The following is a 44,861-nucleotide window of genomic DNA, read 5'->3' on the forward strand; positions in this document are numbered from 1 at the left end:
TCAAGGAACGGTCGCTTCCTTTGTACTCACCCTCTCGGGCTTTCCTCCGGGCTTCCCTTCGGTCTTGCGTTTCCGACTCTATCAGATCTTTTCTCGACCCGATTTCCTCGGCGCTTTCCAGGTTTCCGCTTTCGCGTTTCCCTTTCCGGCGGCTCCGACTTTATCAGAAGTTCCGGGCCGGACTGACCGGCCACTCATTTCCGATTCATCGGGAGGGGCTTCAATGAAATCAGCGTTTCAAGAAGCGGATAGATGTTCACTGTGCTGGTCCGGGCCTTGAGCCCATCTCCAGGCAACTGTTCGAATCTACCTCCCCACGCTCGCCGTGTCAACGGCTCCTGCGGGGCGAAGAGGAGACTAGCAGCTGAACGGAGGGCGTCGCACATCCGGCGGTCACGGGGCGATCAAGCTGCTGTCGGGACGCTCGCGCTGCGCTCCGCAGCCTCGACGTCGCCGGTCTCCCCCGCACGGGCGGCACGACCGCCCAGGACGTAGACGTAGGCCAGGAACGCCGCTTCGGCGACGACCCCGATGCTGATGCGGGCCCACGTGGGGAGGCCGGACGGAGTGACGAACCCTTCGATCGCACCGGAGACGAAAAGGACGAGGGCGAGGCCTATGGCCATGCCTATGGCGGCTCGGCCTTCTTCCGCGAGAGCCGTGCGCCGTGTCCGGGGGCCGGGGTCGATGAGGGTCCAGCCCAGGCGCAGGCCGGTGCCGGCTGCGACGAAGACGGCGGTCAGTTCGAGGAGGCCGTGCGGGAGGACCAGGCCGAGGAACGTGTCGAGGCGGCCGGCCGAGGACATCAGGCCCACGCCGACGCCGAGGTTGAGCATGTTCTGGAAGAGGATCCAGATGACGGGGAGGCCCAGGAAGACTCCCAGGATCAGGCACAACGCGGCGGCCCAGGCGTTGTTCGTCCAGACCTGGGCGGCGAAGCTGGCCGCCGGGTGGCTGGAGTAGTACGTCTCGTACTGGCCGCCGGGGCGGGTGAGCTCGCGTAGTTCGCCGGGAGCCGCGATCGAGGCCTGCACCTCGGGATGGGTGCCGATCCACCAGCCCAGCAGAGCTGCGACGGCCGTGGACAGGAGCGCCGTGGGCACCCACCAGTGCCGTGACTTGTAGACGGCGGCGGGGAAACCCTGGGTCAGGAAGCGCGTGACGTCACGCCAGGAGGCGCGTCGGGTGCCTGTCACGGCATGACGCGCGCGTGCCACGAGCTGGCTGAGCCGGCCGGTGAGCTGTGGGTCGGGGGCGCTGGACTGGATCAGGGAGAGATGCGTCGCAGTGCGCTGGTAGAGAGTGACGAGTTCGTCGGCTTCGGCGCCGTTGAGGCGGCGCTGGCGGCGGAGCAGGGCTTCGAGGCGATCCCACTCCGCTCGGTGGGCGGAGACGAAGACGTCGAGGTCCATCGGTGTGCCTGCTCCTCGGCTGGTCGTCGGCAGCTCGTCATGGATCAGCTTGTCGTACTGCGATGCGATGCGCCCCCAGCTTGGCAGACTGGCCCTGTCGGAGGCAGGGCAGGGGAAGGGCGGCGGGCGTGAGTGAGCTGGTGACGGGTGAGGCTGTGGCGTTGGAGCTGCGCCCCGCGAGGCTGCCCAGCAGGGCGTTGGCCGTGCTGCTCGATCTGGTGGCGGCACTGGCGGTCTACGTCGCGGTGACCATCGCGGTGGTCGTTTCCACGGCCTCCCTCGACGAGTCGGCGCAGGCGGCGCTGTCGATCGCGACGTTCGTTCTGGTGCTGGTGGGCGGGCCCATCGCGGTGGAGACGCTCAGTCACGGGCGGTCGCTCGGGAAGATGGCGTGCGGGCTGCGTGTGGTGCGGGACGACGGGGGCCCGATCCGGTTCCGGCATGCGCTGGTGAGGGGCTTGATCGGGGTGATCGAGATCCTCATGACGCTCGGGGTCGTCGCCTGCATCGCCTCGTTCGTGTCGGCGCGCGGGCGTCGGCTGGGTGATGTGTTCGCGGGGACGCTCGTCGTACGGGAACGGCTCCCGGTCACGCGGACCGGTTTCGTGCCGCCTCCGCCTCCCTGGCTGTCGGGGCGGTTCTCGGGGCTCGATCTGTCCGCGGTGCCCGACGGGCTGTGGCTCGCCGTCCGGCAGTACCTGACGCGCATGCAGCAACTGGATCCGCAGGTGGGCTGGTCGATGGCGGAGCGGCTGGCGTCGGATCTGGCGGCGCGTACGGGTGCTCCGGTGCCGCAGGGGGTGCCGCCGGCGGCCTATCTGGCGGCAGTCGTGCAGGAACGGCAGGCGCGGGAGGCCCGCCGTGCTTTCGGAAACGATGCGGCCCGTTCGGCGACGTCCGCCACCGTCGCTCCGGTCACGAGCGGATCGAAGGCCCCGACCGTGGCGCAGGCAGAGGGTGGGCTTGAGGCGGCGACCGCTCCTCCGGCTTCTCATGGATCGGCCGGACCGTCTGCCGGGGTGCGTGAGGTGGTGTCGGAACCGTCCGGCGGGGGCCGGTCCGGGGAGTCGGCCGAGGTTCCCGCGAGCGAGCGGCCCCGTACCGGGTTCGTGCCGCCGGCCTAGTTGGGGGCGGGGCCGTCGGCTGCTCCGGGGCGGTTGCCTGTTCAGGTGAACACCGAGGGTGGTGTCTCCAGGTCCTCGAGCTCGATGCCGGGTGCCGCGAGCACCACGTCCCCGGCCAGGTGGACGGTGTGCTGCTCGCCCGTGTCCAGGGCTGTGACCTGGTATTCGTCCACGGTCAGAAGGCCGTTGTCAGTGGCGTGTGCTTCGCTGTTCAGCAAGGTCCAGGACTGGTCCACGGTGCGGGGGGCGAGGACCGGGTCCGTGAAGGCGACGAGGCGTACACGGGTGGCCGCGGAGGGGGTGAGGCGCAGAAGACGGGCGGTGGCCACGAGGAATGCCGGGGATGTGCCGGTGAAGGCGTGGGCTGGCACATTGCCTTCGGTGGCCTCGGTTCCGGTGGGGTCGGAGCGGACCCAGGTGACGCCGTCGAGGGCGGCGCCGCGCACCTGCCAGGCGGCGGCGTGGAGTTCGAGGCGGAGAGGGCGGCCGAGTTCGTCGAGGGTGAGGTCGACGGAGCCGTGGTGACCGCCCGAGGGAGTGGTCAGCTGGGAGACGTAGCGCCAGCCGGAGGGGCCGGGGGCGCACTGGAAGTGCTCTTCCGCGAGGGGGGTGTGATCGTGCGGATCGTGGAGCGAATAACGGCCGCGGGGCATGAGGGTCCTGGGTCTTGACGGGCGGGGCCGGTCGCCGGCCGGTCGAACGGGGCAGGCCCCCGGCACGGGGGTGCGGGGGCCTGCCTCGGAGATCCGGCCAGTGGGTGACTGACCGGCAGTGGTGCCGCTCGGCTCAGTAGCGGTAGTGGTCCGGCTTGAAGGGGCCCTCGACCTGGACGCCGATGTACTCGGCCTGCTCCGGGCGCAGGGTGGTCAGCTTCACGCCCAACGCGTCGAGGTGGAGGCGGGCGACCTTCTCGTCGAGGTGCTTGGGCAGCACGTAGACGCCGGTCGGGTACTCGTCGGGCTTGGTGAACAGCTCGATCTGGGCCAGGGTCTGGTCCGCGAAGGAGTTGGACATCACGAACGACGGGTGACCGGTGGCGTTGCCCAGGTTCAGCAGGCGCCCCTCGGACAGGACGATGATCACCTTGCCGTCGGGGAAGGTCCAGGTGTGGACCTGCGGCTTGACTTCGTCCTTGACGATGCCGGGGATCCTGGCAAGGCCCGCCATGTCGATCTCGTTGTCGAAGTGGCCGATGTTGCCGACGATGGCCTGGTGCTTCATCTTGGCCATGTCCGAGGCCATGATGATGTCCTTGTTGCCGGTCGTGGTGATGAAGATGTCGGCCGTCTCGACGACGTCGTCGAGGGTCGCGACCTGGTAGCCGTCCATCGCGGCCTGGAGGGCGCAGATCGGGTCGATCTCGGTGACGATCACGCGGGCGCCCTGACCGCGCAGGGACTCCGCGCAGCCCTTGCCCACGTCGCCGTAGCCGAAGACGACCGCGGTCTTGCCGCCGATGAGGACGTCGGTGGCGCGGTTGATGCCGTCGATGAGCGAGTGGCGGCAGCCGTACTTGTTGTCGAACTTCGACTTGGTGACGGCGTCGTTGACGTTGATCGCCGGGAACAGCAGGACGCCGTCACGCTGCATCTCGTACAAGCGGTGGACGCCGGTCGTGGTCTCCTCGGTCACACCGCGGATCTCGGAGGCCAGCTGGGTCCACTTCTGCGAGCCGTCCGTGATGGTGCGGTTCAGCAGTTCGAGGATGACGCGGTGCTCGTCGGACTCGGCGGTGTCGGGCGAGGGGACCTTGCCGTCCTTCTCGTACTCGACGCCCTTGTGGACGAGGAGGGTGGCGTCGCCGCCGTCGTCCAGGATCATGTTGGGGCCGCCGGTGGGGCTGTCCGGCCAGGTCAGCGCCTGCTCGGTGCACCACCAGTACTCCTCCAGCGTCTCGCCCTTCCAGGCGAAGACCGGGACACCCTGGGGGTTGTCCACGGTGCCGTTCGGGCCGACGGCGATGGCGGCGGCCGCGTGGTCCTGGGTGGAGAAGATGTTGCAGGACGCCCAGCGGACCTGCGCGCCGAGGGCGACCAGGGTCTCGATGAGCACGGCGGTCTGCACGGTCATGTGCAGGGAGCCGGTGACACGGGCGCCGGCCAGGGGCTGCGCCTCGGCGTACTCCTTGCGGATCGCCATCAGGCCCGGCATCTCGTGCTCGGCGAGGGTGATCTCCTTGCGGCCGAACTCGGCCAGGGAGAGGTCGGCGACCTTGAAGTCCTGTCGGTTCTCGACAGTCGTCATTGCGAGCTGCTCCTCGGGGTTTGGGTCGAGGTGGGTACGGCTGGTCTGCGCGGCGGCGGACACAGGGTGCCCGAAAGAGGACACAGGCATGCCCGCGTGCGCGCAGCGCAGTCCGTCGGAGGCCCTCTCTCCCTCGGCCGGTCCGCGGTGGGACCGCCCGACCGCCATCAGCAGCGACGTCTGGCTTCGTCCCAAGCTACACCGGGGGCGGGCGCGATCCCCAGTCCGCCGGGAAACACATCGAGCCGATCATGTGACGGATCGGGGGAGGGGACGGGACGGATGCCGGGCGGATGCCGGGTGGGCGGCGACGGGCCGGGTGGGGGGCGATGCGAGGTGGTGAGGGCCGGGAAAGCCGGACGGGGCCCGCCGCGTGGTTCGGCGGGCCCCGTGGGCCGGAGGGGAAGGGGTCAGTGCTCGGCGGGGTGGGGGGCCGGGCCGCCCGGGGAGGCCTCGGGGTCGGGACCCTTGGCGGCTTCCCGCTCGCTGTAGATGTCCGGCTCGAGGTAGATCACGCGGGCGATCGGGACGGCTTCGCGGATGCGGGCCTCGGCGGCGTTGATGGCGGCGGCGATCTCGGTGGCCGTGTCGTCGTGCCGAACGGCGATCTTGGCGGCGACGAGGAGTTCCTCGGGGCCGAGGTGGAGCGTGCGCATGTGGATGATGCGGGTGACGGTGTCACCGTCGACGACGGCGGCCTCGATCTTCTGCGTCTCCTCCAAGCCGGCGGATTCGCCGAGCAGCAGCGACTTGGTCTCCGCGGCGAGGACCAGGGCGATCAGGATGAGCAGGATGCCGATGCAGAGGGTGCCGATGCCGTCCCAGACGCTGTTGCCGGTGAGCAGGGCGAGGCCGACGCCGCCGAGGGCGAGGAACAGACCGACGAGGGCGCCGAGGTCCTCCAGGAGGACGACCGGGAGCTCGGGGGCCTTGGCGTGGCGGACGAACTCCTTCCAGGAGCGGCGGCCGCGCACGGCGTTGGACTCCTTGATGGCCGTGCGGAAGGAGAACGTCTCGGCGATGATCGCGAAGACGAGGACGCCGACCGGCCAGTACCAGTTCGTCAGCTCGTGCGGGTGCTTGATCTTCTCGTAGCCCTCGTAGAGGGCGAACATGCCGCCGACCGAGAAAAGCACGATGGAGACGAGGAAGGCGTAGATGTAGCGCTCACGGCCGTAGCCGAAGGGGTGTTGCGGGGTGGCCTCGCGCTTGGCCTTCTTGCCGCCGACCAGAAGCAGCGCCTGGTTGCCGGAGTCGGCGAGCGAGTGCACGGACTCGGCGAGCATCGACGACGAGTTGCTGAAGAGGAACGCCACGAACTTCGCTACCGCGATCGCGAGGTTGGCGACCAGTGCCGCCACGATCGCCTTGGTGCCGCCTGACGCGCTCATTTGTTCGCGTTGTCCCTTCGTACGCCGTTTCAGGGGCCGGACGCCCGCCTTGGTGGGCGCCCTTGGCTTTGCCCGTGCTTGACGGTGGGCCATTGTTGCAGCCCGCCGCGGCAGCGGTGAGTCAGGTCACCAGCACGGGGCCGTCGAAACGGTCAGGCGACGACCGTGGCCCGGAAAAGTGTTCCCGTTCCGGACACTTCGGCCCTTTCTCCGGCCGGGACGAAGACGGACTCACCGGGGGCCAGGTCGTGCTCGCCGGCCCGGACGGCGCCGGCCGTGCAGAGCAGGATCTGCGGGGTCGGGCGGGTGAGGTCGTGGGCGGCGCCCGCCTCGGGGAGGACGTAGCGGGAGAGGCGGAACTCGTCGATGGGGGTCTCGTAGACCTCCTCGCCGTCCGGGGAGGCCTCCGGGCGCAGGACGCCGGGGTCGCTGGGGCGGAAGCGGACGATGCGCAGAAGTTCGGGGACGTCGACGTGCTTGGGGGTCAGGCCGCAGCGCAGGACGTTGTCGGAGTTGGCCATGATCTCCACGCCGAGGCCGTCGAGGTAGGCGTGCGGGACGCCGGCGCCGAGGTAGAGGGCCTCGCCGGGCTGGAGCCGCACGTGGTTCAGCAGCATCGCGGCGATGACGCCGGGGTCGCCCGGGTAGTGGTGGGCGATGTCGGCGTAGGGGGCGTAGGCGCCGCCGAGGCGGGTGCAGGCGGTGGCCGCGTCCGCGACCGTGCGGGACATCTCGTCGGGGGCGGCGGTGAGGATCGCCGTGAGGACCTCGCGCAGGGCGGCGTCCTCCGGGTGGGCGTGCAGCAGGTCGACGTAGGGCTTGAGGGAGTCGACGCCCAGGTCGTCGAGCAGGGCCGCGGCCTGCAGCGGGTCGCGGAAGCCGCACAGGCCGTCGAACTCGGTGAGGGCGCAGATCAGTTCGGGCTTGTGGTTGGCGTCCTTGTAGTTGCGGTGCGGGGCGTCCCCGGGGATGCCCCGCCGCTCCTCGTCCGCGTAGCCCTCCCGCGCCTGCGTGAGGTCGGGGTGGACCTGGAGGGAGAGCGGGGCGCCCGCGGCGAGGATCTTGAGGAGGAAGGGCAGCCGGGGGCCGAACTTGGCGACGGCGGCGGGTCCGAGTTCCTTCTCGGGGTCGGCGTCGACGACCTCGACGAGCGTGCCCCGGCCGGTGCGCGAGGGTGCGCCCGGGTGGGCACCCATCCACATCTCCGCCTGCGGCTCGCCGGTCGGTTCGACGCCGAGCAACTGCGGGATGGCGGTCGGGGAACCCCAGGCGTAGGGGCGGATGGTGTTGTCGAGGCGGTCCATGGGGTTCTCTCTGCGGGGTGCGGGACGCGGGCGCGTCAGGGTGTCCCGGGCAAGATCAGGCCCTCGAAGCGAGCGCCAGGTAAACGGCGGCGAAATCCGTGATGGCGATCAGTTCCGCGAGGGTCTCCAGTTCGCCGCCCTCCTCCGGTTCCAGCTCGCTGATCGGTGTGTCGTGGCTGAGCGCGAGGTCGCGGGCGCCGGGGGCGGCGGTGAGGCCGCCGATGGGGCGGTCGCGCAGCAGTACCACGCGCGCGTGCAGGGCGGGCGGTTCTTCGACGCGGTCGCGGAAGAAGTCGTCGGGGTCGGCGCTGGCGGCCAGCGGGCCGGCGAGCAGGGCGCCGTGGGCGGCGAGGGCCTCGGGCAGTTCGGCCACGACCGCGGGGGTGCCGGACAGTTCGGCGAGGGCGGCGGCGAAGCGGCGGCCCGCGGGTCCGGCCGAGGTGCCCTCGGTCCAGACGACCGGGAGCGCGTCGGCGAGCTCGGCGGCCAGGGTCTTGGCGGCGTTGCTGTAGGTGGCGATGGCGGGGCCGCAGCGCTCGGCGACGCGGTCGAGGCGGTCGGCGACCTTGTCGAGGACGTCCGGCGGGGCGTCGAGCACGCCCGCACGGTCCAGCAGCGCCAGCAGCGGGGTGAGCAGGGCCCACAGGACGCCGGGGGCGGACGCGGCGAGGGGCTCGTCCTGGTCGTACGGGACGGTCGCCATGGGGACGAACAGGCCGTGCACGCCGGCGACGGCTTCGGCGAGCGGGGTGCGGGCGGGGGCTACGGCGACGACGGTGCAGCCCCGGCGGTAGGCCTGCTCGGCGAGCAGGGACAGGCCGGGTTCGGTGCCGTCCGGGGTGGTGATCAGCAGGAGGTCCACGGAGCCGACCCAGCCGGGCACTTCCCAGCGCAGGGCGCCCGCGGCGGGGGCGACGCCGGTGGGGGCGAGGCGGGTGACCGGACTTCCGGCGCCGGCGAGGGTGCCGATGAGGTCGGCGGCGTGGGTGGCGGCGGCACCCGGGCCGGCGATGAGGACGGCGCGGGGCCGGCCGTCCGGCTTGAGGTCGTTGACGCCCGCCTCGGCGGCGTGGCGGACGGCTGTGCGCACGCGGGCACCGGCTTCTGCGGCGCCGCGGAGAAGCCCGCGGTGGTCGGCCTCGGCGAGGCCCTCCGGGGAGTCGAGCATCGATTCGTCGAGCATGGGCGGAAGCTTCCCATCGCCGGGGTCCGTTATGAGGTGTCCTGGATCGTGCCCGCTGTGCCGGGAGCTATGTGCGCCGAGGGGTCGCGCGGTGCGTACGGGCGCGCGCGGGTGCGTGCGTCCCTCGGTCACGCGGGGCGGCGGGCCTCGTCGACGAGGAGGACGGGGATGCCGTCGCGGACGGGGTAGGCCAGGCCGCAGTCGGCGCCGGTGCAGATCAGTTCGCTGTCCTGCTCGGTGAGGGGGGCGTGGCAGGCCGGGCAGGCGAGGATCTCGAGGAGGCCGGATTCGAGGGGCATAGGGGTTTCCTCCGAGGTACGGGCGCTTGGGGTCGTGCCTGGTCAGATTACCGCCGGTGGGGGCGGGGCCTCAGCCCCTGATGATGGCCAGCACCTCGTCGCGCACCCTGGCCATCGTCCCGGCGTCCCTGGCCTCCGCGTTCAGGCGCAGCAGCGGTTCGGTGTTGGAGGGACGGACGTTGAACCACCAGTCGGCGGCGGAGACGGTGAGGCCGTCGAGTTCGTCGAGGGTGATGCCCTCGCGGGCCCCGTACGCGGAACGGATGGCGGCGAGGCTGGCCTGCTGATCCGCGACCGTGGAGTTGATCTCCCCGGAGCCGGCGTAGCGGTCGTACCGGGCGACCAGGGAGGAGAGGGGACCGTCCTGGCCACCGAGGGCCGCCAGGACGTGGAGGGCGGCCAGCATGCCCGTGTCGGCGTTCCAGAAGTCGCGGAAGTAGTAGTGCGCGGAGTGCTCGCCGCCGAAGATCGCGCCGGTGCGGGCCATCTCGGCCTTGATGAAGGAGTGGCCGACGCGGGTGCGGACCGGGCTGCCGCCGTTCTCCTCGACGACCTCGGGGACGGACCAGGACGTGATCAAGTTGTGGATGATCGTGCCCTTGCCGCCGTGCCGGGCCAGTTCGCGGGTGGCGACCAGGGCGGTGATCGCCGAAGGGGAGACCGGCTCGCCCCGCTCGTCGACGACGAAGCAGCGGTCGGCGTCGCCGTCGAAGGCGAGGCCCAGGTCGGCGCCCTCCTCGCGGACCCGCTTCTGCAGGTCGACGAGGTTGGCGGGGTCGAGGGGGTTGGCCTCGTGGTTGGGGAAGGTGCCGTCGAGCTCGAAGTACATCGGGACCAGCGTCAGGGGCAGGCCCGCGAAGACCTCGGGGACCGTGTGTCCGCCCATGCCGTTGCCCGCGTCGACGACGACCTTCAGGGGGCGGATGGAGGTCAGGTCGACCAGGGAGCGCAGGTGTGCCGCGTAGTCCGGCAGGGTGTCGCGGCCGGTGATGGTGCCCGCCTCGGCGGCCGGCTCGGGGGCGCCCGACTCGCTCCACCCCTCGACCAGTTCGCGGATCTGCGCGAGGCCGGTGTCCTGGCCGACCGGGGCGGCTCCCGAGCGGCACATCTTGATGCCGTTGTACTGCGCCGGGTTGTGGGAGGCGGTGAACATGGCGCCCGGCAGGTTCAGCGCGCCCGAGGCGTAGTACAGCTGGTCGGTCGAGCACAGGCCGATCTCCGTCACGTCCGCGCCGAGCGCGGCCGCCCCGCGCGCGAAGGCACGCGACAGGCCCGGTGAGGAGGGCCGCATGTCGTGCCCGGTCGCGATGGCGCTCGCGCCGGTGACCCGCACGAAGGCCGCTCCGAAGAGCTCGGCGAGGGACTCGTCCCACTGGTCGGGAACGACCCCGCGTACGTCGTACGCCTTCACGACCTGCGACAGATCAGCAGCCACGGCCAACCTTCCTGAAAAGTACTGTCGGTCCGCACAAACTACCCTCGCCCACCGACAGCGCGCTGGGCGGACGCCAAGAGGACTCACAGCCGTAACCTCAGGTCAGGGCAGCGTCCAGCCCGTGACGGGGCGCTCCGGCCGACGACGATGCGATGCCCCCAACACCGGATTAATCATGTCCGCGCCAAGTCGACGTCAGTGGGGTGCTGGTGGGGGAATCGCGGACGCGGTCAGTTGTCGGGCGAGCGCAGGACGCGGAGGTGTCCGCGGCGCGCGACCTCCATCGGGTCGGCCCTGCGGCCTCCGCCGCCGGCCTCGGCCGCCCGCTCCTGCGGACGGGCCGCCTCACGGACGGCGTTCGCGAGCGCTTCCAGGTCGTCGCCGCTGGGGCGGGCGGGGGCCGAACCGTCGAGAAGCCGGACGACCTCCCAGCCGCGCGGGGCGGTGAGGCGCTCGGAGTGCTCGGCGCACAGGTCGTAGCAGTGGGGTTCGGCGTAGGTGGCGAGCGGGCCGAGGACCGCGGTCGAGTCGGCGTAGACGTACGTCAGCGTCGCGACGGCGGGACGGCCGCAAGCGGTGCGCGAACAGCGACGTACAGGGCTCACGATGTTGGACGGTACCGCACTCTTGAGCGGGCCGCGACGACTCTCCACGAGGTCACCCCACCGTGTCGTGCTGTGAAACGTCCCACACACTCCTTCGGGCGCACCTCGCCGACCTGCTCGGACATCGCCGTCCGGGGTGCCGAACGGTCCCGCGAGCAGATAAGAGTCGTCACAAAACCCTCAATTGCCGTGTGCTCACCGGTCTCGGCGGATACGGATTTGAGCCCAATCTTGGCTTGAACGGTCATGTGACGACACGCCCAGCAGGTCGGCCGGAAGCCGTCCGTGCCGCCGTGCGGTGCCGGGCGCCGGGGCGCGGCGGGGACTACCCTTCACCAGTGATGGACAAGCCCGTAACGCCCCGTGCCGCCGCCCCCGGGCCCCGCCGCCGTGATCGCCACGGACGGGGCATGCGCGGCCCCATCGCACCGCCGCAGGTGCCGCTCGCCGCGAGCCGTGCGGACGCGTTCGCCGATCTGGTGCAGGACTCCGTGGAGCGCCTGGAGCGGCGGTGGCCGCAGCTCGCCGACATCGATTTCCTGGTTCTGGAGGTACCCCGGCTCGACGGGCCCGGCCACGCCTGGAACGACGAGGCGGTACCGCTCGGCGGCACGATCGGCGCGCGCGAGGGCCGCCCCGCGCGCGTGGTCGTCTACCGGCGGCCGGTCGAGATCCGCACCAAGGGGCGCGACGAGCGGGCGGCGCTGGTGCACGAGATCGTCGTCGAGCAGGTCGCCGAACTGCTGGGGCTGACGCCGGAGACGGTGGATCCGCGCTATGGCGAGGACCAGGGCTGAGACGGACGCCGGCGGGCAGTGCTACTTCTGGAGCACCGACAGGTCCTCGTCCGCCTCCGGTACGGCCACCGTCCCCCGGTCGTCCGGCAGCGTCTGCACCGTGAAGGCGGGGACACCGCCCTCGGTCACCGCCAGGGTGCGGGCCCCGTAGACCGGGCCGCCGGAGACCGGCTCGACCGTGAGCGCGTAGGTGCCCTTCAGGCCGCCGGGGGTCGGGGGTTCGATGTCCTGGGTCGTGCCGCCCTTGATCGTGTACGTCTTCGACACCGGGGTGCCGCCCTCGCTGCCGGCCGAGGCGGTGACCTTGACCGTGGCGGCGGCGCCGGGGGCCGTCAGGGACAGCGTGCTGCCCTTGCCGCTGTTGTCCGCGGACGTCGCGCGTGTGCCGACGGGGCGGGTGGCCGGGATGAACGCCGTCTCCTGCTTGTCGCCCTTGCCGCGGACGACCCGCAGGGCCGCCACGACCGGCACGGACCGGTCCGTCGGGGACAGCACCAGGGAGCCCGCCTCGCCGCGGGTGACCTCGCCCAGGTCGGTGGCGGACGTCATGCCGGCCTTGACGTGCACCGTCTCGTGCCCGGCCGGGGTGATCAGCCCGGAGGGGGACGCCAGGCGCACCTTCAGGTCGGCGTCGGCGTCGCCGGGGGTGAAGACGACCAGGCGCACGGAGGTGGCGTCCTTGGGGATGCCGGGCAGGACCAGGCTGCCCGAGGGGTCCGTGGACGCGGCCAGCCAGTCGCCGCCGAGCTTGTCGTCCAGGGCCTGCACGGCGGCGCCGACGCGTCCGCTGCGGACGTTGACGTGCACGGTGAGGTCGGTCTGCCGCTCGTCGACGAGGGTGGACAGCAGGACCGGCTCGCTGGAGTGCGGCTGGACCGTGATGCCCTCCCCCACCGCGGACTTCAGGGCGCCGTCCTTGCCGTAGAGCTCGATGTCGACCACGGCGGCCGAGTCGTCGGGGTTCGTCAGGTGGACGTAGTCGGTGCGGTCGGCGTCCGCGCTGGCGCCGGGGAACCAGAAGTCGGTGTCCGGAGCGGTGCAGTTGACGCCCTGGAGGCCACGCCCGGTTCCCGCGGCGACCTCGGTCGTCTCCTGGACCGTCCAGCCGGGTGCGAACCCGCCGTCCGCGGTTCCGACGAGCGCGGGCGCGTCGCCGCCGGAGCTGTCGCCGGTGACCGGCTTGCCGGGCTGCCGGGGAGTCAGTACGGGCTCGGCGGGCTTGTCCTGGCCGGACTTCCCGTCGTCCTCGCCCTTGCCCTTGTCGGTGCCGTCGGCCGACTTCTGGGCGGCCGCCCGCAGTTCGGCCTTGCCGCCGCTCTCGGTGCCCTTCGTGACGGGCGTGAAGGACGTGTAGGACGTCTCGGCGAGGTCGGACGTGCTGGGCGCCGGGCACAGCAGGCTCGTGCGCTCGACGGGCAGTTGGGCGGCCGCCTCGGCGGCGGTGTCCGGGGCCGGGGCGTCCGGCTGGGACAGCGCGGCGAAGCCGGTGACGGCGGCGAGCGCGGTCGCGCCGGCGATCAGGGACAGGATGGTGCGGTTCACTGCTGGCTCCCGTCGGGACGCTCACTGCCCGTGCCGTGGGGGTGGTGCTGCTGCGCCGGGTCGTAGGGCGTGCCGTAGCCCTGCTGGTAGGCCTGGTCGTAGCCCTGTTGGTCGTACGGCGCGACCTGGGCCTGGTCCTGGCCGCCGTAGGCGTACGGGTCGTACTGGCCGCCCTGGTACGGGGCCGCCTGGTACTGCTGTCCGTAGGCGTCCGCCGGGTAGGGGGCGTTCTGGTACTGGTCGCCGTAACCCGCGTACGGGCCGCCCTGGTAGGCGGTGTTGTCCCACTCGCCGTGGTTCTGCTGCGGCACCGCCGCCGGCTGCTGCTCCGGCTGCGGGGGCGGGAACTCCTCGGGTCCGGCGGTTTCCTCGGCCTCGGCTTCCGCCTGGGCGCGCAGGCGGCGGGCGCGGCGGCCCTCGCCGGCGACGGCCTCGGCCGGGACGGCCGGCTCCTCGGGGAGGTCGTCGTCGATGTCACGGCGTCGGCCGGGCAGGGCGAGCACCACGAGGACGAGGGCGAGGAGCCCTTGGGCCCACAGCCAGGCCGTGTGACCGATCGGGTCGTCGTACGTGACGTCCAGCCTGCCCCCGCCGGCGGGCAGTTCGAAGCCCTGCGCCCAGCCGTCGACCGTGGTGCGGGTCAGCGGCTTGCCGTCGAGCGTGGCGGACCAGCCGTCGGACGCGGAGTCGGCGAGGCGCAGCACCCGTCCGCCGGCACCCGCCGGGATCGTGGTGTGGATGTCGACGGGCCCGGCGGCGACGGGTCGCGGGGTGCCGGATCCGGAGGCGGGCACGATCGTGGCGCGCGCGACCTCCCGGTTGACGCGCCACAGCGCGCCGCCGTCCTGCTGGCTGAGCCGGGTCAGACCGGGTGTGGCGTCCAGGACGCGGGTGACCTCGCGGGGGGCGCCCTGGTGGACGAGGACGTAGCGCACGGCGAAGCCACCGAGCTGGTCGGACTGGTCGGCGCCGGAACCGGCGACCAGGTTGGCGACGACCTTGTCGAGCCTGCCGTTCTCGCCGTCGGCCGCGGCGATCTCGCCGTCCCCGAGGCGGGCGCCCGAACCGCGGACCAGCATGTAGCCGACGCGGGCGCCGGAGTCGCTGTCGAGGACGAGGGTGCGGGCCTGGTCGTGGGTGCCGCTCTCCTCGGCGACGAACGCGGGCACCTGGGTCGCGTCGCGCCGCTCCAGCGGGCCGTCGGCGCCGCGGATCATCCAGCCGGCGGCGATGAGCAACGGGCCGGCCGCCGAGGCGAAGGCGATCAGCACGGCGACCGGCTGGCGCCAGCCGAAGCTCTGCTCGGCCACGCGCGCGCGTGCCCCGTCGGCGCCGAGCGCGGCGGCCGCCAGGAGGGCGATGCCGTAGACAAGGGTCGCCGGGCCGGCCCAGGCGGAGCCGTTGGCCAGGACCGCGAAGACGAAGCCGGTCAGGGCGACCGTCCAGGCCGTCCAGATGCCCGCCTGGCGTTCGGAGCGCACCAGGGCGGCCAGGGCGGCCAGCACGATGCCGAAGAGCATGAGGCCGCTGACGGTGCCGGGGCCGCCGGGGCTGGCGCCGAGCAGGCCGAGGGGGGAGGCCGCGGAGGCGCCGTACTCCAGGCCCGCCTCCTTCAGGAAGCCGAACGGGAGCAGCGTCAGCGACCAGGGCGCGAGCAGCAGCAGGGGCGTCCCGAGCTGAGCCAGGAACCGCAGCCCGTAGGCCGTGATGTCGGTCCGGCGCAGCACCAGCACTCCGATGCCGAGGAGCAGCGCGATCGGCCACACGATCGGCGTGAAGGCGGTGGTGATGGTCAGCAGCAGCGCGTACGCCCAGGTGGCGCGCCAGCTGCCGCGGGCACCGCCGGCGTTCGTCAGGCCACCGGCCGCGATGCCCGCGCGGGCGATGAGCGGCAGCAGCACGGCCAGGACGGCGGTGCCGATACGGCCGCCGGCGAGGGCGCCGGTGGCGGCGGGCAGGAAGGCGTAGACGACGGCCGCCCAGGCGCGCAGCAGCCGGGACTCGACGAGCGGGCGGGAGGCGAAGTAGGCGGTGACGCCGGCCAGCGGCACCGAGCAGACGAGCAGGAGCGTGACGGCGAGACCGGCCGAGCCGAACAGCAGGGACGCCAGCATCGCCACGAGCGCGAGGTAGGGCGGCGCGGGCGAGGTGCCGCCGGCGCCGACCGGGTGCCAGGCGTCCAGGTAGCGCGCCCACAGCTCGCCGGAGTCGGCCGGGGCCGGCAGCAGGGCGCCGCCCGCGAGCGCGCCGCCGCCGAGGAGCTGGCGGCAGGCCACCAGGGAGACGAGCAGCAGCACCAGGAAGAGCACCGGGCCGGGCTTGCGCGCGACGCGCTTGAGCCGGGCGAACTGCTCGATCTCCAGGAAGTCGGCGTCGTCGCCACCGGGACCCGATTCGACGGCGCCGCCGTGCCGTCCCGCGCCGGCGGCGACTTCCGGGTCGGAGCGGCCGACGAGGCTGCTCGCGACCTGCTCGACGGTGACCCGGACGGTCGCGCCGGGCGGCGGGAACAGGGCCCGCAGCTCGCCCTTGTCGATGCGGGGTGCGCCTCTGCCGCGCCGCCCGGCGAGGATCCGCTCGGGCCTGAGCAGGGTGCTCACCAGGCCGCGGATCTCGTCGACGGCCTGTCCGGGGACCTTGCCCACGAGGTAGGCCACGGTCCGCAGCAGGGTGCCGAGCACGATGCGCAGCATCACCCAGGGGAGCACGGCCGTACGCGCGTTGACGAGCAGGGTGTAGACGGCGCCGGCCTTGTCGACCTTGTGCGGGGAGGCCGCGGTACGGCCCACGCAGTCGACCGTGCGGCGCTCGCGGCTGGAGGCCTCGGCGTGACGGACGACCGCCTCGGGGGCGACCAGGACGCGGTAGCCGGCCGCGTGCGCGCGCCAGCACAGGTCGACGTCGTCGCGCATGAGGGGCAGGTGGCGGTCGAATCCGCCGAGCTGTTCGAAGACGTCGCGGCGGACGAGCATGCCGGCGGTGGACACCGACAGCACGGTCCGGACGTGGTCGTGCTGGCCTTGGTCCTGCTCACGGCGGTCCAGGCCGGTCCAGCGGCGGCCGGAGTTGGCGATGGAGACGCCGACCTCCAGCAGCTGGCGCCGGTCGTACCAGCCGCGGAGCTTGGGGCCCACGACGGCCACGTCCTCGCGGCCCAGCTCGTACTCGTTGTCCACGACCCGCAGCAGCTGGGCCAGGGCGTCCGGGTCCGGGGCGCAGTCGTCGTGCAGCAGCCACAGCCATTGCACCGGCTCGCCGTGCGGCAGTTCGGGAAGGTCGTAGGCGTCGTCGCGCCACGAGCGCGTGACCGGGTCCCAGCCGCTGGGGCGCTTCAGGTACGGCAGTTCGTCCGGGGTGAGGACCGGTGCGGTGCGGTCGCACTCCTCGACGGCCTGGCCGAAGCCGGTACGGCGGGCGAGGTGCAGCACCCGATCGGCGCCGAGCGCGTCGGTGACCAGCTGTGCGGAGGCGTCCGAGCTGCCGGTGTCGGCGCCCATCGCGTACTGGACGGGCCGCTCCTGACCGAGCAGTCCGGCGAGCGCGTCGGGCAGCCAGCGGGCGCCGTCGTGGGAGACGAGGACCGCGGTCACCACATGACGCGGGAACTCAGGTGTGGCAGCGGTGTCGTGATGGGCTGCCGGGTGGCTGTGCACGGACATCGAGGTACGGGCCCCGGTTCGGTGGACTGCGGTGGACGCCTGCGCCCGGTGGGGGCGGCGCGGTGTCTCGGACGAGCGACCACACTATCGGCTGCGCGGCAAGAGGCCCGCCGCCTGTGGATAACCCAGGGGCGACGGGCCGTTCACGAACCGGGGTGGGGGTCAGACGGCCGCTTTCTTCAGCCTGCGGCGCTCCCGCTCGGACAGGCCGCCCCAGATGCCGAATCGCTCGTCGTTGGCGAGGGCGTACTCGAGGCACTCGGAGCGGACCTCGCAGGCGAGGCAGACCTTCTTGGCCTCCCTGGTCGAGCCGCCCTTCTCGGGGAAGAAGGACTCGGGGTCGGTCTGGGCGCACAGCGCGCGCTCCTGCCAGCCGAGTTCCTCGTCCGCGTCGTCGACCAGCAGTTGCTGCACCGTCTCGGTCATGTGCGCCCCTCGTCTGTCTTTCGCGTCCCCGTGATCTAGCCGTTACCGATTCCGGCTGAACGACACGAGTGAAATTACAAGTGTGCTGCTCCGGGCGAGTCAAGCCGAGATCTGCTATTGAGCCCCTTATTCACTCTGCGGAACCAAGCCCATGCGGAAAGTGTTCAAATCACCATAAAACCTGACACACAGACGGAGCCCCTGAGGGCTCACGTCGTCCGCCGGACCCCTCGCAGACCTCTACAGGGAAGGACGCCCAGGAGTTCGATCTCGTTCCGACACGCACGTCGAAGCGAAACGGATCACAGTCGGATCACGACTACGCAACGGGGTTTGTGCGCCCGGTTGGACGCCATGTGTCCCGGGCGGGCCATGAACAAACCTTTCATCTGAGCGATCGACCGGATGAGGTGAACCACATCCCACATACCGGGTGTCGAGTTGACAGTGAAGGTGTGAACCGGTGTCCTTGTGGGCATGCTCGCGAACTTGGCAGCCACCTCGACCCGCACCGCCGGGTCCCACGGTGCTGCCCGCGCTCGCTGTAGCTGTTGCTGTCCCAGCTGTTGAGCCACACCCGCTCCAGCTGAAGGCCGAGCCACCCGTCTCTCGGCTCCCGTTCCCTCTGACCTTCTGCCACTGAGGAACCACGCACCCCCATGAACAGCGACAGCGACCTCCAGATCGCCGGTGACATCCTCGAAGTCACCCACCTCCTCCAGACCCCGCGCGAGCACCCGGCCACCGTCGCCGAGTTCGTCGGACTGGCCCGCTCCCTCGCCGAGGACCGCTCCCAGTGGGAGCACCTCGTCCGCTACGACGCGGTCAGCCGCTGGTACCACCGGCTGCGCACCGGCCCGGGCTACGAGGTGTGGCTGCTGTCCTGGGTGCCCGGGCAGGGCAGCGGGCTGCACGACCACGGCCGCTCCTCCGGTGTGCTGACCGTCCTGGAGGGCACGCTGACCGAGCGCACGGAGCGGGGCACGCGCGCCCTGCGCGAGGGCGCGCAGCGTGTGTTCGCGCCGGGGTACGTGCACGAGGTGGTGAACGACGCACTGGAGCCGGCGGTGAGCCTGCACGTCTACTACCCGGGCCTCACCGAGATGCCGATGCACACGGCCCCGCACTGCGAGGCCCGGACCGTACCGGGTGCTCTGACCGCCTGACCGGATGCCGTAGGCGGTCGACCGGATGTCGCGGGCGCCGACCGCTTGTCGCGGGCGCCTGCAAGACTGGCTCCCATGCGCATTGTGGTTCTGGCAGGCGGCATCGGCGGTGCCCGGTTCCTGCGTGGTCTGAAGCGTGCCGTCCCGGACGCGGACATCACGGTCATCGGCAACACCGGGGACGACATCCACCTCTTCGGGCTGAAGGTCTGCCCGGACCTCGACACGGTGATGTACACGCTCGGCGGCGGCATCAACGAGGAGCAGGGCTGGGGTCGCGCCGACGAGACCTTCCACCTCAAGGAGGAGCTCGCGGGCTACGGCGTCGGGCCCGAGTGGTTCGGCCTGGGTGACCGGGACTTCGCCACGCACATCGTGCGGACGCAGATGATCGGCGCCGGGTACCCGCTGAGCGCGGTGACGGAGGCGCTGTGCGACCGCTGGAAGCCGGGCGTGCGGCTGATCCCCATGACCGACGACCGCGTCGAGACGCACGTGGCCGTCGAGATCGACGGCGAGACCAAGGCCATCCACTTCCAGGAGTACTGGGTGCGGCTGCGCGCCTCGGTGCCCGCCCGGGCGGTCGTGCCGGTGGGAGCCGACCAGGCGAAGCCCGCGCCGGGTGTTCTGGAGGCCATCGCCGAGGCGGACGTGATCCTCTTCCCGCCGTCCAACCCGGTCGTGTCGATCGGCACGATCCTCGCCGTGCCCGGCGTCCGGGAGGCGATCGCCGACGCCGGGGTGCCGGTCGTCGGCCTCTCCCCCATCGTCGGTGACGCGCCCGTGCGGGGCATGGCCGACAAGGTGCTCGCCGCCGTGGGGGTCGAGTCGACCGCGACGGCGGTGGCCGAGCACTACGGCTCGGGCCTGCTGGACGGATGGCTCGTCGACTCGGTGGACGCGGGCGCGGTGGAGCGGGTCGAGGCGGCCGGGATCCGCTGCCGGGCCGTACCGCTGATGATGAGCGACACCGACGCCACCGCGCGCATGGCCCGGGAGGCGCTGGCCCTGGCCGAGGAGGTGCGGGGGGCGTGAGCACCGAGGTCACCGGCGAGGAGCGGGGCGCCGACGGGTACCGGGTGTGGGCCGTGCGCGGGATACCGGAGGTCGCGGCCGGGGACGATCTGGCCAAGCTGATCGCGGCCGCCGAGCCCGGACTGGCCGACGGGGACGTGCTGCTCGTCACCTCGAAGATCGTGTCCAAGGCCGAGGGCCGGATCGTCCCGGCCGCCGACCGGGAGGCCGCGATCGACGCGGAGACCGTACGGGTGGTCGCCCGTCGCGGCGGCCTGCGGATCGTGGAGAACCGGCAGGGCCTGGTCATGGCCGCGGCCGGGGTCGACGCGTCCAACACCCCGTCCGGGACGGTGCTGTTGCTGCCCGAGGACCCGGACGCCTCCGCCCGCGCCGTTCGCGACGGGCTGCGGGACGCCCTCGGCGTCGACGTCGGGGTGATCGTGACCGACACGTTCGGGCGGCCCTGGCGCGCCGGGCTGACGGATGTCGCGATCGGCGCCGCCGGAGTGCGCGTGCTCGACGATCTGCGCGGCGGCACGGACGCTCACGGCAATCCGCTCAGCGCCACCGTCGTCGCCACGGCCGATGAACTCGCCGCCGCGGGGGACCTCGTCAAGGGCAAGGCCGCGGGGCTCCCCGTCGCCGTGGTGCGCGGGCTCACGCACCTGGTGGCGGAGGGCGACGGCGGCGAGGGAGCGCGGGCCATGGTCCGCGGCGCCCGCGACGACATGTTCCGCCTCGGCACATCCGAGGCGGTCCGGCTGGCCGTGACCCAGCGGCGCACGGTCCGGGCCTTCACGGACGAACCCGTCGACACGGGTGCCGTACGCCGGGCCGTGGCCGCCGCCGTGACAGCGCCGGCACCGCACCACACCACCCCGTGGCGGTTCGTACTCCTGGAGTCGCGGGAGTCGCGGACGCGCCTGCTCGACGCCATGCGGGACGCGTGGATCGCCGATCTGCGGCGGGACGGCAAGACGGAGGAGTCCATCGCCAAGCGGGTCCGCCGCGGGGACGTCCTGCGCAACGCGCCCTACCTCGTCGTCCCCTGCCTGGTCATGGACGGCTCGCACACGTACGGCGACCCGCGGCGGGACGATGCCGAGCGGGAGATGTTCGTGGTCGCCGCGGGCGCCGGCGTGCAGAATCTCCTGGTCGCGCTGGCCGGGGAACGGCTGGGCTCGGCATGGGTGTCGTCGACGATGTTCTGCCGGGACGTGGTGCGCGAGGTGCTGGAGCTGCCCGCGGACTGGGACCCGATGGGGGCGGTGGCGGTCGGGCATCCCGCGGAGGAACCGCGACCGCGGCCCGGGCGGGACGCGGGGACGTTCATCGAGGTGCGGTGACAGGTGCCGGGCGGCGCCTACCCTCGTAGGGCTGCTCTTACGGATCCCGAGGACTTCATTCATGGCAGGACGGTTCGCTCCGCGGCCCACGCTCCCCCACGGCCCGAAAGGCGTGGGAGGTGCCCCCATGCCGGTGCGCGGCGGGCAGGTCGCCGTCCCCCCGGGGATGCCGCGGCAGGCCACGGGGCCGGGGCGGGTGCGCGAGTGGGTGCCGGACGGGCCGCTGGATCTCGGCCTGGTGCTCGGACCGCTGCGGCGCGGGCCCGGCGATCCGACGTTCCGGGCGACGACGGACGGGTCCGTGTGGCGGACCAGTCTCACTCCGGCCGGGCCCGGCACGCTACGGGTGTGCGCGTACGGCGGTGGGGTGCGCGGGGAGGCCTGGGGGCCCGGAGCGGAGTGGCTGCTGGAGCGGCTGCCGGAGCTGCTCGGGGCGGCGGACGATCCGTCGGCGTTCGTGCCGCGGCACCGGCTGCTGGCTTCGGCCCGGCATCGGCGGCCGGGGTTGCGGCTGACGCGGAGCGGGCTCGTGATGGAGTCCTTGATCCCGTCGATCCTGGAACAGAAGGTCACGACCGACGAGGCGTACCGGGCGTGGCGGCTGCTGGTGCGGAAGTTCGGGGAGCCGGCGCCGGGACCCGCGCCCGAGCGGATGTACGTCATGCCCGCGCCTCGGACCTGGGCCCTGATCCCGTCGTGGGAGTGGCATCGGGCCGGGGTCGACAACAAGCGGGCGTCCACGATCCTGCGTGCGGTGCGGGTCGCCGCGCGGCTGGAGCAGGCCGTGGAGATGGAGCCCGGGGCGGCTCGGGCGCGGTTGGAGCTGGTGCCGGGGGTCGGGCCGTGGACCTCCGCGGAGACGGTGCAGCGCAGTCACGGGGCGGCGGACGAGGTGACGGTCGGGGACCTGCATCTGCCCGGGATCGTGGGGTGGGCGCTGGCCGGGGACCGGGACGCGGACGACGCGGTGATGCTGGAGCTGCTGGAGCCGTACGCGGGGCAGCGGCATCGGGCGGCCCGGCTGATCCTGCTGAGCGGGAGGGTTCCGGCGCGCAGGGCACCGAAGATGCCCCGGTGGGATATCGGGCAGCTCTGAACTGTCGGGGGTGGAGGCGCTCGGCGTCGGTCGGGGGGCACATGCGGTGGGCCTCGGACGCTCGGCCCCAGTGCTGAACCGTCGGCGGTCGAGACGCTCGGCGTCAGTCGGCGGGGCAGGTGCGGTGGGCCTCCAATACTCGGCGCCAGTGCTGAACCGTCGGCGGTCGAGACGCTCGGCGTCAGTCGGCGGGGCAGGTGCGGTGGGCCTCCAATACTCGGCGCCAGTGCTGAACCGTCGGCGGTCGAGACGCTCGGCGTCAGTCGGCGGGGCAGGTGCGGTGGGCCTCCAATACTCGGCGCCAGTGCTGAACCGTCGGCGGTCGAGACGCTCGGCGTCAGTCGGCGGGGCAGGTGCGGTGGGCCTCCAATACTCGGCGCCAGTGCTGAACCGTCGGCGGTCGAGACGCTCGGCGCCGACCGGGGGGCACATGCGGTGGGCCTCCAATACTCGGCCCCAGTGCTGAACCGTCGGCGGTCGAGACGCTCGGCGCCGACCGGGGGGCACATGCGGTGGGCCTCCAATACTCGGCCCCAGTGCTGAACCGTCGGCGGTCGAGACGCTCGGCGCCGACCGGGGGGCACATGCGGTGGGCCTCCAATACTCGGCCCCAGTGCTGAACCGTCGGCGGTCGAGACGCTCGGCGCCGACCGGGGGGCACATGCGGTGGGCCTCGGACGCTCGGCCCCAGTGCTGAACCGTCGGGGGTCGAGACGCTCGACGTCGACCGGGGGGCACATGCGGTGGGCCTCGAATACTCGGCGGCGGGGTGCTGGACTGTCGGCGGTCGAGGCCCTGACGTCGGCCGGAGGGCGGGTGGGTGCGCACCTCGGCGCGACCAGGTGCCGCTGCGCCCACCCTCCCCCGAGCTCTCGGCTTCCCTGAGCAGGGGCCCCATCGGCCCTGGCGGCACGCATGCCCCCCGGCTGAGTGCGGCGGCCCCTGCGTGTCCTACTGGTCCGAGGAGAAGCGGACCGCTCCTGCCGGGATGCGGGCGTCGCACCATATGCGGGCGCCCTCCAGGAGTTCGTTGTCGGCGCCGATCACCGCGCCGTCGCCGATGACCGTGCCCGTGAGGACCGAGCGTTGGCCGACGCGGGCCCGGGTGCCGATCAGGGAGTCGGTGATGACCGCGCCCGGCTCGATGACCGCGCCCGGGAGGATCGTGCTGCCGAAAACCCGCGCGCCCTCCGCGACGAAGGCCCCCTCGCCCACCACCGTGCCGCCCGACAGCTTGGCGTCGGAGGCCACTTGGGCCGTGGGCAGGACGAGGCGGTCGCCGCAGCGGCCCGGGACGGCGGGCGACGGGGCCCGGCCGAGGACCAGGTCCGCCGAGCCCCGCACGAAGGCCGCCGGGGTGCCCAGGTCGAGCCAGTACGTCGAGTCCACCATGCCCTGGAGGTGCGCGCCGGCCGACAGGAGACCGGGGAAGGTCTCCCGCTCCACCGACACCGGCCTGCCCAGCGGGATCGAGTCGATGACCGAGCGGCGGAAGACGTACGCCCCCGCGTTGATCTGGTCGGTGACGATCTCCTCGGGGGCCTGCGGCTTCTCCAGGAACGCCAGCACCCTGCCCGTGTCGTCGGTGGGGACCAGGCCGTAGGCGCGCGGGTCCGTGACCTTGGTGAGGTGCAGGGAGACGTCCGCGCCGGTCGTCTCGTGGGTGTCGACGAGGGCCCGGATGTCCAGGCCCGTCAGGATGTCGCCGTTGAAGATCAGGACCGGGTCGTCGGGGCCGGAGTGCAGCCGGGAGGCCACGTTGCGGATGGCGCCGCCGGTGCCGAGCGGCTCCTCCTCCGTGACGTACTCCAGGTGGAGTCCCAGCGCGGAGCCGTCACCGAAGTACGGCTCGAAGACCTCGGCCAGATAGGACGTGGCCAGGACGATGTGCTCGACGCCCGCGGCTCTCGCTCTGGCCAGCTGGTGCGTGAGGAAGGGCACCCCGGCCGCCGGAACCATGGGCTTGGGTGTGTGCACCGTGAGCGGGCGCAGCCGGGTGCCCTTGCCGCCGACCAGGAGGATCGCTTCTGTCACGTGTCGTCTCTGCTTCCTGCCGGGACCGGCCGAACTGTCTTTCGGCCGGTCAGTGTATGCAGACCGTTCCGTGGCGCCTTCGTTGGCCGTGCGGCATTCCGCCCCCCTGTCCCCCGTCGGTGGTGAGACGTGTGGTCAGCGACCCTGGTAGCGGGCCGCCTTGGAGCGGGCCGAGCCGAGCTTTCCGTAGAGCTTGCGTCCCGGGCACTCGGTGATGAAGCCGTCCCGGTGCCCCGAGATCACGTTCAGCCGTACCTTCCTGCCCTTGGGGTGGAGATTGCTGCCGGCCGACTTCAGGGAGGTCTTTCCCTTCGGGTTGACCCGGTACAGCCCCAGCTTCCACGCGGTCAGCCGGGCGACGGCCTTGACCGCGGCCTTCGACGGCTTGGTGGCGCCGTAGGACCCGAGGACGGCGATCCCCATGCTGTTGCTGTTGAAACCAAGCGTGTGCGCGCCGAGGACCGGCCTCGCCACGCCCCCGGCGCGGCCCTCGTAGATCTTTCCGCACTTGTCGATGAGGAAGTTGTAGCCGACGTCGCGCCAGCCCATGCTCCGGACGTGGTAGCGGTAGATACTGCGGATGAGTGAGGGAACCTGCGAGCAGCGGTAGTTGTTGCCGCTGGCCGTGTGGTGCACGAAGGCCGCCTTGACCTTCTTCGTGTACCGGAAGCCGCTCTGGCGCAAGCCCTCGTCCGCGCCCCAGCCGCGCCGCGTGACGATACCCGGGCGCGGTCCGATGTACGGCTTCGCCCGCCGCTGCTGCCCGGTCGGCTCGCCGGCCTCGAGGGCGAGGGACTCCTGCTCGGTCTCGGTGCGGTTCAGTGCCGCGATCTCGGTGGCGTCGAGGGGGGCGAGGTCGGCGTTGACGGCGGCGGCGTCGGTGAACGCGGAGGCCTCGGCGTTCAGGACGCCGAGGCGGGGGCCGTCCGCGACGGCGCCGCGGGACGGGTCCTCGTCCTCGCCGGGGTCGACGAGTTCGAGGCGCAGGCCGGACGGCAGCGGGGGTGCGGCGTGCGGGTGGCGGGCGCCCGCGGTGTGCCCGGCGGAGTCGGTCGCCGTGCCGTCGGACTCGGAGCGGACCCGGATTTCGACGCCGTCGGAGTCGCCCACCCACAGGGGGGCCGTGGCACCGCGGACCCGTCCCGAGGCTCTCTCGGGGGTGTCCGGGTCGGCGGCGTGGTCGGCGTTGTGGGTCTCCACGTCCTGCCAGCCCGACCAGGTGCCGGTACCGGCGGCGCGGGTGCGGACCTGGACGCAGCCGTGCAGTTCGGCGTCGGGGTCGTCCCAGACGACGCCGACGAGGGAGAAGTGGCGTACGGCACGGCGGGTCAGGCCCTGTTCGGCGGCGGGGGCGGGGGGCGTGGCGCGGTCGCGGGTGAGGGGTTCGAGGGGGAGGGACTGGGTGCTGCCGGCGGCGTACGGTCCGGCCGCGCGCCGGTCGGCCGGGGTCGTGGCCGGGGTGCCCGCGCGGGGCGCGGGTCTCACCGTCGTGGCGGCTTCCGCGGCCGACACCGGTCTCGCCGTCGCCGCGAGGGCGGGAGGGGTGAGGGGAAGGGCCAGGGCGGCCGCACAGGTGACACCGATCGAGGAAGCAAGGAATCCACGCATGTCCCTGATCTTGGGCTTAGTCATATAAATCTGTCCATTTGGGATGTGACAGGTCGTCGGCCGGGTTCGGCCGAACCGGTGGCGGATTCGCGGCGGGGCGGCGGGCGGGCCGTTGGGCGGGGGCGGGTGCGCCGCGTACGCTTGCGCGGGTGAACGCCACCGATCGCACCCCCGCCGACCTGCTGGGTTCCGCGCTCGCCGCGGATCCGGGACGCCCCCTGGTGACCTTCTACGACGACGCCACGGGCGAACGCGTCGAACTGTCCGTGGCCACCTTCGCCAATTGGGTGGCCAAGACCTCGAACCTCCTCCAGGACGAGTTGTCCGTCGAGCCCGGGGACCGGGTCGCGCTGCTGCTGCCCGCGCACTGGCAGACGGCGGTGTGGCTGCTGGCGTGCGCGTCCGTGGGAGTCGTCGCGGACATGTCCGGGGACGCCCGCGCCGCGGACGTCGTGGTGAGCGGGCCGGACCGGCTGGAGGAGGCGCGGGCCTGCCCCGGGGCGCGGATCGCCATGGCCCTGCGGCCGCTCGGGGGGCGGTTCCCGCAGGCCCCGGAGGGCTTCGCGGACTACGCGGTGGAGGTGCCGGGGCAGGGGGACCGGTTCGTGCCGTACGCGCCCGTGGATCCGGAGGGGCCCGCGCTGATCGTGGCCGGGCGGGAGTTCAGCGGGGCCGAGGTGGTCGAGCGCGCCCGGGCCGAGGCGACCGCGCTGGGGCTGACCGGACCCGGGTCGCGGATCCTGTCGGGCCTGCCCTACGACACGTGGGAGGGGCTGAACGCCGGACTGTACGGGCCGTTGGCCACCGGCGGTTCCGTGGTGCTGTGCCGGCATCTGGAGCAGGCCGGGGACGGGGTGCTGGACAAGCGGGTGGACAGCGAGCGGGTCACGACCATCGCCCGCGGCACACCCCTCCACTAGGGCTGTCCGCGAAGTCCCGACTGCCCCGCGGCGCCCGGCACGCTCCCCGTAGCCCGGGGCCCGGCGGCGCCGTCCACGCTGCGAGCAGGCGGTGCGCCCACCGGCCGCATCGGGCGAACACCCGAGTACGGACCCGTACGCAGACGCCCGCCCGGCACCCCGAGAACACACCCACCCGGCCACGACCCGCACGCAAACGCCCGCCCGGCACCCCGAGAACACACCCACCCGGCCACGACCCGCACGCAGACGCCCGCCCGGCACCCCGAGAACACACCCACCCGGCCACGACCCGCACGTAGACGCCCGCCCGGCACCCCGAGAACACGCTCCTCCCCCAATCTCCCGACTCCGCTCGGGCAGGGGATCCCCAGGGTGCCGCAGGGCCCGGCCTCCGGGCGGACGACGCGACGTCGCGGACACCCTGGCCCTCTCCCCCGTCCGGCCCATCCCCACCCCTCCCCCGCCCTGCATCCGCGCCATGGTCGTAGGAGCGGTGCGCGCGGGGCGTTCCTACGTCAGGAGGGGTGGTTGCTGCCGTGGGCTACAGGGTCGGTCGGGGCTCGGGGGCATCCGTCGACGGGCGGGGGCTGCTGCGGCGGCGCCGACGGCGGTGGGTGCGCGTCACGGCGTTCGGGGTCACGGCTCTCCTCGTGGCGGCGGGCGGCGTCGGCTGGGCCGTGTACGCGAAGCTCAGCGGGAACATCACACCCGACGAGGCGGCCGCCGCCGAACTCCGGCGCTACGACCAGGAGCGGCCCACCTCGCTGGTCAAGGACGCCCGGAACATCCTGCTGATCGGGTCGGACTCGCGCGAGGGGAGCGACAACGCCCGTTACGGGCGGGACTCCGGCACCGAGCGGTCCGACACCACGATCCTGCTGCACCTGTCCGCGGGGCGGAGCAGCGCCACCGCCGTCTCCCTGCCCCGGGATCTGATGGTGGACCTGCCGGGCTGCCGGCGCCCGGACGGGTCCCGCAGCGCGCCGCGGTTCGCCATGTTCAACCAGGCCTTCCAGCTGGGCGGTTCGGCCTGCACCATCCGCACCGTGGAGAAGCTGACCGACATCCGCGTCGACCATCACGTCGTCGTCGACTTCCACGGCTTCAAGAAGATGGTCGACGCGGTCGACGGCGTCGAGGTGTGCCTGCGGGAGCCGATCGACGACCGGGCCGCCAAGCTGCGGCTGCCCGCCGGGCGCGTGACGCTGAACGGCGAGCAGGCCCTCGGCTACGTCCGCGCCCGCAAGTCCCTCGGCGACGGCAGCGACACCGAGCGGATGGAACGGCAGCAACGATTCCTCGGGGCGCTCGTCAACAAGGTGCGCAGCAATGACGTCCTGCTGAATCCGGCGAAGCTGTATCCCGTGCTGGACGCCGCCACCTCGTCCCTGACCACCGACCCGGATCTGGCGAGCCTGCGCGGTTTGTACGAACTCGTGCGCGGTCTGCGAGACATCCCCATGGAACAAGTGCAATTCCTCACCGTTCCCCGGGAGTCGTACGCGTACGACGCCAATCGTGACCAACTCGCCGAGCCCGCGGCGGACCGGCTGTTCGAGCGGCTGCGCACGGACACACCGGTGGTCGTCGAGGGGAACGGCCCAGGACGTCACGCCCCGGCGAGGGCAGCCGATTCGCGTGCCGGGTCGTACGGGGATTCACATCCGGGCCCTTTCCGCGCGCCCGCCGTCACCGTTTCTCCTCCACCGACGTTTCGGGGGAACACGGCAGCCGAGGACACCTGCGAGTAAAGCGGGCACCAAGGCCACTCCAAGGCCACGAACTCTTCACCTAGGAAATGGGCGAATTGCCCAGGTGTAGGAACGTGGAATGGGTCACCGTCGTCGCTCGGCACCGAAAGGGACGGTTAGTGTGAGCGATCCCGGTGCGCCCGGCTCTGAGGGACGATCCTGAGGTCGCGCACTGTGTGACCGAGACCCGAGCGCCTTGGAGGGGAAGGCGCCGCGTGCCCCGACGGAGGAAAAGGCAACCGTGGACGCGCAAGGCCGTGGGCGGGCGGACGACATCGACCCCGCAGACCAGTGGGTACTCAACCCGGACACCGGCGAATACGAACTGCGACTGGCCCCTTCCGCAGCGCAGTCGGGCGTTCCGGCGCCGCGCAGGCCGCGGTCCTCCGACGCGGGCCCGCGGGCGCGCCGCCGTACGGAGACACCCGGCCGGCCACGGCCCGAGACGCCCGGGCGCGCGGTGCCGCCGCCGCGCAGACGGCGCGGAGCGCCGGAGGAGCCGCTGCCGGGACGGCGCGGACGGCGCCCGGTGAAGAAGGCCTCGAAGGGCAGGAAGGTCCTGCTGTGGACCGGCGGCACGCTGGCGTTCGCGCTGGTCGCCGGTGCGGGCGCCGGGTACTTCTACATCGAGCACCTGAACGGCAACATCGCCTCCGTCTCCGACGACGGCGCGAGCACCGGGGGCTTCCAGAAGGACAAGGCGATCAACATCCTGCTGATCGGCACCGACAAGCGCACCGGCAAGGGCAACGACAAGTACGGCGACGCGGGCAGTGTCGGGCACGCCGACACCACGATCCTGCTGCACGTCTCCAAGGACCGTTCGAACGCGACCGCGCTGAGCATCCCGCGCGACCTGATCGTCGACGTGCCGGACTGCCCGACGACGCAGGAGGACGGCACGCAGAAGGTCATCCCCGGCACCCAGCGGGTCCGCTTCAACACGAGCCTCGGCCAGGACGGCCGCACGCCGAGCTGCACGATGCGGACCGTGACCGAGCTGACCGGGGTCAAGCCGGACAACTTCATGGTCGCGGACTTCAACGCGGTCAAGACCCTGACCAGCGCGGTCGGCGGGGTCGAGGTCTGTGTGGGCAAGGACATCGACGACCCGGACTCGCACCTGAAGCTGTCCAAGGGCACCCACACCATCGAGGGCGAGCAGGCGCTGGCGTTCGTGCGGACCCGGCACGCCGTCGGCTTCGGCGGTGACCTGAGCCGGATCGGGCTGCAGCAGCAGTTCCTGAGCGCGCTGATGCGCAAGCTGAAGTCCAACGACACCCTCACCAGCCCCCAGAAGATGCTCGACCTGGCGGAGGCGGGCACCAAGGCGCTGACCGTCGACTCGCAGCTGGACAGCATCGGCAAGCTGAAGGACCTCGGTCTGGAGCTGGGCAAGCTCGACACCGCCAACCTGACGTTCACCACCGTTCCGGTCGTCGACAACCCGGTCGAGACGGTGAAGTCCACGGTCGTGCTCAACGAGTCGACGGCCCCGCAGGTCTTCGAGATGATCAGGAACGACGTCTCCTTCACCGCCGTCAAGGAGCGGAAGAAGAAGGAGGCCGCCGCGGTCGCCGCCCGGCTGAAGGGCACCAAGGCCCCGGCCTCCGAGGTGCGGGTGCGGATCCTCAACGGCGGTGCCGTCGCCGGCAGCGCCCAGGAGACGCTGAGCTGGCTGCAGAACGAGGAGGGCGTCACCAAGTCGGAGAACGCCGGCAACGCGCCCGCCTCGCTGGCGAAGACCACGCTCGAGTACGCACCCGACCAGGCCGCACAGGCCCGCCGCCTCGCGGACATCATGGGACTGTCCGGATCGGCGATGAAGCCCGGCGAGAGCGTGACCAACTCCCAGGGACTGCCCGCCCTGACACTGACCCTCGGCAAGGACTTCGAGGGTGCGGGCGTTCCCCTCACGGCGCCCACAAAGGCACCGGAGGGGGTGCAGAAGTCCACCGCCGACAAGGTGGAGTGCGCCAAGTGACCGCGAATTCCTCCCCGTTCACCGAACCTCCCCCAAACAAATGGGCCGAATTGCCCAGTTGTGAGAACGTGGAATTCATCACCCGCGTCGCTTGACGGCGAAGTGTGCGGATAGTGTGTGCGATCCAGTGCTCTCACCCATGAGGTCCGTCCTGGGGCGTGCACTGCTCGACCAGCACCGTGCGCCTTCCGGGGGAGGGCGCCGCGTGGCCCGACGGAGGAATCAGGCAACCGTGGACGCGCAAAGCCGTGGGCGGGCGGACGACATCGACCCCGCAGACCAGTGGGTACTCAACCCGGACACCGGCGAATACGAACTGCGACTGGCCCCTTCCGCAGCGCAGTCGCCCGTCCCCGGCCCGCGCGGTTCCGGTGGCCGGGGCAGGACCGGAACAGGCGGCGCCGCACGGGCCCGCCAGACTTCCCCCGCCCGGCGCCCCGAGGGGGCCGCGCCCGCCGGTGAGACCGCCTCCCCGCGCAGACGCGCCAACGCTCCGGCCGAGTCGGCCGCGGGGCGTCGCGGACGCCGTCCGGTGCCGAAGAAGGCGAAGGGCAAGAAGGTCCTGACGTGGACCGGCGGCTCGCTGGCCTTCGTCCTGGTCGGGGTGAGCGCGGCCGCCTACCTCTACTACGAGCACCTCAACAACAACATCACGTCCGTCTCCGACGACGGCGCGGGCACCGGTGGGTTCAGCAAGGACCGCGCGATCAACATCCTGCTGATCGGCACCGACAAGCGCACCGGCAAGGGCAACGAGGGCTACGGCGACAAGAACAGCTCCGGGCACGCGGACACCACGCTCGTACTGCACGTCTCCAAAGACCGTACGAACGCCACGGTGCTGAGCATCCCGCGCGACCTGATCACCGACATCCCGGACTGCCCGACGACGCAGGAGGACGGCTCGGAGAAGATCATCCCGGGCAGTCAGCGCACCCGCTTCAACAACAGCCTCGGGCAGGAGGACCGGACGCCGAGCTGCACCATGCGCACGGTCACCGAGCTCACCGGGCTGAAGATGGACCACTTCATGGTGGCCGACTTCAACGCGGTCAAGACGCTGACCAGCGCGGTGGGCGGGGTCGACGTCTGTCTGGCCAAGGACATCAAGGACAAGGACTCCAAGCTCGACCTGCCCAAGGGCGAGCACACCATCGAGGGCGAGGACGCCCTGGCCTTCGTCCGCACCCGGCACTCCGTGGGCTTCGGTGGCGACCTGAGCCGCATCGAGCTGCAACAGCAGTTCCTGGGCTCACTGATGCGCAAGCTGAAGTCCAACGACACCCTCACCAGCCCCTCGAAGATGATCAAACTGGCGGAGGCGGGCACCCAGGCGCTGACCGTCGACTCCCAGATCAGCACGATCAAGAAGCTGGCCGATCTCGGGGCGGAACTGGGCAAGTTCGACACGAAGAACCTCACCTTCGCGACCGTGCCCGTCGTCGACAACCCCTCGGAGGCGGTCAAGGCGACGGTGGTCCTGAAGCAGCCGCAGGCCCAGCAACTGTTCGCGATGGTCCGGGACGACGTGTCGCTGACCGAGGTGAAGCAGGGGAAGAAGAAGGAGAAGGCCGCCGAGGCCGCCCGGCTCAAGGGCCCCAAGGCGGAGGCCTCGGAGGTCCGGGTGCGCATCCTCAACGGCGGTGCCGTCGCGGGCAGCGCCCAGGAGACGCTGAGCTGGCTGCAGGTCCAGGAGGGCGTCACCAAGTCCGAGAACGCGGGCAACGCGGAGCGGCCGCTGGCGAAGACGACGCTGGAGTACGCGCCCGACCAAGCGGACCAGGCGCGCCGACTCGCCGAGATCATGGGTCTGTCCGGGGCCGCGCTGAAACCGGGCAGGAGCGTGACCAACTCCCAGGGGGCCCCCGCGATGACGCTGACCCTGGGCAAGGACTACAAGGGGGCGGGGGTGCCCCTCACCACTCCGGCGAAGGTGCCGGACGACGTGCAGAAGGCCACGGCCGACAAGGTCGAGTGCGCGAAGTGACCTGATCGTCCCTTCCTGCGTCTCACAGGTGGACGGAGCATGCCCGGACGAATCGGCCGGGTGTACATCCGACCGGGCATGTCAGTGGTCCAACCAGCAACGGAGACGACCGTGCTCCGGCGGAGCACCGGGGAAACCCGTGGTCCGGACGGAGACGGGTCGCCCGTGATCCGAACACGACACGGGGCGGACCCGTGGGTCGGCCGTAGGGGTGGGGAGGCAGGGGTATGGCGCAGAGTGACGTGCGCGGAGGCAGCACGCGGCACGATTCGGGCGGCCTGGCCCAGGACGAGCGTCCGGGAGCGGAGGCGCCCGCCGGCGGCGGCGAGGGGGGCGGCCACGGCCGACGGCGCGGCCGACGCCGGACACTGCGCTGGTCCGCGCTCGTGCTGTCGGTGCTGATACTCGGGACGGCCGGCGCCGGATACCTCTACTACCGCCATCTCAACGGCAACATCGACAAGGGCAAACGCAACAGCGGCGAAACCGACGTCGAGAAGACCGAACCCAACGCGGCCGGCCAGACCCCGCTCAACATCCTGCTGATCGGTTCCGACAGCCGGAACTCTGCGGAGAACGTCAAGCTAGGCGGCGGCAGGGACAACGTCGGCAGCAAGCCCCTGGCGGATGTGCAGATGCTCCTGCACGTCTCGGCGGACCGCGAGAGCGCGTCCGTGGTGAGCATCCCGCGCGACACCCGGGTGGACATCCCCAAGTGCGTCGACCCCGACACCGGGGACACCTACCCGGCCAAGAACACGATCATCAACGAGACGCTCCAGCGCGGCGGTCCTGGCTGCACCCTCGCCACCTGGCAGAACCTGACCGGTGTGTACATCGACCACTGGATGATGGTCGACTTCGCCGGGGTGGTGGACATGGCGGACGCCATCGGCGGTGTCCCGGTCTGCGTCAACCAGAACGTGTGGGACCGGCCGCTGTCCGGTCAGCGCGGCGGTTCCGGACTGAAGCTGAAGGCCGGCGAGCACAAGGTGCAGGGCAAGCAGGCGCTGCAGTGGCTGCGCACCCGCCACGCCTGGGGCAGTGACCCGCTGCGCGCCAAGGCACAGCACATGTACATGAACGCGATGATCCGGACGCTGAAGGAGCAGAACGTCTTCACCGACACCGGCCGGCTCATGGGCCTGGCCGAGGCGGGCACGAAGGCGCTGAAGGTGTCCGAGGAGATCGGCACGGTCAAGGAGCTGTACGACCTGGGCATGCAGCTGAAGTCGGTCCCGACGAACCGCGTCACGATGACGACGATGCCGTGGATCGAGGACCCCCTGAACCGCAACCACCTCGTGCCCAAGCCGGAGGACGCCGACACGATGTGGGCGATGCTCCGCGACGACGTCTCCTTCGACAAGGAGGGCAAAGCGCGGGCGGCAGCGACCTCGGGTCCGTCCCCGGCCTCGGATCCGTCCTCGGCGTCGGTGACGGCCACGGGTCCGGCCGCCGCGCCGGCCGCGGGGCTGTCGGTCTCCGTCGTCAACGGGACGGCGAGCGACGAGCAGGCCGCCGTTGCGCAACGCGCCGCCGCGATCGTGGCCGTGCTGCGGCAGCAGGGCTTCACCCGGGCCGTCGCCTCGGGCCGGCCGGAACCACACGCCCGGACGCAGGTGACGTACCCGAAGAGCACCGGGGAGCAGGGCCGGGCCAACGCGCTGTCGGTGGCGAAGGCGGTCGGCGTCCCGAGCAGTCAGGTGCGGGCCACGGACGACGTCACCACCACCCTGACCATCGGCGGCGACTGGCGGGAGGGGACGGCCTACCCGAAGCAGAAGGCTCCCGAGGCGGGTGATCTGCCCGAGTCCGCGGACGCGCTGACCGCCGACAAGCAGGAGTGCATGGACGTGTACCCGCCCTACCGGTGGTGACCGAGGGCACGGCATGAGAACGGGGCCCGCCGTCCGGAAGGACAGCGAGCCCCGTTCCGCATCCGTGGGCGTCGCAGCGCCTCGCCCGTCGGGTCGGGTCAGCTCGCGGCGGCGTCCGCGCGCACCGCGGGGCGCCGGGAGGCGATGACCTTCTTCGCCAGCGCCCGCGGGCTGGTCAGGAAGCCCCAGCCCCACGACATGTGCATCGTGGCCAGCGCCACCGGGATCCGCAGCCGCGCCTTCAGCGGCAGGCCCTTGCCCGCCGGGACCGAGCCGAGCAGGATCGCCGCGAGATAGCCGCCGGGCACCACGAAGCCCCACGGCGTCAGCAGGGCACCCACCAGCAGGCCGGCCGCGATCGCGCACACGGCGGTCGGCGGGGCGAGGTAGCGCAGGTTGATCGAGCCCTCGTGGTAGCGGGCGACCACGTGCCGCCAGCGCCCGTAGTCCTTGTACTGCTTGGCGAGCGCCTTCACGCTCGGCCGCGGCCGGTAGGACACCTTCAGTTCGGGCGAGAACCAGATCAGCCCGCCGGCCTCACGGATGCGGAAGTTGAGCTCCCAGTCCTGGGCGCGGATGAACTCCACGTTGTAGCCGCCCTGCTGCTCCAGCGCCTCGCGCCGGAACACCCCGAGGTACACGGTCTCGGCCGGGCCCGCCTGACCGCCGGTGTGGAAGGCGGCGTTGCCGACCCCGATCTTCGAGGTCATCGCGGCGGCGACCGCGTGCTCCCAGTCGTTCTCGCCCTCGGCGTGCATGATGCCGCCGACGTTCTGCGCGCCGGTCTCCTCCAGGAGCCGGACGGCGGTCGCGATGTAGTTCGGCGAGAGCATGCCGTGGCCGTCGACGCGGACGACGATCGGGTGCCGGGAGGCGTTGATCGCCGCGTTCAGCGCCGCGGGCGTACGGCCGGTGGGGTTGGGGACGGTGTGCACGCGCGGGTCTTCGGCCACGAGCTCGGCGGCGATCTCGTCCGTGCGGTCCGTGGACGGACCGAGGGCGATCACGACCTCCATCTCGCCGGCGTACTCCTGCGCGAGGATCGCTTGGACTGCTCCCCGCAGATGCCGCTCCTCGTTGAGGACGGGCATGATCACGGAAACGGCGGGGAGCCGCACGTCGGGATTGGCGTTCATAGGGGCCTCACGTTACCGCGAACGGGGGACACCGGTGCGCGCCGCAGGGGCGGTGGCGCGGACCGCAGATCGTATCGGCCTACGGTTTCACGGATCCCACGTACGGCCGTCGTCCGGAGGTGTCCCCATGCCCACGCCGCCGCGGTCCCCTCGGTCCACCGCCGCACCCCGGCGCCGCCCGCAGCCCCCCTCTCCCCGCCGCGCTCCGCGCCGCCCCGGCCCGGTCCGGCGCACACCGCGCTGGGGCATGCGGGCGGTCACCACCCTGTCCGTGGTGGTCCTCGCCTCCGCCGGTGTCGGGCACGCGGTGATGACCAGCCTGGACGCCGACATCGCCCGGGTCGATCCCTTCAAGGACATGAAGAACCGGCCGCAGGCGGGCCACGGCATGAACGTTCTGCTGGTCGGCACCGACGGCCGGGAGAAGATCAGCAAGGAGGAGCGCCACAAGTACCGGCTGGGCGGCGCCCCCTGCCACTGCACCGACACGATCATGATCGTGCACATCTCCGAGGACCGGGAACGGGCGAGCGTGGTGAGCCTGCCGCGCGACTCCTACGCGATGACGCCCGCGCACACCGACCGGACGAGCGGCAAGAGGCACCAGGGGCACCCCGTCAAGCTGAACGCGGCGTACGCCGAGGGCGGGCCGCAGCTGACCGTGCGCACGGTGGAGGACATGACGAAGGTGAAGATCGACCACTACCTGGAGGTCGACTTCACCAGCTTCATGAGGACGGTCGACGTGGTGGGGGGTGTGCAGATCTGCACCACGGAGCCGCTGAAGGACAGCTACACCGGCCTGGACCTGCCGGCCGGCCGGCACACGCTCGCGGGCGGGCAGGCGCTCCAGTTCGTCCGCGCCCGCCATGTCGACGGGGCCTCCGACCTGGGCCGCATGAAACGGCAGCAGCGCTTCATGGCGGCACTCGTGGACCGGCTCACCTCGTCCGGGATCCTCCTCAACCCGATGAAGTTCCGGGACGTGACGCGGGCGGTCCTCGGCTCGGTACGGGCCGACAAGGGCTTCGGCACCGACGAGATGCTGGACCTGGGCCGGGCCATGCGGAACTTCTCGCCCTCCTCCTCGGAGTTCACGACCGTCCCGATCGGGCGGATGGGGTACGCCGTGAAGGGCGTCGGGTCGACGCTGAAGTGGGACCCGGTGAAGTCGGAGCGCCTCTTCCAGGCCCTGCGCCAGGACCAGCCGCTGTCCGTGCACCGGCCGCACGGCGCGGCCCTGATCGTCCCGGTCGCCCCGCAGCAGATCCGCGTCCAGGTGGAGAACGGCACCCGCACCGCCGGCCTGGGCCGCCGGGTGGACGCGGCCCTGGCCTCGACCGGCTTCCGCACGACCAAGGCCCCGGTGAACTCCGCCGCCCGCGACGTCAGGCGCACGGTCGTCACCCACGACCCTCGCTGGGACCGTTCCGCCAAGTCCCTCGCGGCGGCTCTGCCGGGCAGTGAGCTGCGGGCGGTCAAGGGCCTGGGCCCGACCCTGAAGGTGATCGCCGGAGCGGACTTCGAACGTGTGCGGAAGGTGCGGGCCGAGGACCCGGGCCAGGGCGAGTTCGGGGTGGTGCGGGGCGACGAGGTGGCGTGCTCGTAGGCGCGTGTCAGTCCTCGAAGCCCTCTGCCGCCCGCTTCTCCCGCAGGTCCAGGATCGCGCGGCGGCGGGCCAGGCGGTGGGTGCGCCGGATCTGGGCCTCCTGGTAGCGGCGCTTGTCGCGTTCGGTCTCCGGGAGGACCGGCGGGACCCGGCGGGGCTTGCCGTCGGCGTCGACGGCGGCGAAGACGAGGTAGGCGGAGCCGACCTGCGTGGGCGGGGCGGACTCGTTCCAGCGTTCGGCCAGGACCCGGACGCCGACCTCCATCGAGGTGCGGCCCGTCCAGTTGACCTGTGCCTTGACGTGCACGAGGTCACCGACGCGGACCGGCTCCAGGAACGCCATCTCGTCCATGGAGGCGGTGACGGCCGGCCCGCCGGAGTGCCGCCCGGCCACGGCCCCCGCCGCGTCGTCGACCAGCTTCATGATCACCCCGCCGTGCACCGTCCCCAGAAGGTTCGTGTCGTTGTGGGTCATGATGTGGCTGAGGGTGGTGCGGGACGCCGAAGTCGGCTTGCCCGGGATTTCCGGACTGCCGGAATCCGCAGCTGGGGCCTGGTCTGTCATGGCCCCCACCCTATGCCGAGGCGGCATGAGGGGGATTTGTGTCAGCTTCGCCACAGCCGTGCTCTGATTTTCCGACGACTCTTGTATGGCCCACCACGCGGACCTGCACACTGGGCCGCATGAATGATTGGCCCGAGGGGTTTTCCGGCGACAACCGCGGCAGCCGGTACGGACGCGGCAGCTCGAGCGCGCGGCCCGAGAGCGCCCGTGTCATGCGGCAGGTCCGCCGCGGTCCGGCGGCATCGCCCGGGCAGGCGCCGTACGGCGGCGGAGTACCGCAGCAGCCGTCCTACGTCGACGGCGGTGGCCACGGCCCCGGTGACGGCTACGACAGCGGCTACAACACCGGCCAGGTCTACGGCTCCTCGGGCGGCCGAGGCCCCGGTGGTCCGGGCGGTCCGGGCGTCGGCGTGTACGAGCCGCGCCCCGCGCCGAACTGGCGCCGCCGCATCAAGGTGACGGCCATCACGGTGGTGACGCTGTTGGTCGTGACGAGCGTCGGCACGTACTTCTGGGCCGACTCCAAGCTCAACCGCGACGTCGACCTGTCGATGGTCATCGACCGTCCGGAGGCGGGCGAGGGCACGAACTACCTGATCGTCGGTTCCGACAGCCGCAAGGGCATGACGGCCGAGGAGAAGAAGAAGCTGCACACCGGGTCCGCCGAGGGCAAGCGCACGGACTCGATGATGATCCTGCACACCGGCGGCGGCGCCCCGACACTGATCTCGCTGCCGCGCGACTCGAACGTCACGATCCCGTCCTTCAAGGGCTCCGACTCCGGCAAGTTCTACGCGGCCACGGGTCGGCAGACGAAGCTGAACGCGGCCTACTCCGAGGACGGCCCGGAGTTGCTGGTGCGCACGGTGGAGGCCAACACGGGCCTGCGCATCGACCACTACGTGGAGATCGGCTTCGCCGGCTTCGCGAGCATCGTGGACGCGGTCGGCGGCGTCGAGATGGACATCCCGCAGGACATCAAGGACACCAAGTCCGGTGCCGACCTGAAGAAGGGCAAGCAGACCCTCGACGGCGAGCAGGCCCTCGCCTTCGTCCGCACCCGTTACGCCCTCCAGGGCTCCGACCTGGACCGCACGAAGAACCAGCAGAAGTTCCTCTCGGCTCTCGCCAACCAGGTCGCCACCCCGGGCACCGTCCTGAACCCGTTCAAGCTGTACCCGACCATGGGCGCGGGCCTGGACTCCCTGGTGGTCGACAAGGACATGGGCCTGTTCGACCTGGCGTCCATGTTCTGGGCGATGAAGGGCGTCAGCGGCGGCGACGGCAAGTCGATGAACATGCCGATCGCGGGCAACGCCCCCAACGGCAACCTCCAGTGGAACACCGCGAAGGTGAAGACGCTGGTGAGCCAGCTGAAGAACGACGAGCCGGTCACCGTCTCGGGCAACTGAGCGAGCGGGCGGGCACGGCGAGGGGGGCACCCGGGCGGGTGCCCCCCTCGCCGTGCGGCGGTCCTCACATCGAGGCGGCCGACATGGAGCGGCACATCTCGGCCGCATGAGCACCCCGGGACGGACCCGCCCGTGTGCGGCCCGTCCTCTCCTGTGAGGCACGACTCACCGGGGTCTGCGTGAATCCTCCGGCAGCGGCAAAACGAGAGTGCAGGCACGCCGGAGGCCCGGCGTCGCCGGGCCGGGGGCGGCGAGCGAACCGTGCAGGGGGGAGACCCACACATGACGCAGCAGACGTACGACGAACGGCGGGTGCCGGAGACGAGAGGGCCGGAGGGGCAGAAGCAGCGACTGCGCAGACGGCTGGAGCGGCTGATCGGCGTCGCCGCGACCGAGGGCAACGAACTCGTGCCGCTGCGCAACGGCGACGAGATCTTCCCCGCGATGCTGGCCGCCATACGCGCCGCGGAGCACACCGTCGACATGATGACGTTCGTGTACTGGCGGGGTGAGGTCGCCCACGAGTTCGCCGACGCCCTGGCCGAGCGGGCCCGCGCGGGGGTCCGGGTGCGGCTGCTGCTGGACGGCTTCGGGGCCAAGGAGATAGAGCCCGGCCTGCTGGACGCGATGGACGAGGCCGGTGTCCAGGTGGCCTGGTTCCGCAGGCCCACGCGTCTGTCGCCCCTGCGGCAGAACCACCGCTGCCACCGCAAGGTGCTGCTCACCGACGAGCACACGGCCTTCACCGGGGGCGTGGGCATCGCGCAGGAGTGGTGCGGCGCCGCCCGGAATCCGGACGAGTGGCGCGACACCCATGTACAGGTCCGCGGGCCCGCCGTGGACGGCATCGCCGCGGCCTTCGCCCAGAACTGGGCCGAGTGCCACGACGACCTCTACGACGACCACGACCGCTTCACCGCCCAGGAGCAGCCGGGCCGGGCCACGGTCCAGGTCGTGCGGGGGTCGGCCGCCTTCGGCTGGCAGGACATGCAGACGGTGCTGCGGGTCCTGATCACCTCGGCGCAGGAGCGCCTGCGGGTGGCCACCGCCTACTTCGCCCCCGACACCTACTTCGTCGACCTCCTGGCCGCAGCGGCGCGCCGCGGGGTCCGGGTCGAGATCCTGCTGCCCGGCCCGTACACCGACCAGCGGGCGTGTCTGCTGGCCGGGCGGCAGCACTACCAGACGCTCGTCGACGCGGGTGTGGACGTGCGGGAGTACCAGCCGACCATGCTCCACACGAAGATCATCACGGTCGACGGGGTGTGCTCCCTGATCGGCTCCACGAACTTCAACCGCCGCTCCATGGAGCACGACGAGGAGGTCGTGCTGGCCGTCCTCGACGAGGACTTCACCGCGGGCCTGGACGCCGACTTCGACGCCGACCGGGAGCGCAGCGAGCCGATCGACGCCACCCGCTGGAAGCGGCGCCCCCTGTCCCAGCGCCTCGCCGAAGCCGCGGTCACCCCGATCCGCCGCTTCCTGTGAGAGCGCCGGGGGCCGGAGCTTCCCGGCCCCCGGAGCGCGGCTACGGCAGATTGCGCGCCATGACGATGCGCTGGACCTGGTTCGTGCCTTCGTATATCTGCGTGATCTTGGCGTCGCGCATCATCCGCTCCACCGGGTAGTCCCGCGTGTAGCCGTAGCCGCCGAGGAGCTGGACCGCGTCCGTGGTGACCTCCATCGCCACGTCCGAGGCGAAGCACTTGGCCGCGGCGCCCAGGTAGGTGAGGTCGGCGTCGACGCGCTGGGAGGCGGCGGCGGCCTGGTAGGTCAGGGCGCGGGCGGCCGAGATCTTCATGGCCATGTCGGCGAGCATGAACTGGATGCCCTGGAAGTCGGCGATCGGCTTGCCGAACTGCTTGCGCTCCTGGACGTAGCCCTTGGCGTAGTCGAGGGCGCCCTGGGCGATGCCGAGGGCCTGGGCGGCGATGGTGATGCGGGTGTGGTCGAGGGTCTTCATCGCCGTGGCGAAGCCGGTGCCCTCCTCGCCGATCATGCGGTCGGCGGGGATGCGGACGTTGTCGAGGTAGACCTCGCGGGTCGGGGAGCCCTTGATGCCGAGCTTCTTCTCGGGGGCGCCGAAGGAGACGCCCTCGTCGGACTTCTCGACGACGAAGGCCGAGATGCCCTTGGAGCGCTTGGCCGGGTCGGTGACGGCCATCACCGTGTAGTACTCGGACTCGCCGGCGTTGGTGATCCAGCGCTTCACGCCGTTGAGGACGTAGTGGTCGCCGTCGCGGACGGCCTTCGTCTTCATGCCGGCGGCGTCGGAACCGGCGTCGGGCTCGGAGAGGCAGTACGAGAACATGCCGTCGCCCTTGGCGAGCGGGGTCATGTACCGCTTCTTCAGGTCCTCGGAGCCGGAGAGGATCACCGGCAGGGAGCCCAGCTTGTTCACGGCCGGGATGAGGGAGGAGGAGGCGCACACGCGGGCGACCTCTTCGATCACGATGACGGTGGCCAGCGCGTCCGCGCCGGAGCCGCCGTACTCCTCGGGTACGTGCACCGCGTGCAGGTCGTTCGCCACCAGCGCGTCGAGGGCCTCGCGCGGGAAGCGGGCCTCCTCGTCCACCGCGGCGGCGTGCGGCGCGATCTTCGCCTCGGCCAGCGAGCGGACGGCGTCACGGAGCATGTCGTGCTCCTCGGACGGGCGGTACAGGTCGAAGTCAGCCGATCCGGCCAAGGTCTCTCACGCTCCAAAACGCTGCCATGGTGACGCTAACTACCGTTAAGTAATCAAAAGTTTATGGGGTCGCCCACCGGAGTGATACGTGAGCTAGGCGACAGCGGAGAAGTTGCCCGGTGAAGCGCGCGACCATGCCCCGGATATGCTCGGGCGCGCACCACATGCCGCAGACCTCTGGAGCACCCATGGCCCTGAAGATCACCGTGATCGGCACCGGTTATCTCGGCGCGACACACGCGGCGGCCATGGCCGAGCTGGGCTTCGAGGTGCTCGCCCTGGACGTCGTGCGCGAGAAGATCGAGAAGCTGGAGCGCGCCGAGGCCCCGATGTACGAGCCTGGGCTGGAGGAGCTGCTGCGCAAGCACGTCGCCGGTATCGAGGGCTCCAGCGGCCGGCTGCGCTTCACCCAGGACTGGGCGGAGATCGGCGCGTTCGGCGATGTGCACTTCGTCTGCGTGAACACCCCGCAGCGGCACGGCGAGTACGCCTGCGACATGAGCTACGTCGACTCCGCGATCGCCTCGCTCGCCCCGCATCTGCACGGCCCGGCGCTGGTCGTCGGCAAGTCGACCGTGCCGGTCGGCTCGGCGGACCGCCTCGCCGCCTACCTGACCGCGCACGCGCCCGCCGGACAGGACGCCGAACTCGCGTGGAACCCGGAGTTCCTGCGTGAGGGCTTCGCCGTCGACGACACGCTGCACCCCGACCGGCTCGTGGTGGGTGTGCGCAGCGAGCGCGCGGAGAAGCTGCTGCGGGAGGTGTACGCCACGCCGATCGCCGAGGGCTCGCCGTTCGTGGTCACGGACTTCCCGACCTCCGAGCTGGTGAAGACCTCCGCGAACTCCTTCCTGGCCACGAAGATCTCGTTCATCAACGCGATGGCGGAGGTGTGCGAGGCCGCGGGTGGTGACGTGGCCAAGCTGGCGGAGGCCATCGGGTACGACGACCGGATCGGGCGGAAGTTCCTGCGGGCCGGGATCGGCTTCGGCGGCGGGTGTCTGCCGAAGGACATCCGGGCGTTCATGGCGCGCGCCGGTGAGCTGGGCGCGGACCAGGCGCTGACGTTCCTGCGGGAGATCGACTCGATCAACATGCGCCAGCGCGGGCAGATGGTGGAGCTGGCCCGGCAGGCGCTGGGCGGCGGGCCGTTCCTGGGCAAGCGGGTGGCGGTGCTGGGCGCGACCTTCAAGCCCGACTCGGACGACGTACGCGACTCCCCCGCGCTCAACGTGGCCGGGCAGATCCACCTCCAGGGCGGCCAGGTCACGGTCTACGACCCGAAGGGCATGGACAACGCCCGCGGTGTCTTCCCGACGCTCGGCTACGCCGACTCGGCGCTGGACGCCGTGCGCGGGGCCGACATCGTGCTGCACCTGACGGAGTGGCGGGAGTTCCGCGAGCTGGACGAGGAGGCCCTCGGCGAGGTCGCGGCGGCGCGGGTCATCCTGGACGGCCGCAACGCCCTCGACCCGGAGCGCTGGCGCAAGGCCGGCTGGACGTACCGGGCGATGGGGCGCCCGAAGGCCTGATCGCGAGGCGGAGACGCGGACGCGCACACAGGTGACGCCGGTTCGGCCGAGGCTCAGTCGGCCGAACCGGCGTCTTCGTGCATTCTGCACCACCCGGCCGTGAGGCGGGGCGGCAACGGGGTTCAGGGCGGCCCTACGCGTCCTTGGCGACGTCCTTGGCCCGGTAGCGGCGCATCTTCGCGCGGGCTCCGCAGACCTGCATGGAACACCAGCGGCCGCGGCCGGCCGGGCTGCGGTCGTAGTAGGCCCAGTGGCAGTCGGCGGCCTCGCACGCCTTGAGGCGGGTCCAGGTGCCGGCGACCAGGGCCTCGGCGACGGCGGCGGCCACGCGCGCGAGCAGGGAGCGGTCGTCGGCGGGGGTCAGGGCGGCCGAACCGTCCGCCGCGTCGACCGTGACGAGCAGCGGGGCTTCGGCCAGGAGGTCGCCGAGGGGGGTGACCTCCCGGTGGGGCGGATGGCCGGCGTGGGCGAGCAGGGTCGCGCGCAGCGACTCGCGCAGGGTGCGGGCCCGGTCCGTCTCGTCCGGGGTGATGCCGAGGCGCGCCCGGCCCTCGGGCGTGTCCAGCGCGTCGGCGCCGGACTCGATGTCCAGCGTGTTCACCAGGGCCTCGACCAGGGTCAGGCCGCCGGGCGCGGGCGATCTCTCCGTCATGGCTGGACCGTACCTCTCGCGATTCCCCTTGCAAGGTTACCGCCTATGGGGGAGCATGCAGTAACGGTTACCGGTTGCCCGCCTATGCGGGTAACGGCCACTCGAGGAGGAAGTCATGGCTCTCGCCAAACTGGGTGTCGTCGTCCTGGACTGTCCCGACCCGCGCGCCCTGGCCGGTTTCTACGCCGAGGTGCTCGGCGGCACGCCGACGGTGGAGACCGACGGGGAGGACGAGTGGGTCGACCTGAAGGTGCCGGGCGGCACACCACTGGCCTTCCAGGCCGCTCCCGGGTTCGTGCCACCGCGGTGGCCGTCCCCCGACCACTCGCAGCAGTTCCACCTCGACCTGGTGGTGGACGACCTGGACGCGGCCGAGAAGGGCGTGCTGGCCCTCGGCGCGAAGCCGCTGGACGCCGAGGACCGGGAGCGGACCTTCCGCGTTTACGCCGACCCGGCCGGGCACCCGTTCTGTCTCTGCGCCTGCTGACGTCTGGAGGCCCCATGTCCGCCGTGGCACGTTTCCGTTCCGTGGTCCTCGACTGCCCCGACCCCCGCGAGCTGGCCCGCTTCTACGCACAGGTCGGCGGCGGTACGCCGGCGGGCGACGACCCCGACTGGGTGGTGCTGCGCGTCCCCGACGGGCCCCGGCTCGCCTTCCAGCGCTCCCCCGGCTACACCGCCCCGGAGTGGCCGCGGGCCGACCGCAACGCCCAGCAGTTCCACCTCGACTTCGACGCCGGGTCGACCTGGGAAGAGATCGACGCGGCCGAGGAGCGGGTGCTGGCCCTGGGCGCGCGGGTGCTGGACAAGGAGGACGACGAGAAGAAGGACTTCCGCGTCTACGCCGACCCGGTGGGGCATCCGTTCTGCCTGTGCCGGATCGAGCAGGCCTGATCCGGCCGGGCGGGCGGGGCCGCCAGGCCCTGTCGTTCGGACCATCCCGGCGCCGAGGGGCCTAGGCCGCTTCTGATGGCTCTCCGCGGCGTCGCGACGCCCGGCACGCTCCCCCGTTCTCGGCTTCGCTCGAACGGGAGGGGCCCCCACCGCCGCACCGCG

35 protein-coding genes are annotated in these 44,861 nt (G+C 71.9%); 17 read left to right on the forward strand and 18 right to left on the reverse strand.

Annotated elements, in window-relative coordinates:
- Positions 1–404: 404 nt before the first annotated feature.
- Positions 405–1,412, reverse strand: a complete 1,008-nt coding sequence (locus QNO09_RS36875) for a stage II sporulation protein M (protein ID WP_283974598.1) — start codon at positions 1,410–1,412, stop codon at positions 405–407.
- Between the two features lie 128 nt (positions 1,413–1,540).
- On the opposite strand from QNO09_RS36875, the gene QNO09_RS36880 reads away from it, so the two are divergent.
- A complete protein-coding gene (locus tag QNO09_RS36880) occupies positions 1,541–2,536 on the forward strand; it encodes an RDD family protein (RefSeq protein WP_283974599.1) in 996 nt (331 codons plus the stop codon).
- A gap of 41 nt (positions 2,537–2,577) precedes the next feature.
- Here the strand turns inward: QNO09_RS36880 and QNO09_RS36885 are convergent, their stop codons facing one another.
- From QNO09_RS36885 to QNO09_RS36920, 8 genes are all read right to left on the reverse strand, one after another.
- Entirely contained in the window at positions 2,578–3,189 is a 612-nt protein-coding gene (locus QNO09_RS36885; protein WP_283974600.1) for a hypothetical protein, read from the reverse strand.
- A 133-nt stretch (positions 3,190–3,322) separates the two neighbouring features.
- Entirely contained in the window at positions 3,323–4,780 is a 1,458-nt protein-coding gene (ahcY, locus tag QNO09_RS36890) for an adenosylhomocysteinase (RefSeq protein ID WP_283974601.1), read from the reverse strand.
- Between the two features lie 410 nt (positions 4,781–5,190).
- Positions 5,191–6,171, reverse strand: coding sequence for a cation diffusion facilitator family transporter (locus QNO09_RS36895; RefSeq protein WP_283974602.1), 981 nt, complete (start codon positions 6,169–6,171; stop codon positions 5,191–5,193).
- Positions 6,172–6,323: 152 nt separating this feature from the next.
- Positions 6,324–7,475, reverse strand: coding sequence for a mannose-6-phosphate isomerase, class I (gene manA, locus QNO09_RS36900; RefSeq protein ID WP_283974603.1), 1,152 nt, complete (start codon positions 7,473–7,475; stop codon positions 6,324–6,326).
- Between the two features lie 55 nt (positions 7,476–7,530).
- Entirely contained in the window at positions 7,531–8,658 is a 1,128-nt protein-coding gene (locus QNO09_RS36905; protein WP_283974604.1) for an SIS domain-containing protein, read from the reverse strand.
- A 128-nt stretch (positions 8,659–8,786) separates the two neighbouring features.
- A complete protein-coding gene (locus tag QNO09_RS36910) occupies positions 8,787–8,957 on the reverse strand; it encodes a Trm112 family protein (RefSeq protein ID WP_283974605.1) in 171 nt (56 codons plus the stop codon).
- A 70-nt stretch (positions 8,958–9,027) separates the two neighbouring features.
- Positions 9,028–10,392, reverse strand: coding sequence for a phosphomannomutase/phosphoglucomutase (locus tag QNO09_RS36915; protein WP_283974606.1), 1,365 nt, complete (start codon positions 10,390–10,392; stop codon positions 9,028–9,030).
- Between the two features lie 230 nt (positions 10,393–10,622).
- A complete protein-coding gene (locus QNO09_RS36920) occupies positions 10,623–11,045 on the reverse strand; it encodes a DUF3499 domain-containing protein (protein ID WP_283974607.1) in 423 nt (140 codons plus the stop codon).
- A 293-nt stretch (positions 11,046–11,338) separates the two neighbouring features.
- On the opposite strand from QNO09_RS36920, the gene QNO09_RS36925 reads away from it, so the two are divergent.
- The gene (locus QNO09_RS36925) at positions 11,339–11,794 is read left to right on the forward strand and encodes a metallopeptidase family protein (RefSeq protein WP_283974608.1); all 456 of its coding nucleotides are present in this window, start codon (positions 11,339–11,341) and stop codon (positions 11,792–11,794) included.
- 21 nt (positions 11,795–11,815) lie between these two features.
- Here the strand turns inward: QNO09_RS36925 and QNO09_RS36930 are convergent, their stop codons facing one another.
- The 3 genes from QNO09_RS36930 to QNO09_RS36940 all read right to left on the reverse strand — a co-directional run bounded on the left by QNO09_RS36930 (position 11,816) and on the right by QNO09_RS36940 (position 17,421).
- Complete coding sequence (locus QNO09_RS36930; protein WP_283974609.1) at positions 11,816–13,336, reverse strand: DUF5719 family protein; 1,521 nt, start codon at positions 13,334–13,336, stop codon at positions 11,816–11,818.
- Entirely contained in the window at positions 13,333–16,995 is a 3,663-nt protein-coding gene (locus QNO09_RS36935; RefSeq protein WP_283974610.1) for a glycosyltransferase family 2 protein, read from the reverse strand. The genes QNO09_RS36930 and QNO09_RS36935 overlap by 4 nt, the downstream gene beginning before the upstream one ends.
- Before the next feature lie 162 nt (positions 16,996–17,157).
- Positions 17,158–17,421, reverse strand: a complete 264-nt coding sequence (locus tag QNO09_RS36940) for a WhiB family transcriptional regulator (RefSeq protein ID WP_010034659.1) — start codon at positions 17,419–17,421, stop codon at positions 17,158–17,160.
- Positions 17,422–18,080: 659 nt separating this feature from the next.
- Here QNO09_RS36940 and QNO09_RS36945 point away from each other — a divergent pair.
- The 4 genes from QNO09_RS36945 to QNO09_RS36960 all read left to right on the forward strand — a co-directional run bounded on the left by QNO09_RS36945 (position 18,081) and on the right by QNO09_RS36960 (position 22,046).
- Positions 18,081–18,587, forward strand: coding sequence for a cysteine dioxygenase (locus QNO09_RS36945; RefSeq protein ID WP_283974611.1), 507 nt, complete (start codon positions 18,081–18,083; stop codon positions 18,585–18,587).
- Between the two features lie 75 nt (positions 18,588–18,662).
- Entirely contained in the window at positions 18,663–19,622 is a 960-nt protein-coding gene (cofD, locus tag QNO09_RS36950) for a 2-phospho-L-lactate transferase (RefSeq protein WP_283974612.1), read from the forward strand.
- Complete coding sequence (locus QNO09_RS36955) at positions 19,619–20,950, forward strand: coenzyme F420-0:L-glutamate ligase (RefSeq protein WP_283974613.1); 1,332 nt, start codon at positions 19,619–19,621, stop codon at positions 20,948–20,950. The genes cofD and QNO09_RS36955 overlap by 4 nt, the downstream gene beginning before the upstream one ends.
- A 61-nt stretch (positions 20,951–21,011) precedes the next feature.
- Positions 21,012–22,046, forward strand: coding sequence for a DNA-3-methyladenine glycosylase family protein (locus QNO09_RS36960; RefSeq protein ID WP_502962395.1), 1,035 nt, complete (start codon positions 21,012–21,014; stop codon positions 22,044–22,046).
- 951 nt (positions 22,047–22,997) lie between these two features.
- Here QNO09_RS36960 and manB read toward each other — a convergent pair.
- Both manB and QNO09_RS36970 read right to left on the reverse strand, forming a co-directional pair.
- A complete protein-coding gene (gene manB, locus QNO09_RS36965) occupies positions 22,998–24,080 on the reverse strand; it encodes a mannose-1-phosphate guanylyltransferase (RefSeq protein ID WP_283974615.1) in 1,083 nt (360 codons plus the stop codon).
- A 135-nt stretch (positions 24,081–24,215) separates the two neighbouring features.
- Entirely contained in the window at positions 24,216–25,688 is a 1,473-nt protein-coding gene (locus QNO09_RS36970) for a peptidoglycan recognition protein family protein (RefSeq protein WP_283974616.1), read from the reverse strand.
- A gap of 149 nt (positions 25,689–25,837) precedes the next feature.
- On the opposite strand from QNO09_RS36970, the gene QNO09_RS36975 reads away from it, so the two are divergent.
- The 5 genes from QNO09_RS36975 to QNO09_RS36995 all read left to right on the forward strand — a co-directional run bounded on the left by QNO09_RS36975 (position 25,838) and on the right by QNO09_RS36995 (position 34,213).
- Complete coding sequence (locus tag QNO09_RS36975; RefSeq protein WP_283974617.1) at positions 25,838–26,608, forward strand: TIGR03089 family protein; 771 nt, start codon at positions 25,838–25,840, stop codon at positions 26,606–26,608.
- Between the two features lie 539 nt (positions 26,609–27,147).
- Positions 27,148–28,362: an LCP family protein gene (locus QNO09_RS36980; RefSeq protein WP_283974618.1), complete on the forward strand. Its 1,215-nt coding sequence runs from the start codon at positions 27,148–27,150 to the stop codon at positions 28,360–28,362.
- Positions 28,363–28,603: 241 nt separating this feature from the next.
- Complete coding sequence (locus QNO09_RS36985) at positions 28,604–30,346, forward strand: LCP family protein (protein ID WP_283974619.1); 1,743 nt, start codon at positions 28,604–28,606, stop codon at positions 30,344–30,346.
- A 232-nt stretch (positions 30,347–30,578) separates the two neighbouring features.
- Positions 30,579–32,333 (forward strand): LCP family protein, encoded by a 1,755-nt coding sequence (locus QNO09_RS36990; RefSeq protein ID WP_283974620.1) that lies wholly within the window; start codon positions 30,579–30,581, stop codon positions 32,331–32,333.
- A 227-nt stretch (positions 32,334–32,560) separates the two neighbouring features.
- Positions 32,561–34,213, forward strand: a complete 1,653-nt coding sequence (locus tag QNO09_RS36995; RefSeq protein ID WP_283974621.1) for an LCP family protein — start codon at positions 32,561–32,563, stop codon at positions 34,211–34,213.
- A 98-nt stretch (positions 34,214–34,311) separates the two neighbouring features.
- On the opposite strand, the gene QNO09_RS37000 is transcribed toward QNO09_RS36995, so the two are convergent.
- Positions 34,312–35,349, reverse strand: a complete 1,038-nt coding sequence (locus QNO09_RS37000; protein ID WP_283974622.1) for a glycosyltransferase family 2 protein — start codon at positions 35,347–35,349, stop codon at positions 34,312–34,314.
- Positions 35,350–35,476: 127 nt separating this feature from the next.
- Between QNO09_RS37000 and QNO09_RS37005 the strand changes: the two genes are divergently transcribed.
- Positions 35,477–36,958: an LCP family protein gene (locus tag QNO09_RS37005; RefSeq protein ID WP_451524364.1), complete on the forward strand. Its 1,482-nt coding sequence runs from the start codon at positions 35,477–35,479 to the stop codon at positions 36,956–36,958.
- Positions 36,959–36,965: 7 nt separating this feature from the next.
- Here the strand turns inward: QNO09_RS37005 and QNO09_RS37010 are convergent, their stop codons facing one another.
- Complete coding sequence (locus QNO09_RS37010; RefSeq protein ID WP_283974624.1) at positions 36,966–37,523, reverse strand: acyl-CoA thioesterase; 558 nt, start codon at positions 37,521–37,523, stop codon at positions 36,966–36,968.
- A gap of 119 nt (positions 37,524–37,642) precedes the next feature.
- Between QNO09_RS37010 and QNO09_RS37015 the strand changes: the two genes are divergently transcribed.
- Together QNO09_RS37015 and QNO09_RS37020 are read left to right on the forward strand one after the other, a co-directional pair.
- Positions 37,643–38,935, forward strand: coding sequence for an LCP family protein (locus tag QNO09_RS37015; RefSeq protein ID WP_283974625.1), 1,293 nt, complete (start codon positions 37,643–37,645; stop codon positions 38,933–38,935).
- Positions 38,936–39,217: 282 nt separating this feature from the next.
- Positions 39,218–40,423: a phospholipase D-like domain-containing protein gene (locus QNO09_RS37020; protein ID WP_283974626.1), complete on the forward strand. Its 1,206-nt coding sequence runs from the start codon at positions 39,218–39,220 to the stop codon at positions 40,421–40,423.
- 40 nt (positions 40,424–40,463) lie between these two features.
- Here the strand turns inward: QNO09_RS37020 and QNO09_RS37025 are convergent, their stop codons facing one another.
- On the reverse strand, positions 40,464–41,621 hold the full coding sequence (locus QNO09_RS37025; RefSeq protein WP_283974627.1) for an acyl-CoA dehydrogenase: 1,158 nt from the start codon (positions 41,619–41,621) through the stop codon (positions 40,464–40,466).
- 188 nt (positions 41,622–41,809) lie between these two features.
- On the opposite strand from QNO09_RS37025, the gene QNO09_RS37030 reads away from it, so the two are divergent.
- Positions 41,810–43,153, forward strand: a complete 1,344-nt coding sequence (locus QNO09_RS37030; RefSeq protein ID WP_283974628.1) for a UDP-glucose dehydrogenase family protein — start codon at positions 41,810–41,812, stop codon at positions 43,151–43,153.
- Positions 43,154–43,286: 133 nt separating this feature from the next.
- Here QNO09_RS37030 and QNO09_RS37035 read toward each other — a convergent pair whose 3' ends face one another.
- Positions 43,287–43,805: a CGNR zinc finger domain-containing protein gene (locus QNO09_RS37035; RefSeq protein ID WP_283974629.1), complete on the reverse strand. Its 519-nt coding sequence runs from the start codon at positions 43,803–43,805 to the stop codon at positions 43,287–43,289.
- Between the two features lie 115 nt (positions 43,806–43,920).
- On the opposite strand from QNO09_RS37035, the gene QNO09_RS37040 reads away from it, so the two are divergent.
- Positions 43,921–44,292: a VOC family protein gene (locus tag QNO09_RS37040; RefSeq protein ID WP_283974630.1), complete on the forward strand. Its 372-nt coding sequence runs from the start codon at positions 43,921–43,923 to the stop codon at positions 44,290–44,292.
- A 14-nt stretch (positions 44,293–44,306) separates the two neighbouring features.
- Entirely contained in the window at positions 44,307–44,699 is a 393-nt protein-coding gene (locus QNO09_RS37045) for a VOC family protein (RefSeq protein ID WP_283974631.1), read from the forward strand.
- Positions 44,700–44,861 lie beyond the last annotated feature (162 nt).

It is taken from the genome of Streptomyces sp. 378 (assembly GCF_030124145.1).
Classification (GTDB): Bacteria; Actinomycetota; Actinomycetes; order Streptomycetales; family Streptomycetaceae; genus Streptomyces.

Excerpts from the sequence above, each read along its gene's own strand:
- QNO09_RS36875 (WP_283974598.1), bottom strand. The coding sequence starts at position 1,412 with ATGGACCTCGACGTCTTCGTCTCCGCCCACCGAGCGGAGTGGGATCGC.
- QNO09_RS36885 (WP_283974600.1), bottom strand. The coding sequence starts at position 3,189 with ATGCCCCGCGGCCGTTATTCGCTCCACGATCCGCACGATCACACCCCC.
- ahcY (WP_283974601.1), bottom strand. The coding sequence starts at position 4,780 with ATGACGACTGTCGAGAACCGACAGGACTTCAAGGTCGCCGACCTCTCC.
- QNO09_RS36895 (WP_283974602.1), bottom strand. The coding sequence starts at position 6,171 with ATGAGCGCGTCAGGCGGCACCAAGGCGATCGTGGCGGCACTGGTCGCC.
- manA (WP_283974603.1), bottom strand. The coding sequence starts at position 7,475 with ATGGACCGCCTCGACAACACCATCCGCCCCTACGCCTGGGGTTCCCCG.
- QNO09_RS36905 (WP_283974604.1), bottom strand. The coding sequence starts at position 8,658 with ATGCTCGACGAATCGATGCTCGACTCCCCGGAGGGCCTCGCCGAGGCC.
- QNO09_RS36910 (WP_283974605.1), bottom strand. The coding sequence starts at position 8,957 with ATGCCCCTCGAATCCGGCCTCCTCGAGATCCTCGCCTGCCCGGCCTGC.
- QNO09_RS36925 (WP_283974608.1), top strand. The coding sequence starts at position 11,339 with ATGGACAAGCCCGTAACGCCCCGTGCCGCCGCCCCCGGGCCCCGCCGC.
- QNO09_RS36935 (WP_283974610.1), bottom strand. The coding sequence starts at position 16,995 with ATGTCCGTGCACAGCCACCCGGCAGCCCATCACGACACCGCTGCCACA.
- QNO09_RS36940 (WP_010034659.1), bottom strand. The coding sequence starts at position 17,421 with ATGACCGAGACGGTGCAGCAACTGCTGGTCGACGACGCGGACGAGGAA.
- QNO09_RS36945 (WP_283974611.1), top strand. The coding sequence starts at position 18,081 with ATGAACAGCGACAGCGACCTCCAGATCGCCGGTGACATCCTCGAAGTC.
- cofD (WP_283974612.1), top strand. The coding sequence starts at position 18,663 with ATGCGCATTGTGGTTCTGGCAGGCGGCATCGGCGGTGCCCGGTTCCTG.
- QNO09_RS36960 (WP_502962395.1), top strand. The coding sequence starts at position 21,012 with ATGGCAGGACGGTTCGCTCCGCGGCCCACGCTCCCCCACGGCCCGAAA.
- QNO09_RS36970 (WP_283974616.1), bottom strand. The coding sequence starts at position 25,688 with ATGCGTGGATTCCTTGCTTCCTCGATCGGTGTCACCTGTGCGGCCGCC.
- QNO09_RS36995 (WP_283974621.1), top strand. The coding sequence starts at position 32,561 with ATGGCGCAGAGTGACGTGCGCGGAGGCAGCACGCGGCACGATTCGGGC.
- QNO09_RS37000 (WP_283974622.1), bottom strand. The coding sequence starts at position 35,349 with ATGAACGCCAATCCCGACGTGCGGCTCCCCGCCGTTTCCGTGATCATG.
- QNO09_RS37005 (WP_451524364.1), top strand. The coding sequence starts at position 35,477 with ATGCCCACGCCGCCGCGGTCCCCTCGGTCCACCGCCGCACCCCGGCGC.
- QNO09_RS37010 (WP_283974624.1), bottom strand. The coding sequence starts at position 37,523 with ATGACAGACCAGGCCCCAGCTGCGGATTCCGGCAGTCCGGAAATCCCG.
- QNO09_RS37015 (WP_283974625.1), top strand. The coding sequence starts at position 37,643 with ATGAATGATTGGCCCGAGGGGTTTTCCGGCGACAACCGCGGCAGCCGG.
- QNO09_RS37020 (WP_283974626.1), top strand. The coding sequence starts at position 39,218 with ATGACGCAGCAGACGTACGACGAACGGCGGGTGCCGGAGACGAGAGGG.
- QNO09_RS37030 (WP_283974628.1), top strand. The coding sequence starts at position 41,810 with ATGGCCCTGAAGATCACCGTGATCGGCACCGGTTATCTCGGCGCGACA.
- QNO09_RS37035 (WP_283974629.1), bottom strand. The coding sequence starts at position 43,805 with ATGACGGAGAGATCGCCCGCGCCCGGCGGCCTGACCCTGGTCGAGGCC.
- QNO09_RS37040 (WP_283974630.1), top strand. The coding sequence starts at position 43,921 with ATGGCTCTCGCCAAACTGGGTGTCGTCGTCCTGGACTGTCCCGACCCG.
- QNO09_RS37045 (WP_283974631.1), top strand. The coding sequence starts at position 44,307 with ATGTCCGCCGTGGCACGTTTCCGTTCCGTGGTCCTCGACTGCCCCGAC.